We start from the raw sequence: 55061 nt of genomic DNA, 5'->3' as shown, positions 1-55061 counted from the left end.
AGCTGCGGAAGATGAAGGCCGTCATGGCCACCACCAGCACCAGCATCACCGCGAAGCCGGCGTGCAGGCGCGAGCCCGCCATCAGGTTGGGCAGCAGGAACTCGGCGGAGAACACCTTGGACTGCGGGAAGTTCATGCCGTTGGGGTCCTTGAGCGGGCCGTTGACCACGTACAGCATCAGCTGCTGCGCGATGTAGGTCAGCATCAGCGACACCAGGATCTCGTTGGCGTTGAACTTGTCCTTGAGCGCGGCGGTGAGCGAGGCCCAGAACATGCCGCCGATCACGCCCGCGAGCGACGCCAGCACCAGCACCACGGTGCCGTTGACGGCGTGCCCCGGCACGTCGAAATACAGCACGGTGGCGCCGGCGAAGATGCCGCCCACGATCAGCTGGCCGTCGGCGCCGATGTTCCAGATGTTGGCGCGGTAGCACACGGAGAGGCCGAGCGCGCACAGCACCAGCGGCACGGTCTTGAGCAGCACCTCGCCGATGGCGCGGCGGTCCTTGAGCGGATCGACCAGGAAGACCTTGAGCGCGGCCACCGGGTCCTTGCCGAGCAGCAGGAACAGCAGCGCGCCGAACACCAGCGTGAGCGCCAGCGCGATGAACGGCGAGGCATAGGCCATGCGGCGCGAGGGCAGGCCGCGCGGGACCAGCGAAAGCGGCGAGCGGAGCAGGAAATCAGGCATGGAGCGCTGCCTCCCGCGGTTCCTGCTGGCCGCCCGGCCCGCCTTCCCACAAGCCGCTCATCCACAGGCCGACCTGCTCGCGCGTGGCGTCCCGGGCCGGGATCGACGGCGACAGCCGGCCCTTGGCGATCACGTGCAGGCGGTCGCAGATGGCGAACAGTTCGTCCAGTTCCTCGGACACCACCAGCAGCGCGCAGCCGGTGGCCTTGAGGGCCAGCAGCTCGTTGTGGATCTGCGCCGCGGCGCCGACGTCCACGCCCCAGGTGGGCTGGGCCACGATCAGCACCTTGGGGCCGCTCTCGATCTCGCGGCCGACGATGAATTTCTGCAGGTTGCCGCCCGACAGGCTCTTGGCCAGCGCCTGCGGCCCGCTGGCCTTGACGCGGAAGCGCGTGATCACGGCCTGCGCCAGCCCGGCCGCGGCCTTGGGCGAGATCATGCCGCGCCGCACGTAGGGCGCGGACTGGTGCGACAGCAGCGTGTTGGCGGCCAGGCTCATGCCCGGCACCGCGCCGCGGCCCAGGCGCTCCTCCGGCACGAAGGCCAGGCCGGTGCGGCGGCGCGCGCGCGCGTCGAGGCGGCCGACCGGCTTGTCGTCGAGCAGCACCGCGCCGCGCTCGGCGCGCGTGTCCTCGCCCGACAGCGCCGCCAGCAGTTCCTGCTGGCCGTTGCCGGACACGCCGGCGATGCCGACGATCTCGCCCGCGCGCAGGTCCATCGCGATGTCCGACAGCTCGGTGGCGAAGGCATGCGCGCGCGGCAGCGAGAGCGCGCGCACCGCCAGGCGGCAGGCGCCCGGCTCGGTCTGCACGCGCGCCTCGCGCGGCGGCTCGCCGCCGATCATCAGGCGCGACAGCGAGGCCGCGCTCTCCTGGCGCGGATCGCACACGCCGGTGACGCGGCCCATGCGCATCACCGTGGCGCTGTGGCAGAGCTCGCGGATCTCGTCGAGCTTGTGGCTGATGTACAGGATGCTGGTGCCTTCGGCGGCAAGCTGGCGCAGCGTGACGAACAGCGTCTGCACGGCCTGCGGCGTGAGCACCGAGGTGGGCTCGTCGAGGATCAGCAGTTGCGGCCTGGCCAGCAGCGCGCGCACGATCTCCACGCGCTGGCGCTCGCCCACCGACAGCGTGTGCACGTGGCGGTTGGGCTCGAGCGGCAGGCCGTAGCGCTGCGCGGTCTCGCGGATGCGCTCGGCCAGCTGCTTCATGCTGGCGTTGTCCTTGCCCTTGCCGCGCGGCAGGCCCAGCGCGATGTTCTCGGTGACGGTCAGCGTGTCGAACAGCGAGAAATGCTGGAACACCATCGCGATGCCCAGGTTGCGGGCATCGTGCGGATTGTGGATGGCGGCGGGCGCACCGTTGAAGTGCATCTCGCCGGCGTCGGGCTTGACCGCGCCGAAGATGATCTTCATCAGGGTGGACTTGCCGGCGCCGTTCTCGCCGAGGACGGCGTGGATCTCGCCGGGAGCCACGACGAGCGAGACGTCGTCGTTGGCGGTTACGCCGGGGTAGCGCTTGCTGATATGCGCAAGCGCCAGCCGGGGAGGGGTGCTTAGGGTCACTGAGGCGGCTCGAATTGTTATGGCAGCAACGTTGGTCGACGTTCTTCGCAGGCGGCACCTCCTGCGGCGCGACGGGCAGGATCGCCGCATCGCATCGCCGGGACCATCACGGGATGGTGATGCCGTTTATTAAGCGAGGATTATATAAGTGCGCGGGGGCCGGACAGCCTGTTCCGGGCTGTTTCGGCGGCCCCGCAACGGTTGCAGGCAGGTTGCAAGTCGCATGCCGGGGCGTGGCGCCCGCGCCGCCGCGCAGCCGGCGCGGGCGCTGGCAAGGACGGGCGGCGCAGGCGGGCGGCAAGGCGAAAAAAAGCCCCGGGAGCAGGGTGCTCCCGGGGCTGTCGCGGGAAGGGCGCGTTGCCTTCCCGCCTGGGCGCGGCGCTTCAGGCGCCGTTGTTCGCCGCGATCCGGTTGAAGCGGCCTTCGCGGAAATCCGCCAGGGTCTGGTAGATATCCTCCTGGCTGTTCATCACGAACGGCCCATATTGCACGATCGGCTCGCCCAGCGGCTTGCCCGCGATCAGCAGGAAGCGCGCATCGGTGGTCGCCGTCACCGTCACGCCGTCGGCGCCGGCGGCGTTGTCGAGCACGCCCATGCGCTGCGCTTCGAGCGTGGCCGCGTTGTCGCCGCTGCCCACCGCGATCTCGCCGCGGTAGGTGTACAGGAAGGCGTTATGGCCCGCGGGCAGCGCCTGCGAGAAGCGCTGGCCGGCCGGCAGCGACACGTCGAGGTAGAGCGGCTCCGTCACCGGGCGCGCGACCGCGCCGGCCACGCCGTGCGAGGCGCCCGCCAGCACGCGCACGGTGGCGCCGCCCGGCAGCGCCACCGTGGGCACGGCGGCGGCGGGCAGGTCGCGGTACCACGGCGCGGTCATCTTGTCGGCGGCCGGCAGGTTCAGCCAGAGCTGGAAGCCTTCCATGCGGCCGTCTTCCTGCTCGGGCATCTCCGAGTGCACCACGCCGGCGCCGGCCACCATCCACTGGGCGCCGCCGTTTTCCAGCAGGCCTTCGTTGCCGGCGCTGTCGCGGTGGCGCATGCGTCCGGCCAGCATGTAGGTGATGGTCTCGAAGCCGCGGTGCGGGTGGTCGGGGAAGCCGCCGATGTAGTCGTCGCGGCTGTCGGTGCCGAAGGCGTCCAGCATCAGGAACGGGTCGAGGCGGCGCTGCAGGTTCTGCGTCAGCACGCGGGTCAGCTTGACGCCGGCGCCGTCCGAGGTGGCGATGCCGCGCACCACGCGGTCGATCGCGCGCGATTGCTGCACGGTTTCCGTGGCGGTGGCCGGAATGGTCGGGATGGTGCGTTGTTCCATGTTCGATCTCCTGTGGGGGCGGGGGCGGCGGCAATGGCGCGCGGTCCCCGTTGGCTACCCTCCCAATTTAAGGGTTTGGCCCGAAAGCGGTAGAGGGCGGGCGGGCAACAGATTGTTCTGATAGTGATACGGTGCGGGGCCGTTCGATGTCGGTTTTTGCAACAACGCGGCGGCCCCCGGCGCTGTAGGACAAACACCGACAATGGCCCGCGGGCACGGCGGGAAATGCCGGAAGGTGACAGGATGAGCGTAAATGCGTATAATAGCGCTCTCGTTGTCATCCGATGCTGCGTAATCGCGCGTGAGGCACAAACGTTGGTCATGGCCCGGCAAGCTGCCCGGCCTGCCTCTTGTGTCCTGATCGCTGCCTGCGCCGCATCGGCCGATTGATCCGGCGGCGCGTCGGAAAACCATCAACTCTGCGCTGCCACTGGCCACCCTGTTCCGCGTCCTCGCGGCGGGCTGCGCCGCTCCAGGGACCCCGGCTTCATCGCCCGGGGTTCCGTCAAATGGGTTTCCCCGCCTCGCGGCGTGGAGCCCGGCGCCCGTCCACCGGCTCATCTGCCGGTCATGGCGGGCAAGACAATCCAGTCAGGGCCGGCGGCCCCCGTTTGCACCGCCCGCGCCCGTTTATCGTCCGCTGGTCCGGATGTGGCGCCTCGTGCCCGCATGCGGCGCGGGGAGAGGGGAATATGTCCAAGCAATCCGTGCGGGCGCTCGCCTGGGGATGTCTCGCGCTTGCCGCGCTGGCCGGACTGGCCGCGTGGATCGGCGTCGACGTCATCCGGCAATACCGGGAGCGCCTGTGGTACGACGTGGCCGACCACCTGCGCCTGGTGGCGTGGTCGATGGCGCTGGCGCTGGCCACCGGCATCCCGGCCGGCATCGCCCTGAGCCGGCCCTGCATGCGCCGCTGGGCCGGCCGCCTGATGCAGGTCTTCAACGTCGGCAACACCGTGCCCTCGCTGGCGGTGCTGGCGCTGGCGCTGGCCGTGCTCGGCATCGGCGAGCGGCCCGCCATCCTGGCGCTGTGGCTGGCCTCGCTGCTGCCGATCGTGCGCAATACCTGCGAAGGCCTGCTCGGCGTGTCGCCGGCGCTGACCGAGGCCGCGCGCGGGCTCGGCATGACGGCGCGCCAGCGCCTGCTGCGCGTGGAGCTGCCCAATGCGCTGCCGGTGATCCTGGCCGGCGTGCGCATCAGCCTCGTCATCAACGTCGGCACCGTGCCGCTGTCGTTCCTGATCGGCGCCAACAGCCTGGGCGAGCTGATCTTCCCCGGCATCTACCTCAACAACCAGCCGCTGCTGCTGCTCGGCGCGGCCGCCACCGCGCTGCTGGCGCTGGCGCTCGACGGCCTGTTCGCCGCCGCCGGCCATTGCTACCTGCGCAGCCGCGGGCTGGTCCGCTGAGCACCGCGCACCACGCCGCGCACCACAAGGAGAATCCGATGCAACCGATCAAGAACGGACTGGCGAAACTGGCCGCCGCGCTGGCGCCGGCCGCGGCGCGTCTGTTGGCGCGTACACTGGCGCGCCCCGCCGTCTCGCTGGCGGTGCTGGCCGCCTGCGCCGCCGCCGCGCTGGGCGTGCCGGCGCATGCCGACACCATCCGCGTGGGCGGCAAGAACTTCACCGAGCAGCTGATCCTGTCGTCGATGACGGCGCAATACCTCAAGGCCAAGGGGCTCGACACCGAGCTGACTTCCGGCCTGGGCAGCACGCTGATGCGCCAGGCCCAGGAAAGCGCGCAGCTCGACGTGGTGTGGGACTACACCGGCACCGCGCTGATCGTCTTCAACAAGGTCGAGGAAAAGCTCGGCGCGCAGGAGAGCTACGAGCGCGTCAAGGCGCTCGACGCCGCGCGCGGGCTGGTCTGGCTCGACGCCTCCGGCATCAACAACACCTACGCGCTGGCGATGCCGCGCAAGCGCGCCGAGGCCGCGGGCGTGACCACGCTGTCCGCGTTCGCCGGGAAGATGCGCGCGGCCGGCGAGGGCAGCGCGCATCCGTTCGCGGTCGACATGGAGTTCGCCGCGCGGCCCGATGGCCTGGAGCCGCTCAAGGCGCTCTACCAGTTGCCGTTCGCGCGCCGCGACGTGATCCAGCTCGATCCGGGCCTGGTCTATACCGCGCTGAAGAACGACCAGGTCGAGCTGGGCCTGGTCTACACTACCGACGGCCGCGTCAAGGGCTTCGACCTCGTGCTGCTCGAGGACGACCTGCATTTCTTTCCCGCGTACAACGCGGTGCCGGTGGTGCGCCAGGCGACGCTGGCGCACCACCCGGAACTGGCGGCGCTGCTCAACGCGCTCGCGGCCGCGCTCGACAACGCGGCCATGACCGCGATGAACTACCAGGTCGACATCGGCCAGCAGCCGGTCGACAAGGTGGCGCAGGATTTCCTGCGCGGCCACGGCCTGATCTGAGGGCGGCCGCATGGACCTGACGACCTACCTGCAGCACGCCTGGCCCACGCTGCTGCGGCTGACCGGCCAGCATCTCGCGCTGGTGGGCTCGGCGGTGGGGCTGGCGATCGTCGCCGGCGTGCCGCTGGGCATCCTGTGCGCGCGCTTCCGCTTTCTCGCCACGCCGCTGCTGACGCTGGCCACCATCGTGCTGACGCTGCCGTCGATCGCGCTGTTCGGCCTGATGATCCCGATGTTCGCGCGCTTCGGCCACGCGCTCGGCTACGTGCCGGCGGTGACGGCGGTGTTCCTGTATTCGCTGCTGCCGATCATGCGCAACACCTGCGTGGCGCTGGCCAGCGTGGACGACGGCATCCAGGAAGCCGGGCGCGGCATCGGCATGACCACCTGGCAGCGCATGCGGCTGGTGGACCTGCCGCTGGCCGTGCCGGTGATCCTCGGCGGCGTGCGCACCGCCGTGGTGATGAACATCGGCGTGGCCACCATCGCCGCCATCATCGGCGCGGGCGGCCTCGGGGTGCTGATCCTGCAGGCGATCAGCCAGAGCAACATGAGCAAGCTGGCGGTGGGCGCCGTGCTGGTCAGCGTGCTCGCCATCGTGGCCGATGCCTGCCTGCAGTGGCTGCAGCGCGCGCTGACGCCGAAAGGAATCCGCTGACATGATCGAACTCGACCAACTCACCAAGACCTTCCGCCAGAAGGACGGCGCCGAAGTGCGCGCCGTCGACGCCGTCTCGATGACGGTGCCCAGGGGCGAGATCTGCGTCTTCCTGGGGCCTTCGGGCTGCGGCAAGACCACCACGCTCAAGATGATCAACCGCCTGATCCGGCCCAGCGCCGGGCGCGTGCTGATCGACGGCGAGGACACCGCGCGCGTGGACGAGGTCACGCTGCGGCGCAAGATCGGCTACGTGATCCAGCAGATCGGCCTGTTCCCCAACATGACCATCGAGCAGAACATCATGGTGGTGCCGCGCCTGCTGGGCTGGGACAAGAAGCACTGCCGCGAGCGCGCGCGCGAGCTGATGTCGATGGTGCAGCTCGACCCCGGCAAGATGCTGTCGCGCTACCCGCGCGAGCTCTCGGGCGGGCAGCAGCAGCGCATCGGCGTGATCCGCGCGCTGGCCGCCGACGCGCCGGTGCTGCTGATGGACGAGCCGTTCGGCGCGGTCGACCCGATCAACCGCGAGAGCATCCAGAACGAGTTCCTGCTGATGCAGCGCCAGCTCGGCAAGACCGTCATCATGGTCTCGCACGACATCGACGAAGCCATCAAGCTCGGCGACCGCGTGGCGGTGTTCCGGCGCGGCAGGCTGGTGCAGTTCGACCATCCCGACGCGCTGCTCGCGCATCCCGCCGACGACTTCGTGCAGGCCTTCGTCGGCCACGACAACACGCTCAAGCGCCTGCTGCTGGTGCGCGCCGGCGACGCCGCCACGCTGGCGCAAAGCTGCGCGCCCGACATGCCGCTGGCGCAGGCCTTCGGCCTGATGGACGAAGCCGACGTGCGCCAGTTGCCGGTGGTGGACGCCGCCCGGCGCGCGCTCGGCTACGTCACGCGCCGCGACGCGCGCGGCGGGCAGGGCACGTGCGCCGACGCCATGCGCCCGTTCAAGGCCACCGCCGCGTTCGACGAGCACCTGCGCATCGTGTTGTCGCGCATGTACCAGCACAACACCAGCTGGCTGCCGGTGCTCGACGCCGATGGCGTGTACCTGGGCGAGGTCACGCAGGAATCGATCGCGGACTACCTGAGTTCGGGGCGCTCGCGCGGCAACGCAGCCGTAATCCGGCCGCCGCAGGCGCCGCCCGAGCGCGCGACCGTGTGAGGCGCGCCGGCAGAGAACAAGACCGGAGCGTTGAACGAAGCCGGCGAACGGGCCCACGCCGCGAGAGCTAGCCCAAGCAAGGTGTCCTCCCTCTCCCCTCACGGGGAGAGGGCCGGGGAGAGGGGCGGTTTAGCTAGGAGCCACAAGAAGCGGAGCCAACGGTGTTGTCCAGCATCGCGGCCAGAAACGAAGCCGATGGTTTTTTCCAGCACGACAGCATTCGCCAGCGTCGGCCCTCTCCCCCGCCCCCTCTCCCGCAGGCGGGAGAGGGGAGAAAACAGCGGGCAGGATGATGCCGTCCGCGAACGAAAAAAGGGCCGGAATCCCCGGCCCTTCGTCATGACGGCAACGCCTGCCGCGTGCGCTTATTCGCGCCCGAGCTGCCCATCCTTCAGACGCCACGCGCCCAGCGGATTGCCATCCTGCAGCACCGGCGGCAGCAGCTCGGCCGGCACGTTCTGGTAGCACACCGGGCGCAGGAAACGCTCGATGGCGGAAGCGCCCACCGAGGTCGAGCGCGTGTCCGACGTCGCCGGGAACGGGCCGCCGTGCACCATCGCGTAGGCCACCTCCACGCCGGTGGGATAGCCGTTGAACAGCACGCGGCCCACCTTGCGCTCGAGCACCGTCAGCAGGCTGGCGGCCTCGGCGCGGTCGCCGGCGTCGGCCTGCACGGTGGCGGTGAGCTGGCCTTCGAGGCGGCGCGCCACGGCCAGCATTTCCGCGTGGTCGCGGCAGACCACCAGCACCGAGGTCGGGCCGAACACTTCCGCCTCCATGCGGTGGTCGGCGAGGAACTGCGCCGCGGTGGTCTCGAACAGCGCCGGGCGGGCCTGGTTGGGGCCGTTGGCCGCCAGGCCGCTGCCGATGCGGCGCAGGCCTTCGATCTCGCTCAGTTGCGCCACGCCCTTTTCATAAGCCTGGCAGATGCCCGGCGTCAGCATGGTGCCCGCGGCTTTCTCCGCCAGCGCGGCGACCGTGCCCTGGCGGAACACGTCGAGCGCCGGGCTTTCCACCGCCAGCAGCAGGCCGGGGTTGGTGCAGAACTGGCCCACGCCCATCACCAGCGATTCCACCAGGTTGCGCGCGATGTCGGCGGCGCGCGCGTTGAGCGCGGCGGGCAGCAGGAACACCGGGTTGATGCTGCTCATCTCGGCATAGACCGGGATCGGCTGCGGCCGGCTGTTGGCGGCCTGCACCAGGGCCAGGCCGCCGCTGCGCGAGCCGGTGAAGCCGACCGCCTGGATCGCCGGGTGCGCCACCAGCGCGGTGCCGATGGCGAAGCCGCCGGCCAGCAGCGAGAACACGCCTTCCGGCAGGCCGGCATCGGCCACCGCCTGCTGGATCACGCGGCCGACCAGCTCGGAGGTGCCGGGGTGGGCCGGGTGCGCCTTGACCACCACCGGGCAGCCGGCCGCCAGCGCCGACGCGGTATCGCCGCCCGCCACCGAGAACGCCAGCGGGAAGTTGCTGGCGCCGAACACCGCGACCGGACCCACGGCGATCTTCTGCAGGCGCAGGTCGGGGCGCGGCGGGGTGCGCTCGGGCAGCGCGGCGTCGAGCGTGGCGGCCTGCCAGCGGCCGTCGCGCAGCACGCTTGCGAACAGGCGCAACTGGTTGGCGGTGCGGGCGCGCTCGCCTTGCAGGCGCGCCAGCGGCAGCGCGCTTTCGGCGTGGGCACGCTCGATCAGCGTGTCGCCCAGCGCTTCCAGGCCGCCGGCGATGGCTTCCAGGAACTGCGCGCGCGTCTCGGGCGAGGTGTTGCGGTAGGTGTCGAAGGCCGCGTCGGCCAGCGCGCAGGCGCGCGCGGCATCGGCCGCATCGCCGCCGTGGAACGCCGGCGCGAGGATCTCGCCGGTGGCCGGGTTGGTGGCATGGAGGATCTCGGCGGTGCCGCGCACGGCGCTGGCGCCGATCAGCATTTCACCGGTGATGGCGGTGGTGGTCATGGGAGGGGGTTCCTTCGACTGCGGTCAAATGGGCGCCCGGGCTGCGGGCGGGGTGACGGGCCGGGCGCGGCGGTGCGCCGCGCATAATCATAAGACATCCTACAACAACATCTGCCTTGCCCACAAGCGGAAGGCCGGTAGCACGGGGCGTGCGGCCGCTGGGGCATGGGGAGACGGGGCGATAGGGCTATACGGCGATAGGACGATGGGGCGGCGGATGGTGCCGGCGGAGCGGCGGCTCAGCCGCCCTCGACCGCGGCCGACGCCTTGCGCAGCCGCTCGCGGCTGTTGGTCAGGTGCATGCGCATCGCCGCCTTGGCGCCTTCGGGGTCGCGCCGCTCGATGGCGTCGTAGATGTTCTCGTGCTCGATGTTGACGCGCTCGAGGTACTGCGCGCGCTCCTGCGCGCTCACGTGCAGGCGGCTGCGCGGAATCACCGTGGTGCCCAGGTGGCCCATGATGTCGGTGAAATAGCGGTTGCCGGTGGCGCGCGCGATGGCGAGGTGGAATTCGAAGTCCGCGCCCACCGAATCCTTGCCGTCGGTGGCGGTGCGCTTGAGCTCGTCGAGCGCGCCGCGCATGACCGCGAGCTGTTCGTCGCTGCGGCGCGTGGCGGCGAGGCTGGCGGCCTCGGCCTCCAGGCTGACGCGGAATTCCAGCATGGCCAGCACGTCCATCGCGGTGATCATGGCGGCGGGGTCGATGCGGAACGGCGAGGCGCTCTCGGCCGGGCGCGCCAGCACGAAGGTGCCGATGCCGTGGCGGGTCTCGACCAGGCCGCTGGCCTGCAGGCGCGACAGCGCTTCGCGCACCACGGTGCGGCTCACGCCCAGCGCGCTCATGATCTCCGACTCGGTGGGCAGCTTGTCGCCCGGCTTGAGCGCGCCCTGCTGGATCCGTTCGCTCAGGTTGCTCACCGCCTCTTCGGCAAGCGTGCGGCCGCGGCGCCGCAGCGGGGTGGAGGAAGCGAGCATGGGGTTTGACATGGTGAGGGCGGGGACTTGACCGGGTCGCGATGGCCTCATTATACTGCGTCGTAAGTCATATGACGACCGATAACAGCTTTCTGGCAGGACGAGACTTGCCGCCGCGCACCGCGGCCTGCCACCGCCGCTAGCATGAGAAAGCCGGCCCCAGCCGGCGCAGCCAAGCCCGAGACAACCCGCAGCGCCGGCCGCCGCCTGGCCGTCCGGCGCGCATTGCGCCGCACCTTGCGCCGAAATCCGACATGACCCAAACGCCTGTTTCCGCTGCCCGCGACGCCTCGCCGGCAAGCGCGCCCGCCACCGGCACGCCCGTCGTCACCGCGCTGACCGTGATCCCGGTGGCCGGCCACGACAGCATGCTGATGAACCTGTCCGGCGCGCACGGCCCGTTCTTCACCCGCAACATCGTCATCCTGGCCGACAGCGCCGGCAACACCGGCGTGGGCGAGGTGCCGGGCGGGGAGGGCATCCGCCAGACGCTGGAAGAGGCGCGCGAGCTGGTGGTGGGCCAGCCGGTCGGCAACTACCAGGCGGTGCTCAATCGCGTGCGCGGCGCCTTCGCCAGCCGCGACGCCGGCGGCCGCGGCCTGCAGACCTTCGACCTGCGCATTGCCATCCACGCCGTCACCGCGCTGGAGGCGGCGCTGCTCGACCTGCTCGGCAAGCACCTCGGCGTGCCGGTGGCGGCGCTGCTCGGCGAAGGGCAGCAGCGCGACGCGGTGGAGATGCTGGGCTACCTGTTCTACGTGGGCGACCGCAACCGCACCACGCTCGGCTACCGCGGCGAGCCCGATGCCGACAACGCCTGGTTCCGCCTGCGCAACGAGGCGGCGATGGACGCCGCCGGCGTGGTCCGCCTCGCCGAGGCCGCGTTCGAGCGCTACGGCTTCAACGACTTCAAGCTCAAGGGCGGCGTGCTGCGCGGCGACGAGGAGATGGAGGCGATCGTCGCGCTGGCCGAGCGTTTTCCCAGGGCGCGCATCACGCTCGACCCCAACGGCGCGTGGTCGCTGGCCGAAGCCGTGCGCCTGTGCCGCGACAAGCACGGCGTGCTGGCCTACGCGGAAGACCCGTGCGGCGCCGAGGACGGCTACTCGGGCCGCGAGATCATGGCCGAGTTCCGCACCGCGACCGGCCTGCCCACCGCCACCAACATGATCGCCACCGACTGGCGCCAGATGGGCCACGCGGTGCGCCTGCAGTCGGTGGACATCCCGCTGGCCGACCCGCATTTCTGGACCATGCAGGGCTCGGTGCGCGTGGCGCAGATGTGCGCGGAGTGGGGCCTCACATGGGGCTCGCACTCGAACAACCACTTCGACATCTCGCTGGCCATGTTCACCCACGTGGCCGCCGCCGCGCCGGGGCGCGTCACCGCCATCGACACGCACTGGATCTGGCAGGACGGCGAGCGCCTGACCCGCGCGCCGTTGAAGATCGAGAACGGCAAGGTCGCCGTGCCGAAGGCGCCCGGCCTCGGCGTGGAGCTCGACATGGCGCAGGTGGCGCTCGCGCACGAGCGCTACAAGCGCATGGGCCTGGGCGCGCGCGACGATGCCGTGGCCATGCAGTTCCTGATTCCCGGCTGGAAGTTCGACAACAAGGCGCCGTGCATGGTGAGGTGAGCGCGCCTTTCCGTGGCCGGCAGCACAAGAAAACAAGCGGTATCCGATCAGAAGTCGAAAGCCCCGGACATCCGGCATGTCCGCCATGCCCGCACCACGCATCGAGAACCAAGGAGACACCATGAAGCCGTTCCAACAACCGTCCGCGCGGCGCAGGCTGTGCGCGCTCGCCGGCGCCCTGGTCGCCGCAGTGGCGGCCGCCGGCAGCATCAGCGCCGCCGCCGCGCAGACCTGGCCGACCAAGGCCGTCTCGGTGGTCGTGCCGTTCCCGGCCGGCGGCTCCACCGACACCATCGCGCGCATGCTGGCGCCGCCGCTCAACGAGAAGCTCGGCCAGCCCTTCGTGGTGGACAACCGCCCGGGCGCGACCGGCGCCATCGGCGCGGCGATGGTCAAGCGCGCGCCGGCCGACGGCTACACGTTGATGGTGGCGTCGATCGGCGTCTACGCCGTGAATCCCTTCCTGCAGAAGAACCTGCCCTATGATCCGGCCAAGGATTTCGACCTGCTGACGGTGGCGGTGCGCGCGCCCAACGTGCTCGTGACCAAGCCGGGCTTCCCCGCCGGCAACCTGCAGGAACTGGTGGCGTACATGAAGAAGAACCCGGGCAAGGTGTCGTTCGCCACGTCCGGCGCGGGCTCGTCCGACCACCTGACCGCCGCGCTGTTCTGGCAGAAATCCGGCACCGACGGGCTGCACGTGCCCTACAAGGGCGGCGCGCCGGCGATCTCCGACCTGCTGGCCGGGCAGGTCGATGCGTCGTTCCAGAACATCAACGCGGTGCTGCAGCACATCCGCAGCGGCAAGCTCAAGGCGCTGGCCGTGACCGGCGACAAGCGCTCGCCGGTGCTGCCCAACGTGCCCACCATGACCGAAGGCGGCGTCAAGGACGTGGACGTCTACTCGTGGCAGGCCGTGGCCGCGCCGCGCGGGCTGCCCAAGGACGTCAAGGCCAGGCTGCACGCCGCGCTGGTCAGCGCGCTGGCCGATCCGCAGATGCGCCAGAAGCTGGCCGAAAGCGGTTTTGAGGTGGTCGCCAACACGCCCGAGCAGTTCGACCAGTTCGAGAGGCAGGAACTGCAGCGCTGGAAGGCCGTGATCGAGGCCGGGAAGATCACCAGCGAATAAGCGCGCACGGGCCGCGCGGCTGGCGCGGCAGCACCGATGTCATGCTCCTTGCCCCGCCATCGCGGCGGGGCTTTTTACCTGGCGGTCCCGCGGCCTGCTACGCTTGCCGGCATGCGCCGCCCCCTCATCCGCTTCTGCAAGTCGCCGCCCTGCGTGCTGGTCGAAACCCGCTGGCTGGTGCCGCGCCGTTTCGACGGCTTCACGCCCGGCCCGCTGATCCTGCTGCGGCCCGGCGCGAGCCGTGCGCTGATCGAGCACGAGAAGGTGCACGTGCGCCAGTTCTGGCGCTCCTGCGGCCTGATGGGCGTGCTCTACCTGCTCAGCCCGCGCTGGCGGCTGCGCTTCGAGCTCGAAGCCTACCGCGAGCAGCTCAGGCATTGCGAGCCGCCGGCGGCGCGCCAGTTCGCGCGCATGCTGTCGCGCCATTACCACCTGAAGATTTCCGAGGAAGAAGCGTACCGGCTGCTGACGGCGCCAGCGGCGTGAGGACGCCCGCGGCGCATGCGGTCGGCCGCGGACGGCGCCGGCCGGTTTCTCCGGCGCTTGAAAATGGCGCGTTTTTGCCGATACAGGTAAATGGAAATGGCAGCCGGGATGGGTCCGGGATTGGGCCGGCATTGGCCCGCGGCCGCAAAAATCCGGCGTGGGCAGTGCCCTGCCTTTCGGGAGATTCCCTTGTTTCGGCGCCCCGGGTAAAATCGGCGCCGACTTGCTTGGGGCAACGACGGGAATGCATACACATTACGATAATCTGAAGATTTCTCGTGAAGCACCACCGGAGGTCATTCGCGCGGCATACAAGGCGCTGAGCCAGAAGCATCATCCGGACCGGAACAACGGCTCGCCCGAGTCGCACCGGAACATGACGATCATCAACACGGCCTACGAGGTCCTGATCGACCCCGTGCGGCGCGCGCAGCATGACGCCTGGATCCTGGCGCAGGAGCAGGCCGAGAAGGCCGCCGCGCTGCACGCCCGGGCGCAGGCGCGGCCCGCCCCGGCGGCTTCGTCGTCGTCTTCCGCGTCCGCTTCCGCGAAGCGTCCCGGCCCGGCGCCGCGCCAGGCCAGTACGCAGGGCGCGGCCAAGCCCAAGGCCGCGCCGGCACCCGGCGGCGGTTCCGGCGCCGGGAAGGTGGTCGTCATGATCATTGCCGGCGTGGCGATATACGCCGCGTTCTCGACCTCGTCCCGCGCGCCGGACCGCGCCGCGCCGGCGCCGGCATGGACGCCCGCGGCCTCCGCGCCGCTGCCGATGCGCGCCTTGCCGGCCGCCGCGCGCGAACAGCCGCTGGCGCTGCCCGACCCCGCGCCGCGCTATGCGCGCAGGCCCACGGCGCCCAACGGCTATCCGTGGCCGAACCGGAGCGGCTATGTGCCCGGTTATCCCGTCCTGAAAACCAACGGCCTCTCGACGCTGACGATAGACAACACGCGCAATGACGCGGACGTGTTCCTGAAGGTGTTCTCGCTGAACGCGGGCAGCAAGACGCCCGTGCGGTTCGCTTTCATCAAGGCCGGCGCATCCTTCGAATTCGCGGGCATCGCGCCCGGCGATTTCGATGTCCGCTACATGGACCTCGATACCGGCAGGATTTCCAGGTCGGAGCCATTCACGCTCGATGAAACCGCCGAATACAACGGCACGCAATACAGCAAGACCACGCTCACGCTTTACAAGGTGCCCAACGGCAATACGCGAACGCGGGAAATCGGCGAAAGCGAATTCTAGGCAGTTCTTGGGGACTGTGGATTGCCGGAGTACGGCCGGTACGGGAATACGCGAAATGCGTGCGGTTTTCCCGCGCGGACGGCGGAAGGCGGATTTTCGTGCCGGCGGATTCGAGAGGGAGCTGGCGGAAGCGGTGAGATTCGAACTCACGGATGGGTCACCCCATCGGCAGTTTTCAAGACTGCTGCCTTAAACCACTCGGCCACGCTTCCGGGAAGGAAAGAGCGCGCATTATAGCAAGGGCATGGAGCGGGGCACGGGTTTGTCACGCGCGAGTCTGGCAAGATGGAACCTTGGTCGGGGCGTTCGGCTCCTATCATGCGTGAGAGCGCACATGCGGCGCGGCGTGGTCGTGGTTCCGGTCCGCTCGCTCTCCGGCAATTTCACGCAGTTGCGATCAATCGAGGAGAATTCTGATGAACGGCAAGACTCTGTTGGGCGTGGCGGCAGCGGCCGCCGTGGTTGGCCTGGCCGGATGCGCGGCGCCCGGCGGTTATGGCGGTGGCTACAACGGCGGTTACGGCGGCGGTTATAACGCGCCGCCGCCGCAGGGCGGCTACCAGCAGCCGGGTTATCCGCAGCAGGGGTATCAGCAGCCGGGCTACCAGCAGCCCGGCGCCACCACCTACCAGGCCCCGGCGGGGTCGGTGTTCTATGGCCGCGTCGAGTCGATCGAGCCGGTTGCCACGCAGCAGGGCGGCAGTTCGGGCCTGCTCGGCACGGTGATCGGCGGCGTCGCGGGCGGCCTGCTGGGCCACCAGATCGGCGGCGGCACCGGCAACACGGTGGCCACCATCGGCGGCGCGGTGCTGGGCGGCGTGGCCGGCAACCAGGTGGAGAAGCGCGTGAGCGGCCCCGAGACGGTCTACCGCGTCAACGTGCGGCTCGACGATGGCCGCCTGGCGACGGTCACGCAGCGCAACGTGAGCAATCTGCGCGTGGGCGCCCGCGCGCAGGTGGCCAACGACATGGCAACGCCGTACTGATGCTGTCCTGACGAAAAGATACGGCCACCCTCGGGTGGCCGTATTGCATGGCGGCGCCTGCGCCGCCATCGGCGCGCTTCAGCCCTTCAGGAACATCTCCTGCAGGTCGTTGAGGAAGCGCCGTCCCAGCTCGGTGGGCTTGATGGTGGCGAGGTCGGCTTCGAGCAGGCCTTTTTTTTCGGCCGCGGCGAGGTCGCGGCTGATGGTGTGCAGCGGCAGGCCGGTGTGGTCGAAGAAGGTGCTGGCCGGCACGCCGTCGGTCAGGCGCAGCGCGTTGAGCATGAACTCGAAGGGCAGGTCTGCGGCGGGGACGTCGTGGCTTTCCTGCACCGCGCTGCCGGCCATTGCCTGCGCCATGTAGGTGGCCGGATGCTTGTGGCGCATCTGGCGCAGCACGCGGTGCGGGAACGAGAGCTTGCCGTGCGCGCCGGCGCCGATGCCGAGGTAGTCGCCGAAGCGCCAGTAGTTGAGGTTGTGGCGCGCCTGGCGGTGCGGCTTCGCGTAGGCGGATGTCTCGTAGTGCCGGTAGCCGGCCTGCGCGGTGCGCGCGTCGATCAGGTCCTGCATCTCGTAGGCGCTGTCGTCGTCGGGCAGCGCCGGCGGGAACTTGGCGAACAGGGTGTTGGGCTCGAGCGTCAGGTGGTACAGCGACAGGTGCGTGGTGCCGAACGACAGCGCGGTTTCCAGGTCCTCGGCGCATTCGGCCAGGGTCTGGCCGGGCAGCGCGTACATCAGGTCCAGGTTGACGTTGTCGAAGTTGGCCAGCGCGATGCGGATGGCGGCGCGCGCTTCCTCGCCGCCGTGGATGCGCCCGAGCGCGGCGAGGTGGCGGTCGTTGAAGCTCTGGATGCCGATCGACAGGCGGTTGATGCCGCTGGCGCGATAGCTGGCGAAGCGCTCGGCCTCGAAGGTGCCGGGGTTGGCCTCCAGGGTGATCTCGGCGTCGGCGTCGAGCGGCAGCAGCGCGCGGATGTCGGACAGCAGGCGGTCCATGCCGGCGGCCGACAGCAGGCTCGGCGTGCCGCCGCCGATGAACACGGTATGCACGGGGCGGCCCCATACCAGCGGCAGCGACTGCTCGAGATCGGCGCGCAGCGCGTCGAGGTAGGCGTCTTCGGGGATGTCGTGGCTGCCGGCGGCGCCGGGCACCGCGTGCGAGTTGAAATCGCAGTACGGGCACTTGCGCACGCACCACGGCACGTGCACGTAGAGCGACAGCGGCGGCGAGCCGGGCAGCGAGATCTGGCCGGGCTGCAGCCACAGCGACTTGGTGTCGGCGGGGACGGCCGCGCCGGTCTGCGCGGCGGGAACGATCGGGATCATGACCGCGCGTGGTGGTTGCCCGAAGCGCGCAGGCGCTCGGTCAGCGCCTTGAGCGCCTGCGCGCGGTGGCTGATGGTGTTCTTTTCCTCGGCGCTGAGCTCGGCCGCGGTCTTGCCCAGCTGCGGCAGCAGGAAATGCGGGTCGTAGCCGAAGCCAGCGCTGCCGCGCGGCGCGTCGACCACCTCGCCGGCCCACACGCCTTCGGCGATCACCGGGCGCGGGTCGTCGGCATGGCGCACCAGCACCAGCACGCAGTAGTAGTAGGCATGCCGGTTGAGCTTGCCGGCCAGCTGCGAGATCAGGTGCGCGTTGTTGGCGGCGTCCGACCGGGGCTTGCCCACGAGCTGCGCGTAGCGCGCCGAGTAGACGCCCGGCGCGCCGTCGAGCGCGTCCACGCAGATGCCGGAGTCGTCGGCCAGCGCGGGCAGGTTGGACAGGCGGCTGGCGTGGCGCGCCTTGGTGAGCGCGTTCTCGACGAAGGTGGCGAACGGCTCATCGGCCTCGGGAATGCCGAGCTGGCCCTGCGGCACCACGTCATAGCCCAGCGGCGCGAGCAGCGCGCCGAACTCGCCGAGCTTGCCGGGATTGTTGGAGGCGAGGACCAGGCGTTGCATCGCGTTCACCGTTGGGTTCGGTTCATCAGGCCAGGCCCAGCGCGCGGCGCTGGTGCGTCACCAGCTCGGCGATGCCCTGTTCGGCCAGGCGGGTCATGGCGTCGAGGTCGGCGCGGCTGAACGGCGCGCCTTCGGCGGTGCCCTGCACTTCGACGAAGCCGCCGCTGCCGGTCATCACCACGTTCATGTCGGTGTCGCAACTGCTGTCCTCGGCGTAGTCGAGGTCGAGCACGGCCTTGCCGTCGACCATGCCGACCGACACGGCGGCGACGAAGTCGCGGATCGGGCTGGCCGTGAGCAGGCCGTCGCGCAGCATGGCGGAGATGGCGTCGTGCGCCGCCACGAAGGCGCCGGTGATGGCCGCGGTGCGCGTGCCGCCGTCGGCCTGGAGCACGTCGCAGTCGAGGTGGATGGTGTATTCGCCGAGCGCGGCGAGATCGAACACCGAGCGCATGGCGCGGCCGATCAGGCGCTGGATTTCCTGCGTGCGGCCGGTCTGCTTGCCGCGCGCGGCCTCGCGGTCCGAACGGGTGTGGGTGGCGCGCGGCAGCATGCCGTATTCGGCCGTGACCCAGCCTTCGCCGCTGCCTTTCTTGTGCGGCGGCACCTTGGCCAGCACGCTGGCCGTGCACAGCACCTTGGTATCGCCAAAGGCACTCAGGACGGCGCCTTCGGCGTGGCGGGTGTAGTGACGGGTCAGGGTGATAGGGCGCAGCGCATCGGCTGCGCGTCCGCTTGGTCGCATGGGGGAATTGTCTCGGGAAACGGTCCAGGAGCGGGATTTTACCGCCGGCCGGGCTTGCGTGCCCGTCCGGCGCCGGCGCGGGCGCCGATACCGTGCCGGTTTCCCGGTTTTTCTCGATTCCCGCGCTTACCCCGTTTCCTCTGCTTCCTCCGCTTCCCCGCGCTTGCCCCTCGTTCTTGCGCGCCGGGCGGCGCGGAGGCTACCTGGGCGGCCGGCAAGGCCGCCGCGCTCAGCGCATGAAGTTGCTGCTCTTGTCGATCGCCGCGCGGATCTCGGCGATCGAGCGCTCGATCTCTTCTTCCGACAGCAGGTCGGTGTCGCCGCCGTTGTTTTCGAGGATGGAGGTGGTGAAGGTGTTGAGCGGCAGGGTCTCGGTCGCCACCGCTTCCTCGTTGGGCAGGTGCGCGTCTAGCTCCCACATCATGGCGATGGCGGTGGTGTTGTCCGCGCCTTCGCCGGCGTTCTCCAGGGCCTGGTCGATCAGGTCGGGGATGGCGTGCACCACCGACAGGTTGGTCACTTTCTCGACCAGCAGCGGCTCCTCGATGCTGCCCCACAGGCCGTCCGAGCACAGCAGGGCGACGTCGCCGGGCTCCAGCCGCAGCGGGCCGCCGATGTCGATCAGCGGCAGGTTGGGCGAGCCCAGGCAGTTGTAGAGCTTGTTGCGCTCGGGGTGGTTGGCCACCTGCATCGGCAGCACGCGCTCCTGCTGCAGCAGGTTCTCGATCTTGGAGTGGTCGCGCGTGCGCGTCAGCAGGTTGCCCTTGCGCACCAGGTACAGGCGCGAGTCGCCGGCGTGCGCCCAGTGGATCTGGCCGTTCTGCACCAGGCAGCAGACCACCGTGGTGCGCGGCACGTCGGCCAGGCCGTTGGCCTCGGCGTAGCGATGGATGTCGCGGTGGGCCAGCATGATGGTGTCCTGCAGGAAGTCGGCCGGATTGCGGATCGACGGCCGGGCCTGGGCCTGGAACTGGCGCGCCAGGGTCTGCAGGGCCTGCTGCGCGGCGACTTCGCCGAGCGCGTGGCCGCCGAGCCCGTCGGCCAGGACCATCAGCAGGGCATCGCGCGTGAAGCAATACCCCATGCGGTCCTGGTTGATGCGGCGGCCGCCTTTTCTGCTTTCCTGATAGACGGAGAATCGCATTTTGGCTGTTGGGGTCGGTTTTCGGCCGGCGGCGCCCGCGGGCCGCGCCGGCTGAATGTAGGTTAATCGCCGCTTGTGCCGATTTCCCGCGCGGGGACGCCGGCAGCGGGTTCGTCGCGCTTGCGCAGCAGGGTCAGGAAGCGGCTGGCGATCGGGCGCTCGGCCGCGGCCGGGGCGGGCGCGCTGGCCGCGGCCTGCTCGCCCAGCGCGTTGGTCTGCTCGCGCAGCTCCTTCTGCAGCCGGAACACGCTCTGCGGCCGCTCGGACGGCGTCAGGCGCAGGCACCATTCGACCAGGTCGACCAGGCCGTTGGTGTAACTCGTGCGCAGGCGCGTCAGGGACTCCGCCATGCGGTCGTCCTTCTCGCGCTGGTTGGCTTCCTGGGGCGGCATGCCGGCCATGCAGGCGTAGAGCGTGGCGCCGAGGCTGTAGATGTCGGTCCAGGGGCCGAGCTCGCTGTGCTTGCCGTACAGCTCGGGCGCGGCGAAGCCGGGCGTGTACATGGGCTGGAAGCGCGCCGCCTCCATCGTCAGGATCTGGCGCGCGGCGCCGAAATCGAGCAGGATCGGCGACTCGTCCTCGCGCAGGTAGATGTTGCCGGGCTTGATGTCCAGGTGCAGCAGCTTGTGGATGTGGACCTCGCGCAGGCCGCTCATCAGCGCGTGGAAGACCTTGCGGATGAAATGCTCGCGCAGGACCTTGGCCCGGCCTTGCTGGCGCGCGTGCAGGATGTGTTCCTGCAGCGTCTTGCCCAGCTCGTAGTTCATCACCATGTAGACGGTGGAGTTCTCGCGGAAGAAATTCACCACGCGCACCACGCTGGGGTGCGAGATGCGGGCCAGCGAGCGGCCTTCCTCGAAGAAGTACTTGAGCCCGAGCCGGAACGACGCGGCGCTTTCCTCGGGCACCACCGGAATCAGCTCGCCGGGCTTGCGGCGCGCCAGCGACGAAGGCAGGTATTCCTTGATGGCGACGGGCGCGCCGGTCTCGTCGGTGGCGAGATAGACGAAACTGAACCCCCCGCTGGCCAACTTCTTTACAATACGGTAGTTGGACAGCAGCGTGCCGATGGGCAGCGGTGCGCTCTTCGGAGGTGTTGCGCCCTTGGACTCTGTCATAGGATTCGGGACCGTGATTGCCTCCGGATTGTCCTGACTAATCGATGACTTGTAAAGAACACAATAGCGGCCATTATCGGCCCTCTTTCGGGTATCCGGACGGCGCGGCAGCGGGACACCCGGCACCGCGCGCCGCCCGGACCCATGCGGCCAGTTGGCCATTTCGCGAGACTATCCAATGATCCACAGCATGACGGGCTACGGCCTGGCGTCCCGCCAGGCGCCGCTGACCGACGCACACGGCGCGCCGACCGGCAGGACGGCATCCGTATCGGTCGAATTCCGCACTGTCAACTCGCGATTCCTCGACCTGCTGTTCCGGGCCCCGGAAGAGTGCCGGGCGTTCGAGCCGGCCCTGCGCGAGATGCTCATGGCCAAGCTGTCGCGCGGCAAGCTGGAGTGCCGCATCAACCTGCAGCGCGCCGAGGCCGGCACCGGCGGCGCCACGCTGGCGCTCAACGACGCGCTGCTGGCGCAGATCCGCGCGATCGAATCCACCGTGGCGGCCACCTTCACCGAGGCCGGCACGCTGCGCATGGGCGAGATCCTGCGCTGGCCCGGCGTGCTGGTCGAGCCCGAGCTGTCGCAGGAAGCGCTGCGCGAGGCCGTGACCGAGGCGGCCAGGGACGCCCTGGCCCAGTTGCTCGAGGCGCGCCGCCGCGAGGGCGAGGCGCTCAAGGCCACGCTGGTCGAGCGCATCGAGGCCATGCTGGCCATCGTCGAGCGGCTCGTGCCGACCATCCCGCAGCTGATCGCCCACCACCAGGAAAAGCTCACCGAGCGCCTGCAGGAGGCGTTCGGCATGGTCGCGCCCAACGGCATGACCGCGATGAGCCGCGACGAGATCGGCGAGCGCATCCGCCAGGAAGCCACGGTCTACGGCATCCGCATCGACATCGCCGAAGAGCTCTCGCGCCTGCAGGCCCACCTGAACGAAACCCGCCACATCCTCAAGAAGGGCGGCCAGGTCGGCAAGCGGCTCGATTTCATGATGCAGGAGCTCAACCGCGAAGCCAACACGCTCGGCTCCAAGGCCGCCGCGAAGGAACTGGCCGATGCCTCGATGGAGCTCAAGCTGCTGATCGAGCAGATGCGCGAACAGATTCAGAACCTCGAATAATCATCATGAGTGAAACGTCGTCCCACGTCGCCATCGACACCGCCTACCCCGGCAACCTGTTCATGGTGGTGGCGCCTTCCGGCGCCGGCAAGTCCACGCTGGTCAACGCGCTGCTGGCGCAGGACCCGGCCATCCGCCTGTCCATCTCCCACACCACCCGCGCGCCGCGCCCCGGCGAGCAGGACGGGCGCGAATACCACTTCACCACGGTGGACGCCTTCCGCGCCGCGCGCGACCGCGGCGAGTTCCTCGAATGGGCCGAGGTGCACGGCAACTACTACGCGACCTCGCGCGTCTGGATCGAGCAGCAGATGGCCCAGGGCAACGACGTGCTGCTGGAGATCGACTGGCAGGGCGCGCAGCAGGTGCACCAGCGCTTCTCCAACGCCACGGAAATCTTCATCCTGCCGCCGTCGCTGTCGGCGCTCGAGGAGCGCCTGAACAAGCGCGGCCAGGACGAGCCCAACGTGATCGTGCGGCGCCTGCTGGCCGCCGGCAGCGAGATGGCGCACGCTTCCGAGTCGGACTACGTCATCATCAACGAGATATTCGAGCGGGCGCTGGAGGAGCTGCGCACCGTGATCCGCGCCACCCGTCTGCGCTTTTCGTCGCAAAAGGCGCGCCACACCGACCTCTTCATCGAGCTCGGGATTCATTGAGCCCGGGGGCGCGCGGGAACGGTTTTTCCCGCGTGCTGTAAAATAGCCGGCATCGCATAGGTTTTGTCCCGAGGTGGATTTGATATGGCGCGTATTACCGTCGAAGATTGTCTGAAACACATCCCGAATCGTTTCGAGCTCGCGCTCGCGGCGACGTACCGGGCCCGTCAGTTGGTGCAGGGTCATACGCCCAAGGTCGAGGCCAAGGACAAACCGACCGTGGTGGCGCTGCGCGAGATCGCGTCGGGCCAGGTCGGCATCGAGATGCTCAAGAAGGTACCCACCTGATTTTCGGGCGGCCGTGGCCAGTCTTCGCAATGCGTACCTTTGCATCCAGCGCTTGCTGCACCTGCTGACGTACCTGTTCGCGAACGCGATTGCACAGCCAGATCACAGAGGCCGCCCCGATGTCTTCTTCCCAGCCTTCCTCTCCTGCCGCCACGGCGAGCCCTCCGGGCGCGCCTTCGCGCCCGCACGGGGAAGTGCCTGGTGATGCGGGCGGCGAAGCAGCGCCGCCCGTCTCGCGCAAGCGCGCCGGGACCGGCCATCCGCCCGTGACGGCACGCACCGGCGCTCCCAATCTTCCCGATCCGCTCGGCGACAACGTCGTCGGCGAGCGCGCGGCCGCGCCCGCGATGGGCTCGGGCAAGGGCCGCGCCGCGCAGGCCGCGGCCGAAGGCGAGCTAAGCGAGGCGCCGGCCGCCGCCACGCCGGGCGACGCGCTGTTCATCGACGCCGTCCTGGCGCAGTCCTACCGCCACTTCTTCGGCCCGACCTCGCAGCCCGCGGTGCCGCCGCGCCAGCAGGTCATCTCGATCGGCCGGCTGATGGAGAAGCTGGCCTACCTGAAGCCGGCCGACCAGGCCATCGTGCGCGAGGCCTTCCAGTTCTCCGACGAAGCGCACCTGGGCCAGTACCGCCAGAGCGGTGAGCCCTACATCACCCATCCGGTGGCGGTGGCCGAGCTGTGCGCGGACTGGAAGCTCGACGTCCAGTCCATCATGGCCGCGCTGCTGCACGACGTGATGGAAGACCAGGGCATCACCAAGAGCGAGCTGGCCGAGAAATTCGGCCCCAAGGTGGCCGAGCTGGTCGACGGCCTGACCAAGCTGGACAAGCTCGAATTCCAGAGCCGCGAGCAGGCGCAGGCGGAGAGCTTCCGCAAGATGCTGCTGGCGATGGCGCGCGACGTGCGGGTGATCCTGGTCAAGCTGGCCGACCGCACCCACAACATGCGCACGCTCGATTTCGTGCCGCCCGAGAAGCGGCGCCGGATCGCGCTCGAGACGATGGAGATCTACGCGCCGATCGCGCACCGGCTCGGTCTCAACACCACTTACCGCGAGCTGCAGGAACTGTCGTTCAAGGTCGGCTCGCCGTTCCGCTACGCCACGCTCGAGAAGGCCGTCAAGGCCGCGCGCGGCAACCGGCGCGAGGTGGTCAAGCGCATCCTGGAGGCGGCGCAGAAGGCGCTGGGCGACGCCGGCATCGTGGCCGAGCTGTCCGGGCGCGAGAAGACGCTGTACAGCATCTACCGCAAGATGCACGACAAGCAGTTGTCGTTCTCGCAGGTGCTCGACGTCTACGGCTTCCGCGTGGTGGTGGAGACGCAGATGCACTGCTACATGGCGATGGGCGCGTTGCACGGCCTGTACAAGCCGATGCCGGGCAAGTTCAAGGACTACATCGCGATCCCCAAGATCAACGGCTACCAGTCGCTGCACACCACGCTGGTGGGCCCGTTCGGCACGCCGGTGGAATTCCAGATCCGCACGCGCGACATGCACCAGATCGCCGAGGCCGGCGTGGCCGCGCACTGGATGTACAAGCACCAGGCCGACCAGGCCAACGACATCCAGCAGCAGGCCCACCAGTGGCTGCAGTCGCTGCTCGACATCCAGAGCCAGACCGGCGATTCGCAGGAATTCCTCGAGCACGTCAAGATCGACCTGTTCCCGGACGCGGTCTACGTGTTCACGCCCAAGGGGCACATCCGCGCGCTGCCGCGCGGCGCCACCGCGCTCGATTTCGCCTACGCCGTGCACAGCGACCTCGGCAACCAGTGCGTGGCGGTCAAGATCAACAACGAGCTGCTGCCGCTGCGCACCGAGCTCAAGAGCGGCGACATCGTCGAGGTGGTGACGGCGCCGTACTCCAAGCCCAACCCGGCCTGGCTGGCCTTCGTGCGCACCGGCAAGGCGCGCGCGGCGATCCGCCACTACCTCAAGACCACGCGCCTCGACGAAGCCATCCAGCTCGGCGAGCGCCTGCTGGAGCAGTCCGCGCGCCAGCTCGGCATCGAGCTCAAGGCGCTGCCGCAGTCGGTGTGGGACCGCATGGTGCAGTGGACCGGCAACAAGCACCGCGAGGACATCTTCGCCGACCTGGCGCTGGGCCGGCGCGTGCCGGCCGTGGTGGCCAAGCGCATGGAGATCCTGCTGCAGGACCTGTCCGGCGACGTCGACAGCGCCTTGCTGGCCGCCGTGCAGACCTTCGCCGGCGACGAAGCGCCGGCGGTGCCGATCACCGGCGACGAAGGCATGTCGATGATCTTCTCGGCGTGCTGCCGCCCGATTCCCGGCGACTCCATCGTCGGCTACCTGGGCAAGGGCGAAGGCCTGCAGATCCACGTGCAGGACTGCAAGGTGGCCAAGCGCTTGCACAGCAAGGACCCGGAGCACTGGATCGACGTGATGTGGGCGCGCAAGACCACGCGCGCGTTCGACGCCTCGATCAAGGTCATGGTGCGCAACGTCAAGGGCATCGTCGCGCGCGTGGCGGCGGACCTGACCTCGGCCGACGCCAACGTGGCGCACGTCTCGATGGAGCAGCAGGAGGGCGGCCACCAGGAGGCCACCTACATGCAGTTCGTCATCCAGGTGCAGAACCGCCTGCACCTCGCCAACGTGATGCGGGCGCTGCGGCGCAACCCGGACGTGATCCGCATCTTCCGCGACCGCAACGACGGCTGACGCCGCCGCGCGCGCGGCGGCGGGGGCTCAGGCCTTGCCGGGCTGCGCGGCCGGCTGCTTCGGGTAGCGGACTTCCAGGATATCGATCTGCTCGACGCCGTTGGGCGTGTGCAGGGGCACGGTGTCGCCTTCGCGCGCCTTGATCAGCGCGCGCGCGACCGGCGAGATCCAGCTCACGTGGTTGCTGTCGAGGTCCACCTCGTCCATGCCGACGATGGTGACGGTGGTCTCTTCACCGGCCCGGTTGGCGTAAGTCACCGTGGCGCCGAAGAAGATCTGGTCGTTGTCGCCCTGCACGGACGGGTCCACCACCTCGGCCTTGTCCAGGCGGCGGGTCAGGAAGCGGATGCGGCGGTCGATCTCGCGCAGGCGTTTCTTGCCGTAGAGATAGTCGCCGTTCTCGGAGCGGTCGCCGTTGGACGCGGCCCACGAGACGATCTGGACCACCTCGGGGCGCTCCGTGTCGATCAGGTGCATCAGCTCGTCGCGCAGGCGCTGGTAGCCCTGCGCGGTGATGTAGTTCTTGCTGCCCGGCGGCAGCGGCGCGGCGCCCTCTGGCAGGTCGTCGTCCTCATCGCCGGACGACTCTTTGACGAATGCCTTGTTCATGGTACGGATCACTTCGATAGGGCTGTCATTATAGAAAGTCCACGCTGGCCGAAAGAAAAACCGGAAATATGCCAGAAGGGGGTTCACAAAACCCAAAAGTACGATATAATTTCTTTCTCGAGTGCGGCTGTAGCTCAGTTGGATAGAGTACTTGGCTACGAACCAAGGGGTCGTGGGTTCGAATCCTGCCAGCCGCACCACCTATCAAGAAGAGAAGGGCTTCCAGAAATGGAAGCCCTTTTTCTTTGGTCTTCGCTTTCCGCATCTGTCGGGCCTTCGCTGTCCGGCCTTCGCTTTCCCGGCGCCTGTCGGCGCCTTTGCGCTTCATCTCCGCGTCTTCCGTTCCCGCCATCGCCAGGCCATCCGCCCGCGGTTGCCCGCCGCGGCGCGCGCATCCACGCGAATCAGAGTTGTCGCATCGCGCGCCGTTCTTGCCGCCGCTAATCTCGGTCCGGTGCGCACATGGTACGCGCCGATCGCCGCAACGCGGCGTGGCCGGTTTTTTTCCGGCCGCGCGCGCGTTGCGCGATCGCTTTCTCCGAACGGCTTTCTCCGAACGTTTCTCCGAGGGCTTCCACGATGCGGGCTTTACCCTGGTTCGTCTCCGTCCTGCTGCTTGCCGGGCTGGCCCGTGCCGCGCGGCACCAACGCCGCGCCGCGTGCGCGCCGCCGCCCATGCCCGCGTGCCGGCTGCCGGCCGGCAAGGGCGGCGCGGTCCGCCGCGCGGCGCCCATGCCAGGCGCGGCCGAGCGCGCGCACGGCTTGCTGCTCGGCCTGCTGCACGACGGCGGCTCGCGCGGCAATGCGCATGCGCTGGCCACCGGCGCCGATGCGCGCGCGCAGGCCAACGCGCTCGCCGACGACTGGCATATCCATACCGCCGGCGAGGCGCGCGGCACGCTGGCGTGGCTGCTGGAGGAAGGGCATCGCGCCCTGTACCCGCAGGTCTGCCGCATCCTGTTCAAGGTGCCGCGCGCCGCGCGCGAGCGCGAGATCGTGCGGCTCGACCAGTTGTTCGATCCGGTGCGCCTGGCGCTGTGCGTCGACCATCTCGAGCGCGCGCTGCCGGGCCTGCGCGCGGCGCGCTTCATCGCCTCGGGGCAGGATCTCGCGCGCGGCGTGCTGGCGTGGGACATGAGCCGCGCCATCCATCTCGCGCGCATGGCCCACGACTGCGGCATGCAGACCGACGCGCAGGCCTGGGCCGTGATCGAGCGCGCGGCGGCGCAGGCGTTCGCGCACTATGCGTCGTGGGAGCAGGTGGTGGCGGGCTACCTGCTCGGGCGCGCCATGTGGGCCGGCCCGGATGCCGGCTTCGCGCGCCACATGGCATTCGCGCGCGCCTGCATCGACGATCCCGCCGGTCCGTGGCGGGCCTCGCCGTATCCGCGCCGCGGCCCCGTGTAGGCGGGCGCCGGCTTGCGGGCGCGCGGCATGCGGGCTAGGCTGGATCGGGTGGCGCGGCGCGGGTGGCCGCGCCCGGCCACGGGCAACGCAGGAGGATGTCATGAACCATTCGGACTGGCGTGTCGAAGCCTATCGCGGCATGGATGTCTACGTGCTGGTCTCCGGGCAGGAGGAAGAACAGGGCGCGGGCATCGCGACGCTGGGCGGGGCAGGGAAGTGGCGATACGAGGTGCGGGTCGCGCAGGAAGGCGCGGACCCTTCCGATGCGGGAGACACCGAGCGCTCGTCGGCGCAGGGCGCGCCCTATGCGACCCGGCATGCCGCGGAGGAAGCGGCATTCATTGCCGGCTACCGGCTCGTCGACCAACTGGTCGGCCGCGCCGAGAGCTAGGCCGGCGGCGTTCGCCGCTGGCCGGATCGGGGCACTGAAGGCAGGCACGCCGGCGCGAACGCGCCGCGCGGCTGGCGGTGGCTTGGCGCGCGCTGTCGTGCGTGCCGCCGTGCGCGCGCATGCCGGCGAGGCGGCGCGGTTTCAGCGCCGTCCGCCCCGGCCGCCGCCGCCACCACCACCGCGGCCGCCATGCCGTCCGCCGCCCCAGCCGCCGCCGCCGCGGTAGTAGCCGTGGCCGGCGCCCGGGCGAGCGGGATAACCGCCCCGGTAGCCATAACCGCCGCGATACGGATAGGCGCCGTGATAGCGATACCAGGCGTGGGGCGCGCCGCCGCGGTAGTAGCCGCCATAGCCACCATAGCCGTGGGAGCGGTAGCCATAGAAGACGGCGCCGCCGCCATAGAACCCGCCATAGAACGGCAGCGGATAGTCGTAGCCGTATCCATACCCATATCCATAGCCGCCGTAGCCGTACCACGCGGGCGGGTAGGCGGCGCCGGGGCCGTAGAACGCATAGGGATCGTAGGCGCCGTAGGCATCGTAGGGGCCGTATGGGGAGTAGTCATAGTCGCTGTCGAAGGCGACGCAGGCTCCCAGCAACAACAGCGGCAAGGCCAGCAAGAGGCGGAGCGGAGCGCGGTGCATGATGCGTTCGGTCGGGCGGTAGGCTGCCCGGCGTGTGCCGGGCGATAACGGTTAGAGATGGCTGGCGCCCGCGAGGTTCATCGCCGCGTCCGCGGGGCAGGGCGGTGCCCGTCACTGGATAAGAGACATCCTATCCGACTTGCTCCAGGTCAAGCGGGTTCTCTCTAGAAATGATTCCTATTTGAGAATCTGAGACATTTCTCATACAATCGGCGCTCGCCTGCTTGTCCCGCGACCAATACATTGTCTTGCCGAGGTAACTGAAATCATGATGCTGCATATCTCCGATGTGCTGACGCCGGCCCAGGTGGCCGAATGCCGTGCGTTGATGGACGCGGCGGAGTGGGTTGACGGCAACGTCACTTCCGGGCATCAGTCGGCACTCGCCAAGCGCAACATGCAGCTGCCCGAGGGCTCGCCCGCGGCGCGGCAGGTCGGCGACCTGATCCAGGATGCGCTGGCCGCCAACCCGCTGTTCTTCTCCGCGGCCTTGCCGCTCAAGGTCTATCCGCCGCTGTTCAACCGCTACGAGGGCGGGCAGGCCTTCGACAACCATGTCGACAATGCCATCCGCCATCTGCGCGGCACCAATTTCCGCATCCGCAGCGACCTCTCCGCCACGCTGTTCCTGACCGCGCCCGAGGACTACGACGGTGGCGAACTGGTGGTGGAGGATACCTACGGGCAGCAGCGCGTGAAGCTGCCGGCCGGCCACATGGTGCTGTATCCGGCGACCAGCCTGCACCACGTCAGCCCGGTCACGCGCGGGGCGCGCGTGTCGTCGTTCTTCTGGATCCAGAGCATGGTGCGCGACGATGGCCAGCGCTCGGTGCTGTTCGAGCTGGACTCGCAGATCCAGCGCGTGGCGCAGGCCCTGAGCCACAAGGAGCCCGCCGTGGTCGGACTGACCGGCGTGTATCACAACCTGCTGCGCCGCTGGGCCGACGCTTGAACGGGCACGCGATGGCGGGGTAGGGGAAAGGCGGGAAAGGCGGGAAAGGCGACCAGGGCGTCGCAGCCGGATGCGAAATATCCGGCGGGCCATGCCGGGAACCGAATATCGGGAGGGAACAGGAAGGAAGGGAAGGTTCGGATGATGCCGGATTCTCCCGAACCCGGCACCGGCCGTCCGCCATGCGGCGCTACGGCATCCGGCTGGCGCTGCCGGCTGCCGCCTACTCGCGGTCGCGCCGGTGCGGCGGCAGGGGTATCGCGGCGACGCGCCGCCGCGCGGGCTTGAGCGCGCGGGTCGGCCAGAAGACATAGGTGGTATGCGGATCCATCGGCTTGCCGAAGTAGGACACCCACACCTGCACGCCCTGTTCGGTTTCCGCGACGATGGCGGCCACTGCGCGGGCCGCGACTGCGGGAGATTTGAGCAAGGTCGCCAGCGCTTCCACGCCTTGGACCACATGGTGCTTGACACCGCCGAACCATGCGTATTGGCGCATGGCTGACAACAAACGTTTGGTCATTGAACGCTAGTGTTGGTGAGTGAGCTGATGAGACCCGAGCTTACTCCCTTTGTTCAGTGCCGGACGATGGGACTTCGCTATCGCTTTCCCTGAGTCATCGGATGTCGCGGCGGATGTTGCGGCGCGGCGGCCGGCCGTCGCCTTTTTGCGCGTGTCGGCAGCCCGCCGCATTGACAAGGCCCGGGCCGAGGATTAGCGTCATTGGCAGGGCTGCCGCGGCGCGAGGCGCCGGCCGGCCACGCCCGTCTTTCCCGGGGAGCTTGCCGATGACCGAAGAGATGCTGATGCAATTGATGGTCGAAGTCGAGAAGGAAGACCCGATCGACTACGCCGACCTGCCCTTCGACGACGCCACGCTGCGCAGCCTGGCATGCCGGCTGGTGGCGCAGCGCTCGCACGCGATGGAGTCCGCCGGCATGCCGGTCGGCGACCTGCTGGCCACCATGTGGGCGTCCACCGCCAAGCTGGTGCTCGAGAACATGGTGCTCAATGCGCGCCTGCTCGCGTTGCGCGGCCAGTCCGAGGACGCCGCCGCGCTGATCAGCCGCATCGCCCGCCAGTCCCGCGGCAACACCTGAGCGGCAGCACCGGCAATACGCGGGTGGCCGCCGGCCGCGCGCCGGCGCGCTGTGCGCCCGCGATCTCATTTAGCAGGGCGCCTTGCGTTTCGCTACACTACGGGTTTTCGCGCCCCCGATGCTGTCCCGTTGCCCGCGAGCGCAACGGTGTTCGATGCTGCTGATTTGGAGGATTTTCGGGTGATCAAGTGGATAATCGTCGCGGCGTACCTGGGAGCGATCCTGTACGTGCATTTCCGCGGCAAGGTAAGGCTGCGCATCTGGCGCCAGTTGCTGGATCATTCGGCGCTGGTGGCGCCGATCAACTGCTTCATGTACATGTTCTCGGGCGTGCCGCGCACGCCCTACATCCCGGTCGAACGCTTCCCCGAGCTCGAGACGATCCGCGCCGCGTGGCCGCAGATCCGCGACGAAGGGCTGGCGCTGGCCGCCATGCGCAAGATCAAGGCCGCGGAGAAGAACGACGATGCCGGCTTCAACTCGTTCTTCAAGTACGGCTGGAAGCGTTTCTACCTTAAGTGGTACGAGGCGCGCCATCCGTCGGCCGAGGTCCTGTGCCCGCGCACGGTGGAGTTGCTGCGCGGCCTGCCCAGCGTGAAGGCCGCGATGTTCGCCGAGCTGCCGCCCGGCGGCAAGCTCAACCCGCACCGCGACCCGTTCGCGGGCTCGCTGCGCTACCACCTCGGGCTGGCCACGCCCAACGACGACCGCTGCTTCATCGAGGTCGACGGCGAGCGCCACAGCTGGCGCGACGGCCTGGGCGTGGTGTTCGACGAGACCTACCTGCACTGGGCCGAGAACAAGAGCGACAGCAACCGGCTGATCCTGTTCTGCGACATTGAGCGTCCGATGCGCTACCGCTGGGCCGCCGGGTTCAACCACTGGATGGGCCGCAAGGTCATGACCGCGGCCAGCTCGCCCAACGAGGAAAGCGACCAGACCGGCATGATCAACCGGCTGTTCCGCATCGTCTGGCTGGGCGGGCAGTACCGCCGCCGCTTCAAGGCCTGGAACCGCCAGGCGTACTACGTGGTCAAGTTCGGCCTGATCGCGGCCGGCGTGGCGCTGATCATCTACATCTGAGCGCGGCGCGGTTTTCCAGTGAAAAGGGCCGGCGCAAGCCGGCCCTTTTCACTTCCGCGCCGTCCGCCGCGCCACGCGCGCGGCAGGCGCCTTAGCGCCGCCGGCGCCCGCGCTCGTCGTCGAGCTCTTCGTAGTGGGCGCGCTTGGCCTGGTACATGCGCGAGTCGGCGAGCTTGATGGTGTCGCTCAGGCGCTCGTCGATGCCGCAGGTCGCGGTGCCGATCGACAGGCTCAGCGCGGTGCCGGGATAGAACTGGTTGTTCAGCTCCACCACCTGGTGGATCTGCTCCACCACGGCGGCCACGCCGCGCTCGTCGCGTCCCGGCAGCAGCACCATGAACTCGTCGCCGCCCACGCGCGCCACGCACATCTGGTCGCCCACGGCCTTCTTGAGCGCCTCGCCGGCGCGGCGCAGCAGCGCGTCGCCGTCGCCGTGGCCGAGCTGGTCGTTGACCTGCTTGAGGCCGTTGAGGTCCACCGCGATCACGCTGACCGGCCACGGTCCCTTGCGGCCCAGGCGCGCGAGCTCGTCCTCGTAGTAGGCGCGGTTGTAGAGCTTGGTCAGCACGTCGTGCTTGCCGAGGAATTCCACGTAGGCCTCGGCCTTCTTGCGCGCGGTGATGTCGGTCAGCGAGACCAGCACCTGGTCCCAGTCCGACTCGTGGCCCGGAAAGACCGACCATTGCATGAACACGTCCACCGCCCGGCCGTCGAGCGCGTAGTTGACGACCTCGCGCTGCTGCCACAGCTTCTCGTTCCACAGGTCGACCAGCTGCTCGGCGAACTGGAAGCGCATGTTGTCGCGGAACACGTCGCCCAGGCGCGACAGCAGCTCGGCCTTGGAGGTGGCGTTGAACATCAGCAGCGTCTGCTGGTTGACGTCGAGCACGCGGATTTCCTGCATGCAGCGCGAGATGAAGTCCGGATGCACGTTGAGGAAGGTGCGGAAATCCGTGATGCCCGCGCCGCGCACTTCGTCCAGCAGCAGCTTGACCGCGCTGAAGTCCTCCACCCACAGCGACACCGGCGAATGCTCGAACAGGCCCAGCGCGTACTGCTCGCTGCGGCGCAGTTCGCGCTCGGTGGCCGTGCGCACCGTGATGTCCTCGATCGACAGCAGCACGCGGTCCCAGGTGTCCTCGTGGCCCGGCATGACGGTCGCCTCGAGGCGGATGTCCAGGCGCTTGCCCTCGAGCGTGTAGTTGACGGTCTGGCTGGAGAAATGCGTGCTGCCGTCCCACAGCTGGCCCAGCTCCTCGACGTGCTGGTCGAACATGTCGTCGCGGAACACGGTGTCGAGATTGCCGACCAGGTCGGCGAGGTCGGAGGCGCGGAACAGGTCCAGCGTGCGCTTGTTGACGTCCAGCACGCGGATCAGCGCGGAGCAGTGCGCCACGTCCTGCGGATGCCGGCGCAGGTGGCTGCGCAGGTCGGTGACGCCGCGCGCCCGCAGTACCTGAAAATGCTCGCGCACCGCGCTGAAGTCTTCAAGCCACAGCGAAACCGGCGCGAGCTGGAACAAAGTCTGGTATTCGGCGTCGATGCGCGCCGCGTCGGTGATGGCCGTCAATGTGTTCTCTCCCTTTCCCGTTGGCGCGCCGGGCCGGCCGGCCCGGGCGTCCCGCTCTCCGGCGGGGCGCCGCCATGCGCGCAACGGCGATAGCATAGGGCAGCGCGGCGGAGAATGGGGAGATGTGTGGCGTAAAAACCGACGCGCGCGCGGCACCCCCTCCCGCGGAGGGGCAGGTTCAGGCCTGCGGCGAGAGTTCGGCGATGCGCGCCGGCGCGGTGCGGCGCGGTGCTTTTTCCTGCTCGGCGATCAGTTGCAGCGTGGCGGCCTGCAGCAGCGAGCCGGCGGTCAGATGGGAAGCCAGCGCGCGCAACTCGTCGAGCTTGTCGCGCATCGGGGGCTGGAGGGCGAGGGCGGTCATGTCGCGGGTGCCTGGCTCGGAAACAGCAGGCATGGTAGCGGCGCCCGGGGTCGCCGCGCTTTGCGCTGCGTCATGCGGCGTGTTCGTGGCTTCTCCTTCGTCCCGCGCGCCCGGGCCGGGGCGGGCGTGGCCGGCCTCGGCGCGCGCCGGCTGGCGATGGGCCTGGCCGGCGCGGCGCAAGGCGCACGGGCGCGGCGCGGCGGCGTCCTTGCACGCGGCGAGAGGGAGGAATGGGAGCTGCATCGGTTTCTCCTGGTGAGCGGCCTGCCGCCTTCGACAAGCCTTGCCAGCATGCCGCGCGCCGCCCGGCCTGCCCAGCGCGCTGCGATGAACGGCCGGATCGGCGGTGCGAAAAGCACGGCGCGGTGCCTGAGCCGGCACGCCGCGCGCGGGCGTCAGCCCGCCGCGCGCGCGCCGGCGGCCCAGCCGCTGCGCCCGCCCGGCCCGGCCGCCGCCGCGGTGCGGCCCGCGCCGCCCGCTCCGGTTCCGGCCCGCGCCGGGTCGCCCGAGCGCCGCGCGCCGGCCGCCGCGTCTGCCGAAGCCGCCGAAGCCGCCGAAGCCGCCAATCACGGTCCGTCGGACGAGGTCCCGCCGTGGGAGTTCGCCGGCAGCAGCGACGTGCCGCCGTGGGAAGACCTGCCGCCGGACCTGCCGGTCATCGGTCCCTACGATAGCGATCCCGAACCCATGCCCATGCGGCAGGCCGCGCCGCGCCGCGAGCCGTCGCGTCCGTCCGCACCATCCGCGCAATCGGCACAGCCCGCTGCCGCGCAGGCGCCGGCGGAAGCGGCCGCGCCGGTGCGCCTGGCGCCGCCCAGGCCGCCCGTGGCCGGCGAGGACGGCACGCCGCCGGTGTTTACCGGCGCCTGGCCGGCGCTGGCCGCCAGCCTGCCGCTCAAGGGCCTGGCGCAGCAGCTTGCCTACCAGAGCGAACTGGTGCAGGTGGTGGGGCGCACCTTCCACCTGCGCGCGCCGGTGGCGCCGATCACCGAGGCCGGCGTGGTCGAGCGCCTGCAGCAGACGCTGTCGGAGCAGCTTGGCACCGAGGTGCGCGTGCAGTGCGAGATCGGCGCGGTCGCGGACACCGCGGCGGCGGCCGATGCGCAAGCCCGCGCCGAGCGCCAGCGCGAGGCCGAGGCCACCATCGGGGAGGACCCGTTCGTGCAAGGCTTGCTGCGCGAGTTCGGCGGCCATATCCTGCCGGGATCGATCCAGCCACGCGCGGCCTGACCACCTGCCGCGCCACCGTTTCTTTTTATGACGGGCCGCCGGCGCCCATGACGCGCGGCGGCCCGTGGTTTCCATCCAACACGCTATCAGGAGCTTTCCATGATGAAGGGTCAACTGGCCGGGCTGATGAAACAGGCCCAGCAGATGCAGGAGAACATGAAGAAGATGCAGGAGCAGCTTGCCCTGATCGAGGTCGAGGGCCAGTCCGGCGCCGGCCTGGTCAAGGTGGTCATGACCTGCAAGAACGACGTCAAGCGCGTCACCATCGACCCCAGCCTGCTGGCCGAGGGCGAGGACAAGGAACTGCTGGAAGACCTGGTGGCGGCCGCCTTCAACGACGCGGTGCGCAAGGCCGAGGCGACCACGCAGGAAAAGATGGGCTCGATGACGTCCGGCCTGCCGCTGCCGCCGGGCTTCAAGATGCCGTTCTGAGCCAGGCACGCGCAAGGAAGCCGGCAATGAGTCTCGAATCCGCACCGCATCGCGCGCCGCCGGCGGGCATGGTGGTGTTCGCCGGCGGAGGCGTCGCTTGAAGAACGCGCCCCCGATTTCGCTGCAGGCGCTGATCGAAGCGCTGCGGGTCCTGCCCGGCGTGGGCCCCAAGTCCGCGCAGCGCATGGCCTACCACCTGCTGCAGCACGACCGCGATGGCGCGCGCAAGCTCGGCGACGCGCTGCGCGGCGCGGCCGACGGCATCAAGCACTGCTCGCGCTGCAATACCTTCACCGAGCAGGAAATCTGCTCGACCTGCCTGGACGAGCGGCGCGACGCCTCGTTGCTGTGCGTGGTGGAAACGCCGTCCGACCAGGCCATGATCGAGCAGACCCTGACCTACCGCGGCCAGTATTTCGTACTGATGGGCCGGCTCTCGCCGCTGGACGGCGTGGGCCCGCGCGAGATTCACCTGGACCGGCTGCTGGCGCGCGCCACCGACCCGGCGCTGGGCGGGCCGGTGTCCGAGGTGATCGTCGCCACCAACTTCACCAGCGAGGGCGAGGCCACCGCGCACTATGTGGGCGAGATGCTCAAGGCGCGCGGGCTCAAGGTCACGCGCCTGGCGCGCGGCGTGCCGGTGGGCGGCGAGCTCGAGTACGTGGATGCCGGCACCATCGCCCGCGCGGTGATGGACCGGCGCTCGGTGTAAGCGCGCCGCCAGCGCATGCGCATGAATCTCGCCCGTTTCGATCTGGTCACGCTGGGCCTGTTCGTCGCCGTGGCGCGCCAGGGCAGCATCTCGGCGGGCGCGCGCCAGTCCCATTTGGCGGTGGCGGCGGCCAGCAAGCGCATCTCCGACCTGGAGGCCGCGGTCGGCGCGCCGCTGTTCTTCCGCCATGCCGCCGGCGTGCAGCTGACCGAGGCCGGGCAGGCCTGCTTCCACCACGCGCTCACCGTCCTGCAGGACGTCGAGCGCATGGCCGGCGTGATGTCGGACTACGCCAGCGGCGTGCGCGGGCAGGTGCGCGTGTGCGCCAACACCTCGGCCATCACGCAGTTCCTGCCCGACGACCTCGCCGGCTTCATGGCGCTGCATCCCACCATCCGCATCGAGCTCGAAGAGCAGAACAGCAGCGAGATCGTGGCCGCGCTGGTGGAAAACCGCGCCGACGTCGGCATCTTCGCCGACCGCACCCCGAGCGCGGGGCTGGTCACGGTGGAGTACCGCCAGGACGAGCTGGTGGTGGTCACGCCGCCGGGCCACCCGCTGGCCGAGCGCGGCCCGGTGCGCTATGCCGATACCCTCGAATACGACTTCGTCAGCCTGCCGCAGGTGACTTCGCTGGCCGCGCGCCTGCTCGAGGAAAGCAGCCGGCTGGAGCGGCCGTTCCGCCTGCGCATCCAGGTGCGCAGCTTCGACGCCATGTGCCGCATGGTGATGGCGGGCTTGGGCGTGGGCGTGCTGCCGCGCATCGCGGCCGAGCCGCACGTGCAGTCGATGGGCCTGTCGCTGGTGGCGCTGCAGGACGCCTGGGCGCGCCGCACGCTGCTGATCGGCATGCGCGACCCGGCCGGGCTGACGGTGTCGGCGCGCCTGCTCATCACGCATCTCTGCGGCGACCGCGCCCCTTTCTGACGCCCCCGCCTTTCGCGTTCCAAGAAGGCCCGCTTCTCCGAATGCCGATTCCGCCATGCGCGCGGCTGGGGCACACTGCGTCGAAACAAGGCGTGGCGCCGGCGCGATCGTCAGCGCGGCCCGCCGCAATCGAAATGCATGGAGACCCCGCACATGGCGCGACAGATTCTAGAGGGCATCCGGGTCCTGGAACTCGGACAACTGATTGCCGGCCCCTTCGCCGCCAAGACCCTGGCCGATTTCGGCGCGCAGATCGTCAAGGTCGAGCCGCCCGGGCAGGGCGACCCGCTGCGCAAATGGCGCATGCTGCATGGCGACACCTCGGTGTGGTGGGAAGCGCAGTCGCGCAACAAGCAGTCGATCTGCATCGACCTGCGCCAGGCCGAGGGCCAGGCCGTGGTGCGCCGCCTGGCCGCCGAGGCCGACGTGCTGATCGAGAACTTCCGCCCCGGCACGATGGAGAAATGGGGCCTGGGCTACGACACCCTGAGCGCCGACAACCCCGGCCTCATCATGGTGCGGGTCTCGGGCTACGGCCAGACCGGCCCGAAGAAGGACGAACCCGGCTTCGCCGCAGTGGCCGAGGCCATGAGCGGGCTGCGCCACCTGACCGCCGAGCCCGGCCGCGCGCCGGTGCGCGCGGGCCTGTCGCTGGGCGACACCATCGCCGGCCTGCACGGCGCGCTGGGCGTGCTGCTGGCGCTGTACGAGCGCGACGCGCGCGGCGGCAAGGGGCAGGTCATCGACGTGGCCCTGTATGAATCGCTGTTCAACCTGAGCGAGAGCCTGCTGCCGGAATACTCCGCGTTCGGCGCGGTGCGCCAGCCGGCCGGCGGCGCGCTGCCGGGCATCGCGCCGTCCAACGCCTATCCGTGCGCGAGCGGCGAGTACGTGCTGGTGGCGGCCAACGGCGACGCCATCTTCAAGCGCCTGATGCATGCGCTGGGCCGCGCCGATCTGGCCGAGGACCCGGCGCTCGCGCGCAACGACGGGCGCGTGCAGCGCGTCGAGGAGATCGACGCCGCCATCGCGGCCTGGACCCGCGCCCACAGCGTGGAGGACGCGCTGGCCGTGCTCCGGCAGGCCGAGGTGCCGTCGGGCCGCATCTACACCGTCAAGGACATCGCCGAAGACCCGCACTACCGCGCGCGCGGCGTGATCGAGAGCGTGACCTCGGCCGCCGGGCTGACCGTGGAAGTGCCGGGCATCATCCCCAAGCTGTCGGCCAGCCCGGGCGCCATCCACGACCGCGCGCCCGCGCTGGGCGAGCATACCGACGCGGTGCTGGCGCAGGCGGGCTTCGATGCCGCCACCATCGCCGACCTGCGCGCGCGCGGGGTGGTGGCATGAGCGCCGCCACGTTCGCCGCTTTCGCCGCCTCCGCCGGCCCGGCCCGCATCGAGATCAACGAGGTGGCGCCGCGCGACGGCCTGCAGATCGAGCCGGTGGTGGTGCCGACCGACGCCAAGGTGGCCTTCCTCGACGCGCTGTCCGCGTGCGGCTTTGCCCGCATCGAGGCGACCTCCTTCACCTCCGCCAAGGCGATTCCCGCGCTGGCCGACGCCGAGGCCGTCATGCACCGCATGGCGCGCGCGCCCGGCGTGCGCTACACCGCGCTGGTGCCCAACCTGCGCGGCATGGAGCGCGCGCTGTCGTGCCGGCCCGACGAGCTCAACCTCGTGATGTCGGCCAGCGAGACGCACAACCGCGCCAACCTGCGCATGACGCGCGCGCAGTCGCAGGCGCAACTGCTGGCGATGATCGCGGCGGCGGGGCAGGCCGGCGTGCCGGTCAACGTCTCGCTGTCCACGGTGTTCGGCTGCCCGTTCGAGGGCGAGGTCGACGCGGACGCGGTGATGGCGCTGGCGGCATCGTTCGCCGCCGCCGGCGCGGCCGGCATCACGCTGTGCGACACCACCGGCATGGCCTATCCCACGCAGGTCGCCGCGCTGTGCGAGCGCTTCCGGCGCGAGCTGCCGCAGGCCGGCCTGACCATCCACCTGCACAACACGCGCGGCATGGGCCTGGCCAACGCGCTGGCCGCGTGGCAGGCCGGCGTGGCGCGCTTCGACGCCGCCGCCGGCGGCCTGGGCGGCTGCCCCTACGCGCCCGGTGCGAGCGGCAACGTCAGCACCGAGGAACTGGTGCACATGTTCGCCGCGATGGGCGTGGGCACCGGCGTGGACCTCGGCCGCCTGCTCGAGGTGGTGGCGGGGCTGCCGGAGCTGGTGCGGCGCGACACGCCGAGCCAGTTGCTGAGCGCCGGCCCGCGCCTGCGCACGCACCAGCCGCCGGCCTGGATGGCGGCGCATTTCGCCGCGCAGGAAGCCGCGCAGCAGGCATTGCAGCAGGCACCGCAAGCGCCGCACGAAGATTCGCGGAACGGTTCGCAGGACGGTGCGCGGCGCTGAGCGGCGCGCGCCGGAGATTCGCCGCATCACCCCGTAGCAACGGGCGCGCACCGCGCGGCGAGGGCCGCCGCGGGCGCAAGACCAGATCAAGACCAACACGCATTAGGCAGGAGACACCCATGTCCAGCATCCAGGCATTTGCCGCCGCACGTTCGCCGCTTTCCCACACCCGCGCGCCGCGCGGCGCCTCGGCCGCGCGCCGCAGGGCGCTCTGCGCCGCCGCCGCGCTCGCCGTGGCGGGCCTGGCCGGCACGTCGGCCTTCGCGCAGGACGGCGCCTGGCCGCAGCGGCCGGTCACGCTGGTGGTCTCGGCCGCGGCCGGCGGCACCACCGATCTCGCCGCGCGCATGATTTCCGAGCCGCTGGCCAAGGCCCTCGGCCAGCCGGTGGTGGTGGACAACCGGCCCGGCGGCTCGGGCGGCATCGCCGCGCAGGTGGTGGCGCGCGCCAAGCCGGATGGCTACACCCTGCTGGTGCAGTATTCCGGCTACCAGGTCATCACGCCGCTGCTGACCAAGACCGCGTGGGACCCGGTCAAGGACTTCGCGCCGGTGGCCAACCTGCTGTCCGCGCCGCAGGTGCTGGTGGTGCGGCCGAGCCTGCCGGTCAAGTCGCTCAAGGAACTGGTGGCCTACGCCAAGGCCAATCCCGACAAGCTCAACTACGCGTCGTCGGGCAACGGCTCGCTGCAGCACGTCTCGACCGAGCTGCTCAACCAGATGGCCGGCATCCGCATCACCCATGTGCCATACAAAGGCACGGGCCCGGCCATGACCGACCTGCTGGGCGGCTCGGTCGACCTCACCATCACCACGCCGCCGCCGCTGATGGGGCATATCCAGGGCGGCAAGCTGCGCCCGCTGGTCGTGACCAGCAAGCAGCGCCTGCCCAGCCTGAAGGACGTGCCCTCGGCGCCCGAGGCCGGTTATCCCGACCTCGACGTGTCGTCGTGGTTCGCCATGTACGCGCCGGCCGGCACGCCCAGGCCCATCGTCGACAAGCTGGCCGGCGAGATCGAACGCATCATGCAGACCGAGGCCTTCCGCAAGAAGGCCGAGGAGCTCGGCGCCGAGGCGAAGTTCATGGGGCCGAAGCAGCTCGATGCCTACCAGCGCGGCGAGCTGGCGCGCTGGGCCAAGGTGATCAAGTCCGCCGACATCCACGCCGAGTGAGGCTGGCGGGCCGCGGCGGGCTGCCGGCAGCCCGTCGAAAGCCCGTCGAAAGGCATGTCCTGTATGCTGGCCGCCGCACGCGGCATAGGTGTTGGTCCCGATGCGGGCATGCGCCGCATCCGCTAGCATCGCAGCTTGCCGCTGCGCGGCACTGCGCCGCGGAGACAACGGGCAGGACGAGCGGATAGAACAGGTAGGAGAAAGCAATGTATAACAAGAAATTCTGGAAGCAGGCGCTGATCGCGCTGGCGCTGTTCCTGGCGGGCTGGTTCACCTTCGGCAGCCAGGCCCAGGCCCAGGGCAAGCCCGAGAAGACCAAGGTCACTGTCGCCGTGGGCGGCAAGAACCTGTTCTACTACCTGCCGCTGACCATCGCCGAGCGCCTCGGCTACTTCAAGGACGAAGGCCTCGACGTCGAGATCGTCGACTTCGCCGGCGGCGCCAAGGCGCTGCAGGCCGTGGTGGGCGGCAGCGCGGACGTGGTCTCCGGCGCCTACGAGCACACGCTGAACCTGCAGGCCAAGGGCCAGCAGTACCAGGAGTTCGTGCTGCAGGGCCGCGCCCCGCAGATCGTGCTGGTGGTCTCCAACAAGAACCTGCCCAACTTCAAGTCCATCGCCGACCTCAAGGGCAAGAAGATCGGCGTCACCGCGCCCGGCTCGTCGACCAACATGATGGCCAACTTCGTGCTGGCCAAGGCCGGCCTCAAGCCGTCCGACGTGTCGTTCATCGGCGTGGGCGCCAGCGCCGGCGCGGTGGCCGCGATGCGCTCGGGCCAGATCGACGCGATGGCCAACCTCGACCCCGTGGTGTCGATGCTCACGCAGAAGAACGAAGTGCGCATCGCCTCGGACACGCGCACGCTCAAGGACACCCAGGCCGTGTTCGGCGGCAACATGCCGTCGGGCTGCCTCTATGCGTCGGCCGCCTTCATCCGGCAGAACCCGAACACCACGCAGGCCATGACCAACGCGATGGTGCGCGCGCTCAAGTGGCTGCAGAAGGCCGGCCCGTCCGACATCGTCAAGACCGTGCCGGAGAGCTACCTGCTGGGCGACCGCGCGCTGTACCTGGCGGCGTGGGACAAGGTCAAGGAAGCGATCTCGCCGGACGGCGTGATGCCGGCCGACGGCCCCCGGACCGCGCTCAACACGCTGCAGCAGTTCGACCCGGAGCTCAAGGGCAAGGCCATCAGGCTGGATGACACCTTCACCAACGCGTTCGTGCTGAAGGCCAACGCCAAGTACAAGTAAGCCACCGCCCGCGCCACGGGAACCGGCGGCCCGCTGCGCGCAGCGGGCCTTTGCATTTGCGCCGCGGGCAACCCGCGGCGCCAGTATTCCACCGCGGCCCGGGGCCGCGCGGCGGTGCCGGGCACCGCCGTCGCCCCGGGCCGGCACAGAGCCAGCCATGAGCACTGCCGCACTTTCCCTCGACAACGTCACCTGCACCTTCGTCTCGCGCGAGGACCGCAGCCAGCGCTACACCGCCGTCAAGGACGTCACCCTGGCCATCGCGCCGGGCGAGTTCGTCTCCGTGGTGGGGCCGACCGGCTGCGGCAAGTCCACCCTGCTCAACGTCGGCGCCGGCCTGCTGCAGCCGTCGGCCGGCGAGGTGCGCGTGTTCGGCGAGCCGCTGCGCGGCATCAACGCGCGCGCCGGCTACATGTTCCAGGCCGAGGCGCTGATGCCGTGGCGCAGCGCGCTCGACAACGTGATCGCCGGACTCGAGTTCCGCGGCGTGCCGCGCGCCGAGGCCGCGCGGCAGGGCGAGGCCTGGCTGCGCCGCGTCGGCCTGGGCGGCTTCGGCGACCGCTATCCGCACCAGCTCTCGGGCGGCATGCGCAAGCGCGTGAGCCTGGCGCAGACGCTGGTGCTGGACCCGGACATCATCCTGATGGACGAGCCGTTCTCCGCGCTCGACATCCAGACCCGCCAGCTGATGGAGAACGAGGTGCTGGAGCTGTGGGCGGCCAAGCGCAAGGCGGTGCTGTTCATCACCCACGACCTCGACGAGGCCATCGCCATGAGCGACCGCGTGGTGGTGCTGTCGGCCGGGCCGGGCACGCACCCGATCGGCGAGTTCGCCATCGACCTGCCGCGCCCGCGCGACGTGGCCGAGATCCGCAACCACCCGCGCTTCGTCGAGCTGCATGCCGCCATCTGGGACGTGCTGCGCGAGGAAGTGCTCAAGGGCTACGCGCAGCAGCGCAAGGTGGCCTGAAGCGGCCGCCGCCGCAACCCCGGCATCCGCCATCCAATCCGGTCCGACTCTATTTCTATCCTCATGGCATTCCGTCCCGATTCCAAGGGCATGCTGCGCTTCTGGCAACTGCTCGTCCTCGTTGTGATCCTCGCCGCGTGGCACTTCGCCACGCGCTCGCAGCAGGTCGCGTTCTTCTTCGGCGAGCCGCTGATGGTGGCCCAGCGCATCTGGAGCTGGTTCGTGGTCGAGCGCGACATCTACCTGCACCTCGGCGTGACGCTGGCCGAGACGCTGCTGGCGTTCGGCATCGGCACCGCGGCCGGCCTCGGCGTGGGCCTGTGGCTGGCGCTCAGCCCGCTCACCTCGGCCATCCTCGACCCGTACATCAAGGCGGCCAACTCGATGCCGCGCGTGATCCTGGCGCCGATCTTCGCGGTGTGGTTCGGCCTCGGCATCTGGTCCAAGGTGGCGCTGGCGGTGACGCTGGTGTTCTTCATCGTGTTCTTCAACGTCTACCAGGGCGTCAAGGAAGTCAGCCCCGTGGTGCTGGCCAACGCGCGCATGCTCGGCGCCAACCAGCGGCAACTGCTGCGCCACGTCTATCTGCCGAGCGCGACCAGCTGGGTGTTCTCGTCGCTGCATACCTCGGTCGGCCTGGCCTTCGTCGGCGCGGTGGTGGGCGAGTACCTGGGCTCGGCCAGCGGCGTGGGCTACCTGATCCTGCAGGCCGAAGGCACCTTCGACATCAACACCGTGTTCGCCGGCATCGTGGTGCTGACCGCGGCGGCGCTGGTGCTGGACACGCTGGTGGGCAGCGTGGAAAAGCGGCTGATGAAGTGGCAGCCGCGCACGGGGGAGACGGAGAAGCTGTAAGGCGGCCGGGGCAATGAACGACGCCGCCGGTTTTTTCGGCACGGCGGCATTCGCCCGCGCCGGCCCTCTCCCCCGACCCCTCTCCCGCAGGCGGGAGAGGGGAGCAAACCGGCGGCCGACCGTGGCGTCGCCGGCAAGCTGGCAAGCCGGCAAGTCCTCAAGCCAGCAAACCCCCAGATCAAACCACCGTGACCGCCGCCACGCCCGCCGCCACCTCGATCACCTGCGTGCTGGCCGTGGCCGGCAGCGCCGGCGCGGTGCCGTTGGCCTGGGTCTTGAGCTTGTGGAACTCGCAGCTCAGCTTGGCCGCGGTCAGCGTCACCACGGCGTAGCCCTGGGCGTCGGAATCGACGTGCTTGATCCACGGGTTGAAGGCCTTGAGCGTGTCGTTGAAGGTGTTGACCACGGTGCCGCCCTGCGTGACGTACACCAGCGGCTTGGCGGCGGCGAAGGCGGCGTCGGTGTCCACCACGCTCTTGAAGTAGCTCTGGAACGAATTGCTCGACAACCCGGCCGTGACCAGGTCCACCATCACCGGCACCGGCGTGGCGGCGTCGTAGTCGTCCATCACCGGGCCGGCGAAGAACGCGTGGATGTCGCCGGTCAGCGCCACCACGTTGGCGATGCCCTGGGCCTTGAGGAAGGCCATCAGGCTCTTGCGCTCGGCGTTGTAGCCGTCCCACTGGTCGGCGTTCAGGATGTACTGGTCGAGCAGCGCCACCGGCGGCAACTGGGCGTCCAGCAGGGGCTTGATGCCGGCGTCGAAGGTTGCGCCGGGCATGTTGACGGGCGCCGCGCCGAGCAGCGCCTTGAGGTTGGCGTAGGTCACCGCGCCGGGGTAGGTGCCGCCGCTCTTGGCGGCGCTCAGGTCGGCGGCCAGCGCGGCGGTCATGGCGGCCTGCAGCGGCGCCAGCGCCGCGTTGGCCTGGACCAGCGCGGTGGCGAACATGGCGGCGATGGCCTGGGTGCCGTCGATCTGCATGCGCAGCAGCGAGACCTCGTTGCCCCACAGCTTCCAGGTGGTGGCGGCGCTGCTCATCTGGGTCTGCCACCAGGCGCGCTGGGTGTCGCCGAGGATGGAGACCGGCGTCAGCGCGTTGCCGGCGCCGGCGATCTTGGCGCCTTCGAGCGCGGCCAGCGTGGCCTTGGGCACGAAGTAGCGGCTGCCGATCTCGCTGCCGGCGGCCTGCTCGGGGATCACGTGGTCGGCGCGGTAGAGGCGCTCGTCGGTCATCACCAGCGTGGCCAGGTTGCCGAAGGTGAAGGCGCGGTAGATCTGGATGTTCTGGAACGAGGGGTTGTTCAGGTCCAGGCTCACGTCGGCCGGCATGAACTCGAACCAGGCCTGGTTGGCGCTGCGGCGGCGCGCGGTGCGCGGCGTGGCGTCGTCGGCGACGCTGTAGGTCTGGCGGTCCTGCCAGCAGTCGTCAGAGAACTCGTGGTCGTCCCAGATGGCGATCACCGGGAAGCGCGCGTGCAGGGCCTGCAGGCGCGCGTCGCCGCGGTAGGACTTGTACAGATAGCGGTAGTCGTTGACGGTGGTGGCGTAGGTGGCGCCGTCGTCGCGCAGCGTGCCGTCGGGCAGCTTGAGCTGGGCGTGGCGGCTTTCCACCGCGCCGGTCTGGAAGCTGGCGCCCACGGTCTCGTAGATGTAGTCGCCCACGTGGACGATGAAATCCAGGTCCTGCGCCACCAGCTCTTCCATGCCGGCCCAGTGGTTCACGCTCCAGTCCTGGCAACTGACGAAGGCGAACTTGAGCTGGGTGAGCGGCGTGCCGGCGGCCGGCGCGGTGCGCGTGCGGCCGACCGGGCTGGTCTTGCTGCCGACCACGAAGCGGTAGTAGTAGGTGGTGGCCGCGGCGAGGTTGGTGACTTTGTTGCGCAGCGTGTAGTCCCAGTCGGGCAGCGCGCTCAGGGTGTCGTTGACGAGCAGCGTGGAGAAATCGGACTGGGCCGATACCTGCAGCTTGACGGCGACCGGCTGCTTGCCGTTGTCGCCTTCCACGCGGGTCCACAGCACGATGCTGTCGGGCTTGGGGTCGCCCGAGGCCACGCCGTGCAGGAAGCTGAAATTGTCCGCGGGGTTTGGCGCGGCCGGCGCGGCGGGCTGCGCCGGATCCGGCGTCGCGCTGTCGTCGCTGCCGCAGCCGGCCAGGCCGGTGGTGGCGACCGAGACGGTGATGAAACTTCCCCATTTCAAGAATCGGCGACGATCCATGGCTTGTTTCTCCTTATAGGTGGATGCGTTGGCTGCCGCGCACGCGCGCGTTGGCTCAGCCCGCGATTCTTGCCTCGCCGCGTGACTGCTGTGTGTCCGGGGATACCCGCGATATAGAGGTTTCCTACGAATCGCCGCGCGGCGCTCCCGGCGCGGCCGCGGCCGCGCCCGAAACGGAAAAGCGCCCGGATGCGTCGAGCATCCGGGCGCTTTTTTCCCGGCTTCCGCTGGGCGTGCCGCGCGGCGCCGCGAGGCGCGCGTCAGCGGGTCACGGCATGAAGGTCACGGCACGATCACGATCTTGCCCGTGACCTTGCGCGCTTCCATGTCCTTGAGCGCCTGCGGCGCCTGCTCGAGCGGATAGCGCGCGGAGATGTGCGGGCGGATCTTGCCTTCCTTCATCCAGCCCAGCATCTGCGCCATGTTGGCCTGGTTGGCCTTGGGCTCGCGGCGCGCGAAGTCGCCCCAGAACACGCCCACCAGCGAGGCGCCCTTGAGCAGCGCGAGGTTCAGCGGGATGCGGGGGATCTCGCCGTTGGCGAAGCCCACCACGAGATAGCGGCCGCGCCAGCCGATCGAGCGGAAGGCCGGCTCGGCATAGACGCCGCCGACCGGGTCATAGATGACGTCCGGGCCCTTGCCGTCGGTCAGGGCCTTGACGCGCTCGCGCAGGTCCTCGGTGCTGTAGTTGATCAGCGCGTCGGCGCCGTGTTCCTTGCATACCGCCAGCTTTTCGTCGGTGGACGCGGCCGCGATCACGCGCGCGCCGATGGCCTTGCCGATCTCGATGGCCGCAAGGCCCACGCCGCCGGCCGCGCCGAGCACCAGCATGGTCTGGCCGGCCTTCAGCTCGCCGCGGTCCACCACCGCGTGGTGCGAGGTGCCGTAGGTCAGCGTGAACGCGGCGGCGGTCTCGAAGTCGATGCCCGGCGGCATCGGCACCACGGCGCTGGCGGGGGCTTTCGCCTGCGAGGCGAAGGCGCCGTTGCCGAGATAGGCGATGACCTTGTCGCCGGGCTTGACGTGGGTCACGCCCGCGCCGACGGCATTGACCACGCCGGCCAGTTCCGAGCCCGGCGAGAAGGGCAGCTGCGGCTTGGCCTGGTATTTGTTCTGGATGATGAGGACGTCGGGGAAGTTCACGCCGGCGGCCTTCACGTCGATCACCACCTCGCCCTGGGCGGGCACGAGGTCGGGCAGGGTTTCGAGCACCAGCGAATCGGGCGGGCCCCAGGCTTTGCACAGTACGGCTTTCATCATGTCTCCGGTATATGGTCGTCGGCGTCGTCGTGTCCCCCGCGCGGCGGCGCACGGGGGCGCGAACACGGGTGCACGCGCGCGCCGTGCCGGCTGCGCGGGCCTCGCGCCAGGCGGGTCCTGCAACATCCTGCAACAGGCCCGGGCAAGTGTAGCGCAAAATAGCACGGTCGTTCTGTTAGCTCCCGCGCGGGCATCGCCGCGGCGCGGCGGCGCGCTGTCTTTTGCGGCGCGCGCGCGGCTTGCGCGGCATTCTTGTCAGGTACAATCGCGGCCATGCATATCCTTCTCGCAAACGACGACGGCTACCTGGCCCCCGGCCTCGCCGCGCTGCATGCCGCGCTGGCGCCGCTGGGGCGCATCACGGTGATCGCGCCGGAGCAGAACCACAGCGGCGCATCGAATTCGCTGACGCTGCAACGCCCGCTGTCGATCTACGAGGCGCGCGAAGGCGTGCAGAAGGGTTTTCGCTTCGTCAACGGCACGCCGACCGACTGCGTGCACATCGCGCTGACCGGCCTGCTCGAGGAAAAGCCCGACCTGGTGGTGTCCGGCATCAACCAGGGCCAGAACATGGGCGAGGACGTGCTGTACTCGGGCACCGTCGCCGCCGCCATCGAAGGCTTCCTGCTCGGCATTCCCTCGATCGCGTTCTCGCAGGTGGACAAGGGCTGGACCCATCTCGACGCCGCCGCGCGCGTGGCGCGCGACATCGTCGAGCGCTACATCGCCAGGCCCGCGGCCGAGCCGTTCCTGCTCAACGTCAACATTCCCAGCCTGCCGTTCGAGCATATCCGCGGCTACCGCGCCACGCGCCTGGGCAAGCGCCATCCGTCCCAGCCGGTGATCACGCAGGTCAACCCGCGCGGCGACACCAACTACTGGATCGGCCCCGCCGGCGACGCGCGCGACGCGAGCGAGGGCACGGATTTCCATGCCACCGGCGAAGGCTACGTCTCGCTGACTCCCTTGCAGCTCGACCTGACGCACCGCGCCCAGCTCGAGCAGATCAACCAGTGGCTGGCATAAGCCCGTCTTTCCTGCGCTGTCCCCGGCCGACATGAGCACTGCCCCGCGCCGCCCGAAATTCCCGCTCTCGCTGGACGCCGTCGTCGAGCGCAAGCCCGCGCCGGCACGCACCGCGGGGCTGCCGGCCGTGGGCGGCGCGCGCGGCGCGGCGGTCGCCAAGGCGGCGAAGGCGCGCGCGCCGGGCGTGCCCGCGCCGGTGCCGCCGGCCAGCGCGGTGCAGGCCCGCGCCAGCGCCGCCACCGCGGGCGGCGGCATGGCCTCCGGGCGCGCGCGCGGCGCGCTGGCGGCCCGGCTGCGCGCGGCCGGCATCCGCGACGAGCGCGTGCTCGACGCCATCGCCACGGTGCCGCGCCACCTGTTCGTGGAGCCGGGCCTGGCGTCGCAGGCCTACGAGGACGCGGCGCTGCCGATCGGCCACCAGCAGACCATTTCCAAGCCGTCGGTGGTGGCGCGCATGATCGAGCTGCTGCGCGACGGCCTGGCCGCCGACGAGCCGCTCGCGCGCGTGCTGGAGATCGGCACCGGCTGCGGCTACCAGGCGGTGGTGCTGAGCCTGGTGGCCAGCGAAGTGTTCTCCATCGAGCGGATCCGTCCGCTGCACGAACAAGCCAAGGCGAACTTGCGGCCGCTGCGCGTGCCAAACCTGCGCCTGCATTACGGCGATGGCATGCTGGGCCTGCCGCAGGCGGCGCCGTTTTCCGCGATCATCCTGGCGGCTGCCGGCATGGAGGTGCCGCAGGCGCTGCTGGAGCAGCTCGCCATCGGCGGGCGCCTGATCGCCCCGGTGGCGGTGGCGCCCACCGCCGGCGGGCCGGGCCAGACCATCACGCAGCAGTTATTGTTGATCGAGCGGCGCAACCGCCATCGATTTCACCGGACCGCGCTTGAAGCCGTTTTCTTTGTGCCATTAAAATCGGGCACTATCTGAGTCGAACTATGCACAATATCGTGAATACGGAACGTTTCGCCCGCGCCGGGCAGCTTGTCACCGCCTCGTTGCTGCTGTCGCTGCTGGCGGCCTGCGCCTCTTCGCCGATGCCGGCTCCCGTGGTGGACCGCACTTCCGGTGCCGGCGTGGCCGGGGTCGCGCCGCTGGAGCCGGCGCCGCCCGGCTACTATCGCGTCAAGCGAGGCGATACGCTTTATCGAATCGCGCTCGAGAACGGCCAATCCTATCGCGACGTGGCGGGCTGGAACCAGCTCACCAATCCGAACCAGATCGAAGTGGGTCAATTGTTGCGCGTGGCGCCGCCGGGCGCGGACGTGAACGCCGGCACCGGCGTGGCCACCATGCCGGTGACGCCGGGCGCGGTGCAGGGCCAGCCGATCGACCAGGCACGCCCGGTGCCCGTGCCGCTGCCGGCGGCCTCGGCATCGTCGGCGCCCGGCACGACCGCCGCGCCGGCCTCGGCCGCGGCGGCCGACAGCGGCATCAAGCTGGCCTGGCCGGTGACCGGCCAGTTGATCGGCCACTTCGACGAAAAGGGCAACAAGGGCATCGATATTGCCGGCAAGAAAGGCGATCCGGTGCAGGCGGCGGACGATGGCCGCGTGATTCACGTTGGCCCCTTGCGCGGCTACGGGAATCTTGTCATCATCAAACACAACGATACATATCTCACTGCGTATGGCCACAATGACAAGGTGCTGGTCACAGAGCAGGCAACGGTCCGCAAGGGGCAAAAGATTGCAGAGATGGGCAACAGTGACACCGATCGTGTGAAACTGCATTTCGAGGTAAGAAAGAACGGGAAACCAGTCGATCCGATGCGGTATCTGCCGCCACAGTGAGGATTCATGGCACGCCAGAAAACTGTCTCAACCGGAAGCACCAGCCGGACCCGGCGTTCCAAGCAGCCGGAGATGCAGCAGACCGCTGGCGTGGCCCAGGCCGATGCCGAGGCCGATGCCTACGACCAGGACCCGGCCGCCGAGCTGGTGCCGCTGACCGATGAGCCGATCACGGCGGGCGGCACCGCCGGCCTGCGCGAGGCCGACCTGATGGTCGAGGAAGTCGAGCGCCAGGCCCGCGACGAAGAGGACGAGGAATCCGACGACGAGGAAGAGGGCGAGAGCGAGGCCGCCGCGCCCGACCACGACGACTTCCGCACCGTGCTGCACACCGAGCTGGCAGCCGACACCGTCCAGCACTACCTGAACCGCATCAGCATCAAGCCGCTGCTGTCCGCGCCCGAGGAGCTGCATTTCTCCACGCTGGCCAAGGGCGGCGACTTCTCCGCGCGCCAGGTCATGATCGAGCGCAACCTGCGGCTGGTGGTCAGCATCGCCAAGGGCTACCTCAACCGCGGCGTGCCGCTGCTGGACCTGATCGAGGAAGGCAATCTCGGGCTGATGCACGCCATCGAGAAATTCGATCCCTCGCGCGGCTTCCGTTTCTCGACCTACGCCACGTGGTGGATCCGCCAGAGCATCGAGCGGGCCATCATGAACCAGGCGCGCACCGTGCGCCTGCCGGTCCATGTCATCCGCGAGCTCAACCAGGTGCTGCGCGCCAAGCGCCATCTGGAGAAGGGCGGCACGGACGGGCGCGACGCGAGCCTGGAAGACATCGCCCACCTGCTGGGCAAGACCCCGGACGAAGTGCAGGACGTGCTCGCGCTCAACGAGCACACCACCTCGCTCGACACCCCGTTCGACCTCGACCCCGGCTCCAGCCTGCTGGATTTCCTCTCGGACGAGCATAACGCCGCGCCCGACCAGGAAGTCGCGCACCGCGAGCTGGAAAACCTGATGAAGCAGTGGCTCGCGCGGCTGTCGGAGAAACACCGCTACGTCGTCGAGCGCCGCTTCGGACTCAACCATATCGAGCCGGCCACGCTGGAAGAACTTGCCGAGGAAATGGGGCTGACGCGCGAGCGCGTGCGCCAGATCCAGCAAGAGGCGCTGGTCAAGCTCAAGCGCCATTTCGCTTCCCAAGGCGTGCGCAAGGACGCCGTTCTATGACACCTGTGCTGGTATTCGACATCGAGACGATTCCCGATGTCGATGGTTTGCGTCGTCTCCACGACCATCCCGATTCCATGACCGACGCCGAAGTCGCGGAGCATGCCTTCGCGGCGCGGCGCGAGAAGAACGGCAGCGATTTCCTGCCCCACTACCTGCAGCGCGTCGCCGCGATCTCGTGCGTCCTGCGGCGCAACCAGCGCGACGGCAGCCCGGTGTTCCACGTCGGCTCGCTCGGCACGCCGGAAGACGGCGAGGCCGTGCTGATCCAGAAATTCTACGACCTCGTGGCGCGCTACTCGCCGCAGATGGTGTCGTGGAACGGCGGCGGCTTCGACCTGCCGGTGCTGCATTACCGCGGGCTGGTCCACGGCATCGTGGCGCCGCGCTACTGGGAGATGGGCGAGGGCAGCGAGTCCGACAGCCGCGAATTCAAGTGGAACAACTACATCAGCCGCTACCACATGCGGCACCTGGACCTGATGGACCTGCTGGCGATGTACCAGCCGCGCGCCAGCGCGCCGCTCGACGATCTCGCCAAGCTGTGCGGCTTTCCCGGCAAGATGGGCATGGACGGCAGCAAGGTCTGGCAGGCCTACCAGGACGGCCAGCTGGGCGCGATCCGCGACTACTGCGAGACCGACGTCGTCAACACCTACCTGGTGTACTGCCGCTTCCAGCTGATGCGCGGCGGCCTCACGCCGCGGCAGTTCGATACCGAGGTCGAGTTCGTGCAGCAGTCGCTGGCCGAACTGCCCGGCGCGCAGTGGATGGACTACCTGCGCGCGTTCCGCATCAAGCCGGTGTACGCCGGCGGCGATGACGAGGAAGAACCCGAGATCTGACCCCGCCGCGGTGGCTGGTTTTGCCGGCTGTCCTGTCGCGCCCCGGTCCGGCCATGCCGCGCCGGGGCGTTTGCCATGCGGCCACGGCCGCCGGCTATTCGTCCGCGAGCGACAGATAGATGGGCTGGTGGTCGGAGGCCTGCGTTTCGCCGTCCACCTCGCAGCACAGCAGTTGCGGCAGCAGGTCTTCGGTGAGGAAGACGAAGTCGCAGGCGAACGGCGGCTGCGGCCATTGTTCCTTGTCGTGCAGCGCGCAGGTGGGCGCGTGCGGCTGGCCCGGGTGGGCGCGCATCCAGGCGTCGTGCCACGCCACCGTGGCGGGCTCGTGCGGGCTGTCGTAGGGGGCCAGCATGCGCAGGTAGGCGATGTCGTCGGGCGCGCTGTTGAAGTCGCCGCACAGCACGGCCGAGACCGGGCGCGGCTCGGGCGTGAACGGGCCGGGCTTGTGCTCGCGCCGGCCCGGCTGGCTGGCGTGCTCGCATGCCTCGCGGTGCCAGACGCGCAGCGCGTCGGCCTGCGCCGCGCGCTGGTGCGTGGAGTAATACTCGAGGTGGGTGCAGATCACGCGCAGGTGGCGCTCGCCGGCCACCACGGTGGCTTCCAGCGCCACGCGCGGCATCGACGGCACGGTCGGGTCGGCGGGCCAGGGCAGGGTATGGCGGAACACCTCGCGCACCGGCAGCCGGGTGGCGATCAGGTTGCCGAACTGGCGTGGCGAGCCGTCGGCGTCCAGCCGGTCCACGCCGGGCGCGTAGAGGATGCGGTAGCCGGGCAGCAGGGCCGTGAGCTCCGCCACCTGGTCGGCGCCGGGGCCGCCCGCGAGTTCGGCGTAGCCGCGCGTCACCTCCTGCAGGCACAGCACGTCGGCGTCGGCGATGGCGCGCAGGGTCCGCACGGTGCGGGCGAGGTCGACGCGCCCGTCGGCGCCGCGGCCCCACTGGATGTTCCACGAGATCAGTTCCATGTCGTCTCCTGCTCGGCTGCCGGCCCGGGTTTGCGCGCAGCATCCATGTTGCGCCAATCGGCAGCGCTTGTCCCGTGCTGGTTTCAGGCCGGCCGGGCGCCGCCATCGTGGTCGGACGCGGCCGCGTCTGGACTACAATCGCGCTTTCGCAAAACAATATGACAGTTCCCCAGGTGTCCCAAGCCGTGACTCGACCACAAGCCCAACCGGCGCCAGGAAATGGCGTGCAAGCCGCATCGCCGGCTTCTGTTCCCGCTTCCGTTCCCGCTTTTGTTCCTGCCTCCGCGCCTCCGGCTTCCCCGGACGCCGCGCTGCCGGTGGTGCAGATCCACAGCCTCGACATGGAGGCGCGCGGCGTCGGCCGGCTGGTCAACGAGGACGGCACGCCCGGCAAGGTCATCTTCGTCGAGGGCGCGCTGCCCGGCGAGACCGTCAGCTACCGCAGCTTCAAGCGCAAGGCCAGCTTCGAGCAGGCATCGCTGGTCGAGATCAAGCACGCCACGCCGATGCGCGTGAAGCCCGGCTGCCAGCATTTCGGCGTGTGCGGCGGCTGCTCGATGCAGCATCTGGACTCGCGCGCGCAGCTGGCGATCAAGCAGCGCGTGCTCGAGGACGATCTCTGGCACCTGTCCAAGCTGCGCCCGGACGTGGTGTTCCGCCCGATCGCCGGCCCCGACTGGGGCTACCGCTACCGCGCCCGCCTCACGGTGCGCTACGTGGCCAAGAAGGGCGGGGTGCTGGTGGGCTTCCACGAGCGCAAGAGCAGCTTCGTCGCCGACATGACGCGCTGCGAAGTGCTGCCGCCGCATGTCTCGGCCATGCTGGTGCCGCTGCGCGAGCTGGTGACGGGGCTGTCGATCCGCGACCGCCTGCCGCAGATCGAGCTGGCCGTGGGCCAGGACGTGACCGTGCTGGTGCTGCGCATCCTGGAGCCGCTCACCGCCGCGGACGAAGACCTGCTGCGGGCCTTCGCCGACCGGCACGGCGTGCAGTTCTGGCTGCAGCCCAAGGGCCCGGACACGGTGGCGCCGTTCTACCCGCTGGACCGCGAGCTGGCCTACACGCTGCCGGAGTTCGGCATCCGCATGCCGTTCAAGCCGACCGACTTCACCCAGGTCAACCACCAGATCAACCGCGTGCTGATCGGCCGCGCGCTGCGCCTGCTGGACGCCCGCCCGGAAGACCGCCTGCTCGACCTGTTCTGCGGCATCGGCAACTTCACGCTGCCGCTGGCCACGCGCGGCCGCTCGGTGATGGGCATCGAAGGCAGCGAACTGCTGACCTCGCGGGCGCTGGCCAATGCCGCCCGCAACGGGCTCGACCACAAGACCGAGTTCGCCTGCCGCAACCTGTTCGAGGTCGGCGCCGAGGACATCGCCGCGCTGGGCCGCTTCGACCGCTGGCTGGTCGACCCGCCGCGCGAGGGTGCGCTGGCGGTGTGCAAGGCGCTCGGCGAGCTGGCCCAGGCTGGCAGCGATGTGCTGCCCCGGCGGATCGTCTATGTGTCATGCAGTCCGGCGACGCTGGCGCGCGATGCGGGGCTGCTGGTGCATGAGGCGGGTTATCGGTTGTCGGGGGCGGGGGTGGTTAATATGTTTCCGCATACTTCGCATGTGGAGTCTATTGCGGTGTTTGATCGGGGATGAAGGGGGGATTTGGCTTTTGAGAAAGTTAAAATCTAAGGCTTAACTTCAAAGTCAACGGCTTTAACGTCAAAGTCAAAGGCTTTCGCTCCTCCGGAGCGACCTACTTTCTTTTGTCCGAAAAGAAAGTAGGCCAAGAAAG

52 protein-coding genes and 2 tRNA genes (1 of these 54 running past the window's edge) are annotated in these 55061 nt (G+C 69.6%); 35 read left to right on the top strand and 19 right to left on the bottom strand.

Annotation, left to right across the window (positions count from 1 at the left end):
• The 3 genes from AC3WXD_RS33510 to AC3WXD_RS33500 form a co-directional block, all read right to left on the bottom strand.
• Positions 1-691, bottom strand: the 5' portion of a protein-coding gene (locus AC3WXD_RS33510) for an ABC transporter permease (RefSeq protein ID WP_492325552.1). 410 nt of this gene lie to the left of the window's left edge; only the first 691 of its 1101 coding nucleotides appear in the window; the start codon lies at positions 689-691; its stop codon lies beyond the left edge, outside the window.
• Positions 684-2255: an ABC transporter ATP-binding protein gene (locus AC3WXD_RS33505; protein ID WP_492325551.1), complete on the bottom strand. Its 1572-nt coding sequence runs from the start codon at positions 2253-2255 to the stop codon at positions 684-686. Before AC3WXD_RS33505 ends, AC3WXD_RS33510 begins: the two co-directional genes overlap by 8 nt.
• A 383-nt stretch (positions 2256-2638) precedes the next feature.
• Positions 2639-3565 (bottom strand): pirin family protein, encoded by a 927-nt coding sequence (locus tag AC3WXD_RS33500; protein ID WP_492325550.1) that lies wholly within the window; start codon positions 3563-3565, stop codon positions 2639-2641.
• 692 nt (positions 3566-4257) lie between these two features.
• Between AC3WXD_RS33500 and AC3WXD_RS33495 the strand changes: the two genes are divergently transcribed.
• From AC3WXD_RS33495 to AC3WXD_RS33480, 4 genes are read left to right on the top strand one after another with little or no spacing between them, the layout of a single operon-like run.
• On the top strand, positions 4258-4974 hold the full coding sequence (locus AC3WXD_RS33495) for an ABC transporter permease (RefSeq protein ID WP_059413045.1): 717 nt from the start codon (positions 4258-4260) through the stop codon (positions 4972-4974).
• A 38-nt stretch (positions 4975-5012) separates the two neighbouring features.
• Complete coding sequence (locus tag AC3WXD_RS33490) at positions 5013-5990, top strand: glycine betaine ABC transporter substrate-binding protein (protein WP_492325549.1); 978 nt, start codon at positions 5013-5015, stop codon at positions 5988-5990.
• Between the two features lie 10 nt (positions 5991-6000).
• Complete coding sequence (locus AC3WXD_RS33485; RefSeq protein ID WP_492325548.1) at positions 6001-6648, top strand: ABC transporter permease; 648 nt, start codon at positions 6001-6003, stop codon at positions 6646-6648.
• A 1-nt stretch (position 6649) separates the two neighbouring features.
• On the top strand, positions 6650-7819 hold the full coding sequence (locus AC3WXD_RS33480; protein WP_492325547.1) for an osmoprotectant ABC transporter ATP-binding protein OsmV: 1170 nt from the start codon (positions 6650-6652) through the stop codon (positions 7817-7819).
• 365 nt (positions 7820-8184) lie between these two features.
• Here AC3WXD_RS33480 and AC3WXD_RS33475 read toward each other — a convergent pair whose 3' ends face one another.
• Complete coding sequence (locus AC3WXD_RS33475) at positions 8185-9768, bottom strand: aldehyde dehydrogenase (NADP(+)) (protein WP_492325546.1); 1584 nt, start codon at positions 9766-9768, stop codon at positions 8185-8187.
• Positions 9769-10007: 239 nt separating this feature from the next.
• Entirely contained in the window at positions 10008-10754 is a 747-nt protein-coding gene (locus AC3WXD_RS33470; protein ID WP_020205016.1) for a FadR/GntR family transcriptional regulator, read from the bottom strand.
• Between the two features lie 242 nt (positions 10755-10996).
• Between AC3WXD_RS33470 and gudD the strand changes: the two genes are divergently transcribed.
• The 4 genes from gudD (at position 10997) to AC3WXD_RS33450 (ending at position 15237) form a co-directional block, all read left to right on the top strand.
• Positions 10997-12379, top strand: coding sequence for a glucarate dehydratase (gene gudD / locus AC3WXD_RS33465; protein WP_492325545.1), 1383 nt, complete (start codon positions 10997-10999; stop codon positions 12377-12379).
• A 121-nt stretch (positions 12380-12500) separates the two neighbouring features.
• Complete coding sequence (locus AC3WXD_RS33460) at positions 12501-13508, top strand: Bug family tripartite tricarboxylate transporter substrate binding protein (protein WP_492325544.1); 1008 nt, start codon at positions 12501-12503, stop codon at positions 13506-13508.
• Between the two features lie 111 nt (positions 13509-13619).
• On the top strand, positions 13620-13994 hold the full coding sequence (locus AC3WXD_RS33455) for a hypothetical protein (protein ID WP_059413039.1): 375 nt from the start codon (positions 13620-13622) through the stop codon (positions 13992-13994).
• Between the two features lie 157 nt (positions 13995-14151).
• Positions 14152-15237, top strand: a complete 1086-nt coding sequence (locus AC3WXD_RS33450) for a J domain-containing protein (protein ID WP_492325543.1) — start codon at positions 14152-14154, stop codon at positions 15235-15237.
• Positions 15238-15359: 122 nt separating this feature from the next.
• Here the strand turns inward: AC3WXD_RS33450 and AC3WXD_RS33445 are convergent.
• Positions 15360-15449, bottom strand: a tRNA-Ser gene (locus tag AC3WXD_RS33445).
• A 204-nt stretch (positions 15450-15653) separates the two neighbouring features.
• On the opposite strand from AC3WXD_RS33445, the gene AC3WXD_RS33440 reads away from it, so the two are divergent.
• The gene (locus tag AC3WXD_RS33440; RefSeq protein ID WP_020205021.1) at positions 15654-16223 is read left to right on the top strand and encodes an outer membrane lipoprotein; all 570 of its coding nucleotides are present in this window, start codon (positions 15654-15656) and stop codon (positions 16221-16223) included.
• 78 nt (positions 16224-16301) lie between these two features.
• Here the strand turns inward: AC3WXD_RS33440 and hemW are convergent, their stop codons facing one another.
• From hemW to AC3WXD_RS33415, 5 genes are all read right to left on the bottom strand, one after another.
• Positions 16302-17546, bottom strand: coding sequence for a radical SAM family heme chaperone HemW (gene hemW / locus AC3WXD_RS33435; protein ID WP_059413037.1), 1245 nt, complete (start codon positions 17544-17546; stop codon positions 16302-16304).
• Positions 17543-18160, bottom strand: coding sequence for an RdgB/HAM1 family non-canonical purine NTP pyrophosphatase (gene rdgB / locus AC3WXD_RS33430; protein ID WP_492325542.1), 618 nt, complete (start codon positions 18158-18160; stop codon positions 17543-17545). Before rdgB ends, hemW begins: the two co-directional genes overlap by 4 nt.
• Positions 18161-18185: 25 nt before the next feature.
• Positions 18186-18905: a ribonuclease PH gene (gene rph, locus AC3WXD_RS33425; protein WP_020205024.1), complete on the bottom strand. Its 720-nt coding sequence runs from the start codon at positions 18903-18905 to the stop codon at positions 18186-18188.
• Between the two features lie 229 nt (positions 18906-19134).
• Positions 19135-20049, bottom strand: coding sequence for a PP2C family protein-serine/threonine phosphatase (locus AC3WXD_RS33420; RefSeq protein ID WP_020205025.1), 915 nt, complete (start codon positions 20047-20049; stop codon positions 19135-19137).
• A gap of 62 nt (positions 20050-20111) precedes the next feature.
• Positions 20112-21167, bottom strand: coding sequence for a serine/threonine protein kinase (locus AC3WXD_RS33415; protein ID WP_029044028.1), 1056 nt, complete (start codon positions 21165-21167; stop codon positions 20112-20114).
• A gap of 178 nt (positions 21168-21345) precedes the next feature.
• Between AC3WXD_RS33415 and AC3WXD_RS33410 the strand changes: the two genes are divergently transcribed.
• The 4 genes from AC3WXD_RS33410 (at position 21346) to AC3WXD_RS33395 (ending at position 25918) form a co-directional block, all read left to right on the top strand.
• Positions 21346-22287, top strand: a complete 942-nt coding sequence (locus AC3WXD_RS33410) for a YicC/YloC family endoribonuclease (protein WP_020205027.1) — start codon at positions 21346-21348, stop codon at positions 22285-22287.
• Positions 22288-22292: 5 nt separating this feature from the next.
• Positions 22293-22946 carry a guanylate kinase gene (gene gmk / locus AC3WXD_RS33405; protein ID WP_020205028.1) on the top strand — a complete coding sequence of 218 codons (654 nt, stop codon included), beginning with the start codon at positions 22293-22295 and terminating at the stop codon, positions 22944-22946.
• Between the two features lie 84 nt (positions 22947-23030).
• The gene (rpoZ, locus tag AC3WXD_RS33400) at positions 23031-23234 is read left to right on the top strand and encodes a DNA-directed RNA polymerase subunit omega (protein WP_006578656.1); all 204 of its coding nucleotides are present in this window, start codon (positions 23031-23033) and stop codon (positions 23232-23234) included.
• A gap of 266 nt (positions 23235-23500) precedes the next feature.
• On the top strand, positions 23501-25918 hold the full coding sequence (locus AC3WXD_RS33395) for a RelA/SpoT family protein (RefSeq protein ID WP_454731176.1): 2418 nt from the start codon (positions 23501-23503) through the stop codon (positions 25916-25918).
• Between the two features lie 27 nt (positions 25919-25945).
• Here AC3WXD_RS33395 and greB read toward each other — a convergent pair whose 3' ends face one another.
• The gene (gene greB / locus AC3WXD_RS33390) at positions 25946-26527 is read right to left on the bottom strand and encodes a transcription elongation factor GreB (RefSeq protein ID WP_020205030.1); all 582 of its coding nucleotides are present in this window, start codon (positions 26525-26527) and stop codon (positions 25946-25948) included.
• A 123-nt stretch (positions 26528-26650) separates the two neighbouring features.
• Between greB and AC3WXD_RS33385 the strand changes: the two genes are divergently transcribed.
• The 3 genes from AC3WXD_RS33385 to AC3WXD_RS33375 all read left to right on the top strand — a co-directional run bounded on the left by AC3WXD_RS33385 (position 26651) and on the right by AC3WXD_RS33375 (position 28325).
• Positions 26651-26727: transfer RNA gene (locus tag AC3WXD_RS33385), tRNA-Arg, on the top strand.
• Between the two features lie 379 nt (positions 26728-27106).
• Positions 27107-27934: a DUF1266 domain-containing protein gene (locus tag AC3WXD_RS33380; protein ID WP_492325541.1), complete on the top strand. Its 828-nt coding sequence runs from the start codon at positions 27107-27109 to the stop codon at positions 27932-27934.
• Between the two features lie 100 nt (positions 27935-28034).
• A complete protein-coding gene (locus AC3WXD_RS33375) occupies positions 28035-28325 on the top strand; it encodes a hypothetical protein (RefSeq protein ID WP_059413033.1) in 291 nt (96 codons plus the stop codon).
• Positions 28326-28466: 141 nt separating this feature from the next.
• Here AC3WXD_RS33375 and AC3WXD_RS33370 read toward each other — a convergent pair whose 3' ends face one another.
• Complete coding sequence (locus AC3WXD_RS33370; RefSeq protein ID WP_492325540.1) at positions 28467-28970, bottom strand: hypothetical protein; 504 nt, start codon at positions 28968-28970, stop codon at positions 28467-28469.
• 268 nt (positions 28971-29238) lie between these two features.
• On the opposite strand from AC3WXD_RS33370, the gene AC3WXD_RS33365 reads away from it, so the two are divergent.
• Positions 29239-29922 (top strand): Fe2+-dependent dioxygenase, encoded by a 684-nt coding sequence (locus AC3WXD_RS33365; protein WP_492325539.1) that lies wholly within the window; start codon positions 29239-29241, stop codon positions 29920-29922.
• Positions 29923-30145: 223 nt separating this feature from the next.
• On the opposite strand, the gene AC3WXD_RS33360 is transcribed toward AC3WXD_RS33365, so the two are convergent.
• Positions 30146-30445: a hypothetical protein gene (locus AC3WXD_RS33360; protein WP_029044031.1), complete on the bottom strand. Its 300-nt coding sequence runs from the start codon at positions 30443-30445 to the stop codon at positions 30146-30148.
• 266 nt (positions 30446-30711) lie between these two features.
• Between AC3WXD_RS33360 and AC3WXD_RS33355 the strand changes: the two genes are divergently transcribed.
• Complete coding sequence (locus AC3WXD_RS33355) at positions 30712-31023, top strand: hypothetical protein (protein ID WP_020205036.1); 312 nt, start codon at positions 30712-30714, stop codon at positions 31021-31023.
• Between the two features lie 180 nt (positions 31024-31203).
• A complete protein-coding gene (gene lpxO, locus AC3WXD_RS33350) occupies positions 31204-32106 on the top strand; it encodes a lipid A hydroxylase LpxO (protein WP_020205037.1) in 903 nt (300 codons plus the stop codon).
• A gap of 91 nt (positions 32107-32197) precedes the next feature.
• On the opposite strand, the gene AC3WXD_RS33345 is transcribed toward lpxO, so the two are convergent.
• Together AC3WXD_RS33345 and AC3WXD_RS33340 are read right to left on the bottom strand one after the other, a co-directional pair.
• Positions 32198-33772, bottom strand: coding sequence for a sensor domain-containing diguanylate cyclase (locus AC3WXD_RS33345; protein WP_082079650.1), 1575 nt, complete (start codon positions 33770-33772; stop codon positions 32198-32200).
• 82 nt (positions 33773-33854) lie between these two features.
• A complete protein-coding gene (locus AC3WXD_RS33340; RefSeq protein ID WP_020205039.1) occupies positions 33855-34037 on the bottom strand; it encodes a hypothetical protein in 183 nt (60 codons plus the stop codon).
• A 327-nt stretch (positions 34038-34364) separates the two neighbouring features.
• Here AC3WXD_RS33340 and AC3WXD_RS33335 point away from each other — a divergent pair, with 327 nt between their 5' ends.
• The 10 genes from AC3WXD_RS33335 (at position 34365) to AC3WXD_RS33290 (ending at position 43999) form a co-directional block, all read left to right on the top strand.
• On the top strand, positions 34365-35267 hold the full coding sequence (locus AC3WXD_RS33335) for a DNA polymerase III subunit gamma/tau C-terminal domain-containing protein (RefSeq protein ID WP_492325538.1): 903 nt from the start codon (positions 34365-34367) through the stop codon (positions 35265-35267).
• 99 nt (positions 35268-35366) lie between these two features.
• Positions 35367-35699, top strand: a complete 333-nt coding sequence (locus AC3WXD_RS33330) for a YbaB/EbfC family nucleoid-associated protein (protein ID WP_020206734.1) — start codon at positions 35367-35369, stop codon at positions 35697-35699.
• A gap of 97 nt (positions 35700-35796) precedes the next feature.
• Positions 35797-36411, top strand: a complete 615-nt coding sequence (gene recR, locus AC3WXD_RS33325) for a recombination mediator RecR (protein ID WP_020206733.1) — start codon at positions 35797-35799, stop codon at positions 36409-36411.
• Positions 36412-36432: 21 nt separating this feature from the next.
• Positions 36433-37338 carry a LysR family transcriptional regulator gene (locus AC3WXD_RS33320; RefSeq protein WP_492325537.1) on the top strand — a complete coding sequence of 302 codons (906 nt, stop codon included), beginning with the start codon at positions 36433-36435 and terminating at the stop codon, positions 37336-37338.
• Positions 37339-37491: 153 nt separating this feature from the next.
• A complete protein-coding gene (locus AC3WXD_RS33315; protein WP_059413343.1) occupies positions 37492-38688 on the top strand; it encodes a CaiB/BaiF CoA transferase family protein in 1197 nt (398 codons plus the stop codon).
• Complete coding sequence (locus AC3WXD_RS33310) at positions 38685-39749, top strand: hydroxymethylglutaryl-CoA lyase (RefSeq protein ID WP_492325536.1); 1065 nt, start codon at positions 38685-38687, stop codon at positions 39747-39749. The genes AC3WXD_RS33315 and AC3WXD_RS33310 overlap by 4 nt, the downstream gene beginning before the upstream one ends.
• A 119-nt stretch (positions 39750-39868) precedes the next feature.
• The gene (locus AC3WXD_RS33305) at positions 39869-40921 is read left to right on the top strand and encodes a Bug family tripartite tricarboxylate transporter substrate binding protein (RefSeq protein WP_492325535.1); all 1053 of its coding nucleotides are present in this window, start codon (positions 39869-39871) and stop codon (positions 40919-40921) included.
• A gap of 206 nt (positions 40922-41127) precedes the next feature.
• Complete coding sequence (locus tag AC3WXD_RS33300; protein WP_492325534.1) at positions 41128-42174, top strand: ABC transporter substrate-binding protein; 1047 nt, start codon at positions 41128-41130, stop codon at positions 42172-42174.
• Positions 42175-42331: 157 nt separating this feature from the next.
• Positions 42332-43144, top strand: coding sequence for an ABC transporter ATP-binding protein (locus AC3WXD_RS33295; RefSeq protein WP_020206727.1), 813 nt, complete (start codon positions 42332-42334; stop codon positions 43142-43144).
• Positions 43145-43207: 63 nt separating this feature from the next.
• Positions 43208-43999, top strand: a complete 792-nt coding sequence (locus AC3WXD_RS33290; RefSeq protein WP_020424019.1) for an ABC transporter permease — start codon at positions 43208-43210, stop codon at positions 43997-43999.
• Between the two features lie 178 nt (positions 44000-44177).
• Here the strand turns inward: AC3WXD_RS33290 and AC3WXD_RS33285 are convergent, their stop codons facing one another.
• On the bottom strand, positions 44178-46217 hold the full coding sequence (locus AC3WXD_RS33285) for an alkaline phosphatase D family protein (protein WP_492325533.1): 2040 nt from the start codon (positions 46215-46217) through the stop codon (positions 44178-44180).
• Between the two features lie 282 nt (positions 46218-46499).
• On the bottom strand, positions 46500-47474 hold the full coding sequence (locus AC3WXD_RS33280) for an NADPH:quinone oxidoreductase family protein (RefSeq protein WP_020206724.1): 975 nt from the start codon (positions 47472-47474) through the stop codon (positions 46500-46502).
• Between the two features lie 276 nt (positions 47475-47750).
• Here AC3WXD_RS33280 and surE point away from each other — a divergent pair, with 276 nt between their 5' ends.
• From surE to AC3WXD_RS33255, 5 genes are read left to right on the top strand one after another with little or no spacing between them, the layout of a single operon-like run.
• Complete coding sequence (gene surE, locus AC3WXD_RS33275; protein WP_492325532.1) at positions 47751-48503, top strand: 5'/3'-nucleotidase SurE; 753 nt, start codon at positions 47751-47753, stop codon at positions 48501-48503.
• Positions 48504-48534: 31 nt separating this feature from the next.
• On the top strand, positions 48535-49431 hold the full coding sequence (locus tag AC3WXD_RS33270; protein ID WP_492325531.1) for a protein-L-isoaspartate(D-aspartate) O-methyltransferase: 897 nt from the start codon (positions 48535-48537) through the stop codon (positions 49429-49431).
• Between the two features lie 8 nt (positions 49432-49439).
• Positions 49440-50294: a peptidoglycan DD-metalloendopeptidase family protein gene (locus AC3WXD_RS33265; protein WP_020206963.1), complete on the top strand. Its 855-nt coding sequence runs from the start codon at positions 49440-49442 to the stop codon at positions 50292-50294.
• A gap of 6 nt (positions 50295-50300) precedes the next feature.
• Entirely contained in the window at positions 50301-51467 is a 1167-nt protein-coding gene (gene rpoS / locus AC3WXD_RS33260) for an RNA polymerase sigma factor RpoS (protein ID WP_059413350.1), read from the top strand.
• A complete protein-coding gene (locus AC3WXD_RS33255; RefSeq protein WP_029044439.1) occupies positions 51464-52312 on the top strand; it encodes a 3'-5' exonuclease in 849 nt (282 codons plus the stop codon). The genes rpoS and AC3WXD_RS33255 overlap by 4 nt, the downstream gene beginning before the upstream one ends.
• 94 nt (positions 52313-52406) lie before the next feature.
• Here AC3WXD_RS33255 and AC3WXD_RS33250 read toward each other — a convergent pair whose 3' ends face one another.
• Positions 52407-53276 (bottom strand): endonuclease/exonuclease/phosphatase family protein, encoded by an 870-nt coding sequence (locus tag AC3WXD_RS33250; RefSeq protein WP_492325530.1) that lies wholly within the window; start codon positions 53274-53276, stop codon positions 52407-52409.
• A gap of 317 nt (positions 53277-53593) precedes the next feature.
• On the opposite strand from AC3WXD_RS33250, the gene rlmD reads away from it, so the two are divergent.
• Positions 53594-54922, top strand: coding sequence for a 23S rRNA (uracil(1939)-C(5))-methyltransferase RlmD (gene rlmD, locus AC3WXD_RS33245; RefSeq protein WP_020206968.1), 1329 nt, complete (start codon positions 53594-53596; stop codon positions 54920-54922).
• Positions 54923-55061: the final 139 nt, after the last annotated feature.

The organism is Cupriavidus sp. FW216-B1, assembly GCF_058789195.1.
The sequence above is the reverse complement of the archived record's forward strand: the minus strand, read 5'-3'. Positions and strand labels throughout refer to the sequence as shown.

Excerpts from the sequence above, each read along its gene's own strand:
- AC3WXD_RS33500 (WP_492325550.1), bottom strand. The coding sequence starts at position 3,565 with ATGGAACAACGCACCATCCCGACCATTCCGGCCACCGCCACGGAAACC.
- AC3WXD_RS33495 (WP_059413045.1), top strand. The coding sequence starts at position 4,258 with ATGTCCAAGCAATCCGTGCGGGCGCTCGCCTGGGGATGTCTCGCGCTT.
- AC3WXD_RS33490 (WP_492325549.1), top strand. The coding sequence starts at position 5,013 with ATGCAACCGATCAAGAACGGACTGGCGAAACTGGCCGCCGCGCTGGCG.
- AC3WXD_RS33485 (WP_492325548.1), top strand. The coding sequence starts at position 6,001 with ATGGACCTGACGACCTACCTGCAGCACGCCTGGCCCACGCTGCTGCGG.
- AC3WXD_RS33480 (WP_492325547.1), top strand. The coding sequence starts at position 6,650 with ATGATCGAACTCGACCAACTCACCAAGACCTTCCGCCAGAAGGACGGC.
- AC3WXD_RS33475 (WP_492325546.1), bottom strand. The coding sequence starts at position 9,768 with ATGACCACCACCGCCATCACCGGTGAAATGCTGATCGGCGCCAGCGCC.
- AC3WXD_RS33470 (WP_020205016.1), bottom strand. The coding sequence starts at position 10,754 with ATGTCAAACCCCATGCTCGCTTCCTCCACCCCGCTGCGGCGCCGCGGC.
- gudD (WP_492325545.1), top strand. The coding sequence starts at position 10,997 with ATGACCCAAACGCCTGTTTCCGCTGCCCGCGACGCCTCGCCGGCAAGC.
- AC3WXD_RS33460 (WP_492325544.1), top strand. The coding sequence starts at position 12,501 with ATGAAGCCGTTCCAACAACCGTCCGCGCGGCGCAGGCTGTGCGCGCTC.
- AC3WXD_RS33455 (WP_059413039.1), top strand. The coding sequence starts at position 13,620 with ATGCGCCGCCCCCTCATCCGCTTCTGCAAGTCGCCGCCCTGCGTGCTG.
- AC3WXD_RS33440 (WP_020205021.1), top strand. The coding sequence starts at position 15,654 with ATGAACGGCAAGACTCTGTTGGGCGTGGCGGCAGCGGCCGCCGTGGTT.
- hemW (WP_059413037.1), bottom strand. The coding sequence starts at position 17,546 with ATGATCCCGATCGTTCCCGCCGCGCAGACCGGCGCGGCCGTCCCCGCC.
- rdgB (WP_492325542.1), bottom strand. The coding sequence starts at position 18,160 with ATGCAACGCCTGGTCCTCGCCTCCAACAATCCCGGCAAGCTCGGCGAG.
- rph (WP_020205024.1), bottom strand. The coding sequence starts at position 18,905 with ATGCGACCAAGCGGACGCGCAGCCGATGCGCTGCGCCCTATCACCCTG.
- AC3WXD_RS33420 (WP_020205025.1), bottom strand. The coding sequence starts at position 20,049 with ATGCGATTCTCCGTCTATCAGGAAAGCAGAAAAGGCGGCCGCCGCATC.
- AC3WXD_RS33415 (WP_029044028.1), bottom strand. The coding sequence starts at position 21,167 with ATGACAGAGTCCAAGGGCGCAACACCTCCGAAGAGCGCACCGCTGCCC.
- AC3WXD_RS33410 (WP_020205027.1), top strand. The coding sequence starts at position 21,346 with ATGATCCACAGCATGACGGGCTACGGCCTGGCGTCCCGCCAGGCGCCG.
- gmk (WP_020205028.1), top strand. The coding sequence starts at position 22,293 with ATGAGTGAAACGTCGTCCCACGTCGCCATCGACACCGCCTACCCCGGC.
- rpoZ (WP_006578656.1), top strand. The coding sequence starts at position 23,031 with ATGGCGCGTATTACCGTCGAAGATTGTCTGAAACACATCCCGAATCGT.
- greB (WP_020205030.1), bottom strand. The coding sequence starts at position 26,527 with ATGAACAAGGCATTCGTCAAAGAGTCGTCCGGCGATGAGGACGACGAC.
- AC3WXD_RS33380 (WP_492325541.1), top strand. The coding sequence starts at position 27,107 with ATGCGGGCTTTACCCTGGTTCGTCTCCGTCCTGCTGCTTGCCGGGCTG.
- AC3WXD_RS33375 (WP_059413033.1), top strand. The coding sequence starts at position 28,035 with ATGAACCATTCGGACTGGCGTGTCGAAGCCTATCGCGGCATGGATGTC.
- AC3WXD_RS33370 (WP_492325540.1), bottom strand. The coding sequence starts at position 28,970 with ATGCACCGCGCTCCGCTCCGCCTCTTGCTGGCCTTGCCGCTGTTGTTG.
- AC3WXD_RS33365 (WP_492325539.1), top strand. The coding sequence starts at position 29,239 with ATGATGCTGCATATCTCCGATGTGCTGACGCCGGCCCAGGTGGCCGAA.
- AC3WXD_RS33360 (WP_029044031.1), bottom strand. The coding sequence starts at position 30,445 with ATGACCAAACGTTTGTTGTCAGCCATGCGCCAATACGCATGGTTCGGC.
- AC3WXD_RS33355 (WP_020205036.1), top strand. The coding sequence starts at position 30,712 with ATGACCGAAGAGATGCTGATGCAATTGATGGTCGAAGTCGAGAAGGAA.
- AC3WXD_RS33345 (WP_082079650.1), bottom strand. The coding sequence starts at position 33,772 with ATGCTATCGCCGTTGCGCGCATGGCGGCGCCCCGCCGGAGAGCGGGAC.
- AC3WXD_RS33340 (WP_020205039.1), bottom strand. The coding sequence starts at position 34,037 with ATGACCGCCCTCGCCCTCCAGCCCCCGATGCGCGACAAGCTCGACGAG.
- AC3WXD_RS33335 (WP_492325538.1), top strand. The coding sequence starts at position 34,365 with ATGAACGGCCGGATCGGCGGTGCGAAAAGCACGGCGCGGTGCCTGAGC.
- AC3WXD_RS33330 (WP_020206734.1), top strand. The coding sequence starts at position 35,367 with ATGATGAAGGGTCAACTGGCCGGGCTGATGAAACAGGCCCAGCAGATG.
- AC3WXD_RS33320 (WP_492325537.1), top strand. The coding sequence starts at position 36,433 with ATGAATCTCGCCCGTTTCGATCTGGTCACGCTGGGCCTGTTCGTCGCC.
- AC3WXD_RS33315 (WP_059413343.1), top strand. The coding sequence starts at position 37,492 with ATGGCGCGACAGATTCTAGAGGGCATCCGGGTCCTGGAACTCGGACAA.
- AC3WXD_RS33310 (WP_492325536.1), top strand. The coding sequence starts at position 38,685 with ATGAGCGCCGCCACGTTCGCCGCTTTCGCCGCCTCCGCCGGCCCGGCC.
- AC3WXD_RS33305 (WP_492325535.1), top strand. The coding sequence starts at position 39,869 with ATGTCCAGCATCCAGGCATTTGCCGCCGCACGTTCGCCGCTTTCCCAC.
- AC3WXD_RS33300 (WP_492325534.1), top strand. The coding sequence starts at position 41,128 with ATGTATAACAAGAAATTCTGGAAGCAGGCGCTGATCGCGCTGGCGCTG.
- AC3WXD_RS33295 (WP_020206727.1), top strand. The coding sequence starts at position 42,332 with ATGAGCACTGCCGCACTTTCCCTCGACAACGTCACCTGCACCTTCGTC.
- AC3WXD_RS33290 (WP_020424019.1), top strand. The coding sequence starts at position 43,208 with ATGGCATTCCGTCCCGATTCCAAGGGCATGCTGCGCTTCTGGCAACTG.
- AC3WXD_RS33285 (WP_492325533.1), bottom strand. The coding sequence starts at position 46,217 with ATGGATCGTCGCCGATTCTTGAAATGGGGAAGTTTCATCACCGTCTCG.
- AC3WXD_RS33280 (WP_020206724.1), bottom strand. The coding sequence starts at position 47,474 with ATGAAAGCCGTACTGTGCAAAGCCTGGGGCCCGCCCGATTCGCTGGTG.
- surE (WP_492325532.1), top strand. The coding sequence starts at position 47,751 with ATGCATATCCTTCTCGCAAACGACGACGGCTACCTGGCCCCCGGCCTC.
- AC3WXD_RS33270 (WP_492325531.1), top strand. The coding sequence starts at position 48,535 with ATGAGCACTGCCCCGCGCCGCCCGAAATTCCCGCTCTCGCTGGACGCC.
- AC3WXD_RS33265 (WP_020206963.1), top strand. The coding sequence starts at position 49,440 with ATGCACAATATCGTGAATACGGAACGTTTCGCCCGCGCCGGGCAGCTT.
- rpoS (WP_059413350.1), top strand. The coding sequence starts at position 50,301 with ATGGCACGCCAGAAAACTGTCTCAACCGGAAGCACCAGCCGGACCCGG.
- AC3WXD_RS33255 (WP_029044439.1), top strand. The coding sequence starts at position 51,464 with ATGACACCTGTGCTGGTATTCGACATCGAGACGATTCCCGATGTCGAT.
- AC3WXD_RS33250 (WP_492325530.1), bottom strand. The coding sequence starts at position 53,276 with ATGGAACTGATCTCGTGGAACATCCAGTGGGGCCGCGGCGCCGACGGG.